The sequence below is a fragment of the Dyella terrae genome (genome assembly GCF_004322705.1).
GTDB classification, from domain to species: Bacteria; Pseudomonadota; Gammaproteobacteria; order Xanthomonadales; family Rhodanobacteraceae; genus Dyella_D; species Dyella_D terrae.
This window is the reverse complement of the sequence record NZ_SIZZ01000001.1, coordinates 2229916-2284625: the sequence shown is the minus strand read 5'-3', so window position 1 is coordinate 2284625 and position 54710 is coordinate 2229916. Positions and strand designations below refer to the sequence as shown.

59 protein-coding genes and 1 tRNA gene (2 of these 60 only partly in view) are annotated in these 54710 nt (G+C 64.6%); 32 read left to right on the top strand and 28 right to left on the bottom strand.

The window, feature by feature from the left end:
• The 3 genes in view from EYV96_RS10230 to EYV96_RS10220 are tightly spaced (at most 45 nt apart) and all read left to right on the top strand, a layout consistent with a single transcriptional unit that may run on beyond the window.
• On the top strand, positions 1-125 hold the 3' portion of the coding sequence (locus EYV96_RS10230; RefSeq protein WP_131151308.1) for an MFS transporter. 1069 nt of this gene lie to the left of the window's left edge; 125 of the gene's 1194 nt are visible here — the last part of the coding sequence; its start codon lies beyond the left edge, outside the window; it ends in the stop codon at positions 123-125.
• 27 nt (positions 126-152) lie between these two features.
• Positions 153-1205 (top strand): SDR family oxidoreductase, encoded by a 1053-nt coding sequence (locus tag EYV96_RS10225; RefSeq protein WP_131151307.1) that lies wholly within the window; start codon positions 153-155, stop codon positions 1203-1205.
• 45 nt (positions 1206-1250) lie between these two features.
• The gene (locus EYV96_RS10220; RefSeq protein WP_131151306.1) at positions 1251-2264 is read left to right on the top strand and encodes a zinc-binding alcohol dehydrogenase family protein; all 1014 of its coding nucleotides are present in this window, start codon (positions 1251-1253) and stop codon (positions 2262-2264) included.
• A 58-nt stretch (positions 2265-2322) separates the two neighbouring features.
• Here EYV96_RS10220 and EYV96_RS10215 read toward each other — a convergent pair whose 3' ends face one another.
• Positions 2323-3690 (bottom strand): FAD/NAD(P)-binding protein, encoded by a 1368-nt coding sequence (locus EYV96_RS10215; RefSeq protein ID WP_131151305.1) that lies wholly within the window; start codon positions 3688-3690, stop codon positions 2323-2325.
• A gap of 37 nt (positions 3691-3727) precedes the next feature.
• On the bottom strand, positions 3728-4285 hold the full coding sequence (locus EYV96_RS10210; RefSeq protein WP_240732402.1) for a cysteine dioxygenase: 558 nt from the start codon (positions 4283-4285) through the stop codon (positions 3728-3730).
• A gap of 301 nt (positions 4286-4586) precedes the next feature.
• On the opposite strand from EYV96_RS10210, the gene EYV96_RS10205 reads away from it, so the two are divergent.
• The gene (locus EYV96_RS10205; protein ID WP_131151303.1) at positions 4587-4877 is read left to right on the top strand and encodes a hypothetical protein; all 291 of its coding nucleotides are present in this window, start codon (positions 4587-4589) and stop codon (positions 4875-4877) included.
• A gap of 84 nt (positions 4878-4961) precedes the next feature.
• On the opposite strand, the gene EYV96_RS10200 is transcribed toward EYV96_RS10205, so the two are convergent.
• Entirely contained in the window at positions 4962-5618 is a 657-nt protein-coding gene (locus tag EYV96_RS10200; protein WP_131151302.1) for an energy transducer TonB, read from the bottom strand.
• Between the two features lie 204 nt (positions 5619-5822).
• Here EYV96_RS10200 and EYV96_RS10195 point away from each other — a divergent pair, with 204 nt between their 5' ends.
• The 3 genes from EYV96_RS10195 to trhA all read left to right on the top strand — a co-directional run bounded on the left by EYV96_RS10195 (position 5823) and on the right by trhA (position 8076).
• The gene (locus tag EYV96_RS10195; protein ID WP_165488649.1) at positions 5823-6650 is read left to right on the top strand and encodes a universal stress protein; all 828 of its coding nucleotides are present in this window, start codon (positions 5823-5825) and stop codon (positions 6648-6650) included.
• Between the two features lie 220 nt (positions 6651-6870).
• Entirely contained in the window at positions 6871-7299 is a 429-nt protein-coding gene (locus EYV96_RS10190) for a hypothetical protein (protein WP_131151300.1), read from the top strand.
• 108 nt (positions 7300-7407) lie between these two features.
• Positions 7408-8076, top strand: coding sequence for a PAQR family membrane homeostasis protein TrhA (trhA, locus tag EYV96_RS10185; protein WP_131151299.1), 669 nt, complete (start codon positions 7408-7410; stop codon positions 8074-8076).
• Here the strand turns inward: trhA and EYV96_RS10180 are convergent.
• A complete protein-coding gene (locus EYV96_RS10180) occupies positions 8073-8555 on the bottom strand; it encodes a DUF456 domain-containing protein (RefSeq protein WP_131151298.1) in 483 nt (160 codons plus the stop codon). The two genes, trhA and EYV96_RS10180, sit on opposite strands and share 4 nt — an antisense overlap.
• A 115-nt stretch (positions 8556-8670) precedes the next feature.
• On the opposite strand from EYV96_RS10180, the gene EYV96_RS10175 reads away from it, so the two are divergent.
• On the top strand, positions 8671-9318 hold the full coding sequence (locus tag EYV96_RS10175) for a protein kinase family protein (protein WP_131151297.1): 648 nt from the start codon (positions 8671-8673) through the stop codon (positions 9316-9318).
• Between the two features lie 18 nt (positions 9319-9336).
• On the opposite strand, the gene EYV96_RS10170 is transcribed toward EYV96_RS10175, so the two are convergent.
• Positions 9337-10113 carry a ferredoxin--NADP reductase gene (locus EYV96_RS10170; protein WP_131151296.1) on the bottom strand — a complete coding sequence of 259 codons (777 nt, stop codon included), beginning with the start codon at positions 10111-10113 and terminating at the stop codon, positions 9337-9339.
• A 769-nt stretch (positions 10114-10882) separates the two neighbouring features.
• On the opposite strand from EYV96_RS10170, the gene EYV96_RS18765 reads away from it, so the two are divergent.
• From EYV96_RS18765 to EYV96_RS10150, 4 genes are all read left to right on the top strand, one after another.
• Positions 10883-11521 (top strand): response regulator, encoded by a 639-nt coding sequence (locus tag EYV96_RS18765; RefSeq protein WP_165488648.1) that lies wholly within the window; start codon positions 10883-10885, stop codon positions 11519-11521.
• A 184-nt stretch (positions 11522-11705) separates the two neighbouring features.
• The gene (locus tag EYV96_RS10160) at positions 11706-11918 is read left to right on the top strand and encodes a hypothetical protein (RefSeq protein ID WP_131151294.1); all 213 of its coding nucleotides are present in this window, start codon (positions 11706-11708) and stop codon (positions 11916-11918) included.
• A gap of 27 nt (positions 11919-11945) precedes the next feature.
• Positions 11946-15911: a transporter substrate-binding domain-containing protein gene (locus EYV96_RS10155; RefSeq protein WP_131151293.1), complete on the top strand. Its 3966-nt coding sequence runs from the start codon at positions 11946-11948 to the stop codon at positions 15909-15911.
• 74 nt (positions 15912-15985) lie between these two features.
• Positions 15986-16633 (top strand): TMEM175 family protein, encoded by a 648-nt coding sequence (locus tag EYV96_RS10150; RefSeq protein WP_131151292.1) that lies wholly within the window; start codon positions 15986-15988, stop codon positions 16631-16633.
• Here the strand turns inward: EYV96_RS10150 and EYV96_RS10145 are convergent.
• From EYV96_RS10145 to EYV96_RS10125, 5 genes are all read right to left on the bottom strand, one after another.
• Entirely contained in the window at positions 16630-19728 is a 3099-nt protein-coding gene (locus EYV96_RS10145; RefSeq protein WP_240732401.1) for an error-prone DNA polymerase, read from the bottom strand. The two genes, EYV96_RS10150 and EYV96_RS10145, sit on opposite strands and share 4 nt — an antisense overlap.
• A gap of 56 nt (positions 19729-19784) precedes the next feature.
• The gene (locus EYV96_RS10140; protein WP_131151290.1) at positions 19785-21197 is read right to left on the bottom strand and encodes a Y-family DNA polymerase; all 1413 of its coding nucleotides are present in this window, start codon (positions 21195-21197) and stop codon (positions 19785-19787) included.
• Between the two features lie 9 nt (positions 21198-21206).
• Positions 21207-21833, bottom strand: a complete 627-nt coding sequence (imuA, locus tag EYV96_RS10135) for a translesion DNA synthesis-associated protein ImuA (protein ID WP_131151289.1) — start codon at positions 21831-21833, stop codon at positions 21207-21209.
• Positions 21834-21837: 4 nt separating this feature from the next.
• Positions 21838-22404, bottom strand: a complete 567-nt coding sequence (locus EYV96_RS10130; protein ID WP_131151288.1) for a LexA family protein — start codon at positions 22402-22404, stop codon at positions 21838-21840.
• Positions 22405-22519: 115 nt separating this feature from the next.
• The gene (locus EYV96_RS10125; RefSeq protein ID WP_131151287.1) at positions 22520-22957 is read right to left on the bottom strand and encodes a universal stress protein; all 438 of its coding nucleotides are present in this window, start codon (positions 22955-22957) and stop codon (positions 22520-22522) included.
• 276 nt (positions 22958-23233) lie between these two features.
• On the opposite strand from EYV96_RS10125, the gene EYV96_RS10120 reads away from it, so the two are divergent.
• Complete coding sequence (locus EYV96_RS10120; RefSeq protein ID WP_165488647.1) at positions 23234-23605, top strand: YfeK family protein; 372 nt, start codon at positions 23234-23236, stop codon at positions 23603-23605.
• Here the strand turns inward: EYV96_RS10120 and EYV96_RS10115 are convergent.
• From EYV96_RS10115 to EYV96_RS10075, 9 genes are all read right to left on the bottom strand, one after another.
• Positions 23602-24129 (bottom strand): hypothetical protein, encoded by a 528-nt coding sequence (locus EYV96_RS10115; RefSeq protein WP_131151286.1) that lies wholly within the window; start codon positions 24127-24129, stop codon positions 23602-23604. The genes EYV96_RS10120 and EYV96_RS10115 overlap by 4 nt on opposite strands.
• A 170-nt stretch (positions 24130-24299) precedes the next feature.
• Positions 24300-25364, bottom strand: a complete 1065-nt coding sequence (gene rsgA / locus EYV96_RS10110; protein ID WP_131151285.1) for a ribosome small subunit-dependent GTPase A — start codon at positions 25362-25364, stop codon at positions 24300-24302.
• A gap of 321 nt (positions 25365-25685) precedes the next feature.
• Positions 25686-25952 carry a hypothetical protein gene (locus EYV96_RS10105; RefSeq protein WP_131151284.1) on the bottom strand — a complete coding sequence of 89 codons (267 nt, stop codon included), beginning with the start codon at positions 25950-25952 and terminating at the stop codon, positions 25686-25688.
• A gap of 69 nt (positions 25953-26021) precedes the next feature.
• The gene (locus tag EYV96_RS10100) at positions 26022-26807 is read right to left on the bottom strand and encodes a LytR/AlgR family response regulator transcription factor (protein WP_240732400.1); all 786 of its coding nucleotides are present in this window, start codon (positions 26805-26807) and stop codon (positions 26022-26024) included.
• The gene (locus EYV96_RS10095; RefSeq protein WP_131151283.1) at positions 26804-27868 is read right to left on the bottom strand and encodes a sensor histidine kinase; all 1065 of its coding nucleotides are present in this window, start codon (positions 27866-27868) and stop codon (positions 26804-26806) included. The genes EYV96_RS10100 and EYV96_RS10095 overlap by 4 nt, the downstream gene beginning before the upstream one ends.
• 19 nt (positions 27869-27887) lie before the next feature.
• Positions 27888-28703 (bottom strand): DUF2306 domain-containing protein, encoded by an 816-nt coding sequence (locus tag EYV96_RS10090; protein ID WP_131151282.1) that lies wholly within the window; start codon positions 28701-28703, stop codon positions 27888-27890.
• Between the two features lie 119 nt (positions 28704-28822).
• Positions 28823-29854 carry a sensor domain-containing diguanylate cyclase gene (locus EYV96_RS10085; RefSeq protein ID WP_205746125.1) on the bottom strand — a complete coding sequence of 344 codons (1032 nt, stop codon included), beginning with the start codon at positions 29852-29854 and terminating at the stop codon, positions 28823-28825.
• 79 nt (positions 29855-29933) lie between these two features.
• Entirely contained in the window at positions 29934-30902 is a 969-nt protein-coding gene (locus EYV96_RS10080; RefSeq protein WP_131151281.1) for an SOS response-associated peptidase family protein, read from the bottom strand.
• Between the two features lie 55 nt (positions 30903-30957).
• A complete protein-coding gene (locus EYV96_RS10075; RefSeq protein ID WP_131151280.1) occupies positions 30958-31542 on the bottom strand; it encodes a hypothetical protein in 585 nt (194 codons plus the stop codon).
• A 191-nt stretch (positions 31543-31733) separates the two neighbouring features.
• Between EYV96_RS10075 and EYV96_RS10070 the strand changes: the two genes are divergently transcribed.
• The 7 genes from EYV96_RS10070 to EYV96_RS10040 all read left to right on the top strand — a co-directional run bounded on the left by EYV96_RS10070 (position 31734) and on the right by EYV96_RS10040 (position 36575).
• Entirely contained in the window at positions 31734-32024 is a 291-nt protein-coding gene (locus tag EYV96_RS10070) for a TonB family protein (RefSeq protein ID WP_165488646.1), read from the top strand.
• A 56-nt stretch (positions 32025-32080) separates the two neighbouring features.
• Positions 32081-32326: a hypothetical protein gene (locus tag EYV96_RS10065; RefSeq protein WP_165488645.1), complete on the top strand. Its 246-nt coding sequence runs from the start codon at positions 32081-32083 to the stop codon at positions 32324-32326.
• Positions 32327-32502: 176 nt separating this feature from the next.
• Complete coding sequence (locus tag EYV96_RS10060) at positions 32503-33054, top strand: hypothetical protein (RefSeq protein WP_131151278.1); 552 nt, start codon at positions 32503-32505, stop codon at positions 33052-33054.
• A 58-nt stretch (positions 33055-33112) separates the two neighbouring features.
• The gene (dusA, locus tag EYV96_RS10055) at positions 33113-34090 is read left to right on the top strand and encodes a tRNA dihydrouridine(20/20a) synthase DusA (RefSeq protein WP_131151277.1); all 978 of its coding nucleotides are present in this window, start codon (positions 33113-33115) and stop codon (positions 34088-34090) included.
• 115 nt (positions 34091-34205) lie between these two features.
• A complete protein-coding gene (locus tag EYV96_RS10050) occupies positions 34206-34502 on the top strand; it encodes a PepSY domain-containing protein (RefSeq protein ID WP_240732398.1) in 297 nt (98 codons plus the stop codon).
• Positions 34502-35194: a response regulator transcription factor gene (locus EYV96_RS10045; RefSeq protein WP_131151275.1), complete on the top strand. Its 693-nt coding sequence runs from the start codon at positions 34502-34504 to the stop codon at positions 35192-35194. The genes EYV96_RS10050 and EYV96_RS10045 overlap by 1 nt, the downstream gene beginning before the upstream one ends.
• Entirely contained in the window at positions 35160-36575 is a 1416-nt protein-coding gene (locus tag EYV96_RS10040) for an ATP-binding protein (protein WP_131151274.1), read from the top strand. The genes EYV96_RS10045 and EYV96_RS10040 overlap by 35 nt, the downstream gene beginning before the upstream one ends.
• 48 nt (positions 36576-36623) lie before the next feature.
• Here EYV96_RS10040 and EYV96_RS10035 read toward each other — a convergent pair whose 3' ends face one another.
• Complete coding sequence (locus EYV96_RS10035; RefSeq protein WP_240732397.1) at positions 36624-37364, bottom strand: M90 family metallopeptidase; 741 nt, start codon at positions 37362-37364, stop codon at positions 36624-36626.
• A 35-nt stretch (positions 37365-37399) separates the two neighbouring features.
• Positions 37400-37714, bottom strand: a complete 315-nt coding sequence (locus tag EYV96_RS10030) for a hypothetical protein (RefSeq protein WP_131151272.1) — start codon at positions 37712-37714, stop codon at positions 37400-37402.
• Between the two features lie 344 nt (positions 37715-38058).
• Here EYV96_RS10030 and EYV96_RS10025 point away from each other — a divergent pair, with 344 nt between their 5' ends.
• From EYV96_RS10025 to EYV96_RS09990, 8 genes are all read left to right on the top strand, one after another.
• Complete coding sequence (locus EYV96_RS10025; protein WP_131151271.1) at positions 38059-39030, top strand: biotin--[acetyl-CoA-carboxylase] ligase; 972 nt, start codon at positions 38059-38061, stop codon at positions 39028-39030.
• Positions 39027-39785 carry a type III pantothenate kinase gene (locus EYV96_RS10020; protein ID WP_131151270.1) on the top strand — a complete coding sequence of 253 codons (759 nt, stop codon included), beginning with the start codon at positions 39027-39029 and terminating at the stop codon, positions 39783-39785. The genes EYV96_RS10025 and EYV96_RS10020 overlap by 4 nt, the downstream gene beginning before the upstream one ends.
• Positions 39786-39818: 33 nt before the next feature.
• Positions 39819-40559, top strand: coding sequence for an SPOR domain-containing protein (locus EYV96_RS10015; protein ID WP_131151269.1), 741 nt, complete (start codon positions 39819-39821; stop codon positions 40557-40559).
• A gap of 36 nt (positions 40560-40595) precedes the next feature.
• Positions 40596-40671: transfer RNA gene (locus EYV96_RS10010), tRNA-Thr, on the top strand.
• 15 nt (positions 40672-40686) lie between these two features.
• Entirely contained in the window at positions 40687-41079 is a 393-nt protein-coding gene (locus EYV96_RS10005) for a rhodanese-like domain-containing protein (RefSeq protein WP_131151268.1), read from the top strand.
• A 26-nt stretch (positions 41080-41105) separates the two neighbouring features.
• Positions 41106-42020: an arginase gene (rocF, locus tag EYV96_RS10000; RefSeq protein WP_131151267.1), complete on the top strand. Its 915-nt coding sequence runs from the start codon at positions 41106-41108 to the stop codon at positions 42018-42020.
• 25 nt (positions 42021-42045) lie between these two features.
• On the top strand, positions 42046-43416 hold the full coding sequence (locus EYV96_RS09995; protein WP_131151266.1) for a tryptophan--tRNA ligase: 1371 nt from the start codon (positions 42046-42048) through the stop codon (positions 43414-43416).
• Between the two features lie 38 nt (positions 43417-43454).
• Positions 43455-43775, top strand: a complete 321-nt coding sequence (locus EYV96_RS09990; protein WP_131151265.1) for a hypothetical protein — start codon at positions 43455-43457, stop codon at positions 43773-43775.
• A 4-nt stretch (positions 43776-43779) separates the two neighbouring features.
• On the opposite strand, the gene EYV96_RS09985 is transcribed toward EYV96_RS09990, so the two are convergent.
• Positions 43780-45537 (bottom strand): SulP family inorganic anion transporter, encoded by a 1758-nt coding sequence (locus tag EYV96_RS09985; protein ID WP_165488644.1) that lies wholly within the window; start codon positions 45535-45537, stop codon positions 43780-43782.
• 113 nt (positions 45538-45650) lie between these two features.
• Here EYV96_RS09985 and EYV96_RS09980 point away from each other — a divergent pair, with 113 nt between their 5' ends.
• Positions 45651-45989, top strand: a complete 339-nt coding sequence (locus EYV96_RS09980) for a hypothetical protein (RefSeq protein ID WP_131151263.1) — start codon at positions 45651-45653, stop codon at positions 45987-45989.
• A gap of 30 nt (positions 45990-46019) precedes the next feature.
• On the opposite strand, the gene EYV96_RS09975 is transcribed toward EYV96_RS09980, so the two are convergent.
• The 5 genes from EYV96_RS09975 to pdhA all read right to left on the bottom strand — a co-directional run bounded on the left by EYV96_RS09975 (position 46020) and on the right by pdhA (position 50798).
• Positions 46020-46613 (bottom strand): alpha-ketoglutarate-dependent dioxygenase AlkB, encoded by a 594-nt coding sequence (locus EYV96_RS09975; protein WP_131151262.1) that lies wholly within the window; start codon positions 46611-46613, stop codon positions 46020-46022.
• Between the two features lie 19 nt (positions 46614-46632).
• Positions 46633-47016, bottom strand: a complete 384-nt coding sequence (locus EYV96_RS09970; protein ID WP_131151261.1) for a VOC family protein — start codon at positions 47014-47016, stop codon at positions 46633-46635.
• Between the two features lie 193 nt (positions 47017-47209).
• The gene (locus tag EYV96_RS09965; RefSeq protein WP_131151260.1) at positions 47210-48601 is read right to left on the bottom strand and encodes a dihydrolipoamide acetyltransferase family protein; all 1392 of its coding nucleotides are present in this window, start codon (positions 48599-48601) and stop codon (positions 47210-47212) included.
• 127 nt (positions 48602-48728) lie between these two features.
• Positions 48729-49709 (bottom strand): alpha-ketoacid dehydrogenase subunit beta, encoded by a 981-nt coding sequence (locus EYV96_RS09960; protein WP_131151259.1) that lies wholly within the window; start codon positions 49707-49709, stop codon positions 48729-48731.
• 3 nt (positions 49710-49712) lie between these two features.
• Positions 49713-50798: a pyruvate dehydrogenase (acetyl-transferring) E1 component subunit alpha gene (gene pdhA / locus EYV96_RS09955; protein WP_131151258.1), complete on the bottom strand. Its 1086-nt coding sequence runs from the start codon at positions 50796-50798 to the stop codon at positions 49713-49715.
• Between the two features lie 262 nt (positions 50799-51060).
• On the opposite strand from pdhA, the gene EYV96_RS09950 reads away from it, so the two are divergent.
• Positions 51061-51909: a tryptophan 2,3-dioxygenase gene (locus EYV96_RS09950; protein WP_131151257.1), complete on the top strand. Its 849-nt coding sequence runs from the start codon at positions 51061-51063 to the stop codon at positions 51907-51909.
• A 170-nt stretch (positions 51910-52079) separates the two neighbouring features.
• Positions 52080-53579, top strand: coding sequence for a peptide MFS transporter (locus EYV96_RS09945; protein WP_131151256.1), 1500 nt, complete (start codon positions 52080-52082; stop codon positions 53577-53579).
• A 71-nt stretch (positions 53580-53650) separates the two neighbouring features.
• Here the strand turns inward: EYV96_RS09945 and EYV96_RS09940 are convergent, their stop codons facing one another.
• Complete coding sequence (locus tag EYV96_RS09940; RefSeq protein WP_131151255.1) at positions 53651-54139, bottom strand: MarR family winged helix-turn-helix transcriptional regulator; 489 nt, start codon at positions 54137-54139, stop codon at positions 53651-53653.
• Positions 54140-54267: 128 nt separating this feature from the next.
• Between EYV96_RS09940 and hppD the strand changes: the two genes are divergently transcribed.
• On the top strand, positions 54268-54710 hold the 5' end (the start) of the coding sequence (gene hppD, locus EYV96_RS09935) for a 4-hydroxyphenylpyruvate dioxygenase (RefSeq protein WP_131151254.1). Its footprint extends 652 nt past the window's final position; only the first 443 of its 1095 coding nucleotides appear in the window; it begins with the start codon at positions 54268-54270; its stop codon lies beyond the right edge, outside the window.

Sequence of the window (54710 nt, the reverse complement as noted above, 5' to 3'; positions counted from 1 at the left end):
GCCTGCCGATGATTGGCATTGCCGGCGCCATCGTTGCTGCATTGGGATTGCTCGTTACGGTTTGGAGCCTGGCGCTGGAACGTCGTGGGGCGACGACGACGACCGGTGCCACCGTTGGCATTTGATGACACCGCTACGCAGAGGATCTGCTCATGGCAAAGACTTTTACCGCGCTGGTGGTTGGCGCGCAGGGCGTGATCGGCCGGAACCTGGTCGATCACCTGAAAACACTTCCCGACTGGGACATCATCGGATTGTCGCGTCGTGGCGGCGATGACGAGGGCGTGCGGCACATCGCGGTTGATCTGCTTGATCCGGTTGATACGCAGCGCAAGCTGTCACCGCTCACCCACGTGACGCATGTGTTCTACACCGCCTACCAGGATCGTCCCACCTGGGCTGAGCTGGTGCCGCCCAACGTGGCGATGCTGCAGCATGTACTCGATGCCATCGAGCCGGTGGCCGATCACCTTCAGCACGTGAGCCTGATGCAGGGATACAAGGTTTACGGTGGGCACCTGGGTCCTTTCAAGACGCCCGCGCGCGAAACGGATGCGCACTTCATGCCGCCGGAATTCATGCATGACCAGCAGCGGCTGCTCGAAGCGCGGCAGCAGGGCAAGGCGTGGACGTGGTCGGGCATTCGCCCGGCCGTCGTCGGCGGCTTTGCGCTGGGCAATCCCCTGAATCTTGCGCTGGGCATCGCGGTGTACGCGTCGATGTCGCGCGAGCTTGGCATCCCGCTGCGCTTTCCCGGCAAACCCGGCGCGTATGACCGCCTCTTGCAGATGACCGACGCCGGTCTGCTGGCGAAGGCCATGGTGTGGGCGGCCACCGAGCCGCGCTGTGCCAACGAAGCCTTCAACATCGCCAACGGCGACCTTTTCCGCTGGAGCGACATGTGGCCGTTCATCGCCGGGTACTTCGGGTTGGAACTGGCAACGCCGTTGCCGCTTTCGCTCGATTCGGTGATGGCTGACAAGGAGCAGCTCTGGCAATCGATGCAGGCACGCCACGGGCTCCAGCCGCATCCATATGCCGACGTGTCGTCCTGGCGCTTTGCCGACTTCGTATTCTCCTGGGATTACGACATGTTCGGCGACGACAGCAAGTCGCGTCGATTCGGTTTCCACGAGTACGCGGATACGAAAGCCATGTTCGCAGCGTTGTTCGACGATTTTCGCCGGCGCAAGATCATTCCCTGATCACGCGTGCCGTGTTCTGCTTTTTGTTCCAGTCCGGAGATCCTCATGAAAGCCGTGGCCTATCGACGCTCCCTCCCGGTCAACGATGCCGAATCCCTGATCGATGTGACATTGCCCGATCCCGTGGCCAGCGGGCGCGATGTACTGGTGCGCGTGGAAGCCGTGTCGGTGAATCCGGTCGATACCAAGATTCGCAAGCGTGTCGATCCCCAGGGTGCCGACAAAGTGCTGGGATGGGATGCGGCCGGCACCGTGGTGGCGGTGGGCGAAGACGTCACCTTGTTCAAGCCGGGTGATGCGGTCTGGTATGCAGGAGCACTCGATCGCCAGGGCAGCAATGCCGCGCTCCAGCTGGTCGATGAGCGCATCGTCGGGCGCAAGCCCGCGACGCTCGACATGGCTCAGGCGGCCGCCATGCCGTTGACCACGATCACCGCGTGGGAGTTGTTGTTCGATCGATTCGCCATTGCGCGCGGCAACGCCTTCCAGAGCGGCGTGGTGCTGGTGGTGGGAGCTGCGGGCGGCGTCGGCTCCATGGCCGTGCAGCTTGCGCGCAAGCTCACCAACCTGACGGTGATCGGCACGGCCTCACGTCCGGAAACCCAGGCATGGGTGAAGGATATGGGAGCGCATCATGTGGTCGATCATCGCGGTGACCTGCGCGAGCAAGTGCGTGCGGTGGCACCGCAGGGTGTGGATTACGTGCTTAGCCTGACGCACACCGAGCAGCACTTCGCCGCGCTCGTGGATCTGCTCAAGCCGCAGGGCAAGCTCGGTCTGATCGACGACCCGGCGACGCCGCTCGATATCACGTTGCTGAAGTCGCGCAGCCTGTCGCTGCACTGGGAGTTCATGTTCACGCGGTCGTTGTACAAAACCGACGACATGAAGGCGCAGCATCAACTGTTGAACGAAGTGGCGGACCTGGTCGATGCCGGCGTGATTCGCACGACGCTGCGCGAATCACTGGGTCCGATCGACGCGAAGCATCTGCGGATGGCACACGAGAAGCTTGAAAGCGGCAGCATGATCGGCAAGCTGGTGCTCGCAGGGTTCTGATTGCCCGTCGTTTGGACGTCCAAAAGAAAACGGCGCCTCGTGGCGCCGTTTTCGTGGATCAGGACCCGAAGAGCTGGTCGGCGAGGTTGCGCGCCTGCTGTCGAATCTCCGGCATGGCCGTGGATTCCCAGTGCGTGCCACGCAGCATGCTGCCGATCGCGTAGAAATGCGGCCATGTGGCGCCGCCATGCCTGAGGCGCCCTTCGAGCGTGCCTTCGGCGCCGAGCCCCAGTGCATCAGGCGTGATGTGGCCATTGGTGAACAATTGGTTGACCAGCGGATGACCTGCGCGGCGCACATCCGTGTTGAGGCCGATGGTCTGGATCACGTAATCCGCGGTGACCTGCTCGTTGAATGCCGAGCCCTTGGGGCGCAGTTCCAGCTGCAGCGCATCGCCCTTGACGTCGACGGCCTGCATGCGGCCACGGCGACGGACGAGCCGACCTTCGCGTTCCAGTCGAGCGAGCGCTTCTGCGACTTGCGGCGCCATGCGATGACGGGCGCGCTCCCAGGCCCAACGGGCGTGGCGCAGGAATCGTGCGCGCTCTTCGCGCGGCAGGGCGCGCCAGAGCGAAGGGGTATGCGGACGCAGGCTGTCGATGACGACACGCCAGTCCGGCGTCTGGCGGATTGCCTCGCGCAACAGGCGCATCCACGTGCGGATGTCGGGCGCGGCAAGCATGGATTCGATCAGGTCGCTGCCGTCATCGGTCGGGGCCGAGGACACGGCGAGGTGCGGCTCCGGCAGCAGGCCGTGGCGCGAGAGGGCGGTGAAACGTGCCTTGGGCCACAGCTCGGCCAGTTCGAGCACAACGTCTACCGACGTCAGGCCCATGCCGACCAGGACGACGTCGAACGGTTCGGCGCTGGGCTGGGCGGAGGCGAGGAAGCGCCAGGGATCGACGATGTAGCGGCCGCTCGTCAATGCGGCCTCGGTGACGCCGCCCAGCGGCTGCGGCGGCAGGGCACCGAGTGCAAGCACGGCGGCGTCGACCCGCGTGCTTTCCTCGCCCTGGATGACGGTGACCCCGTCGTTTTCCGGCACGATGGCGTCGACGGCAAACGGAATGACGCGTACGTCGTGGCCGAGTTCAGCGGCGCGATCCAGTGAGCGACGTACCTCGGCTTCGAGGTAGTCGCCGTACATGCGGCGCGGCAGGAAATCGGTGCCGGCGATGCTGTGGTCGCCGCGCTGGGCGTAATCGAGGAATCCGCGCGGGCGCGCCACGAACATGCTCATGGACGCGGCGCGTACGTTCAGCAGGTGGCGGTCCGAGCGGGTGCCATAGGCAATGCCCCGACCCAGCGAGCCGCCACCGGTGTACCAGTCCAGGTGCACGGGGGATGCATGCTGCCGTTCGAGGATTTCACTGAGCAGCGCCGCGGATGCGGCGCCGCCGCCAATAATGGCGACACGTCGGTACATGCCACTCCTTAAGAAAATAGTGCGAATGAAAGCGGGCTTACGCGCCCAGGTGTCCGGCGATCGCCGCGCGCTGCGGGCGTGCCAACCACTTGTCACGCGCCGCCGGCTCGTACGCGAGGTACTGTGCCAGATTGCCGCCATAGACGTGAAGCGTCAAAGCGGCCTCGTGCCGCGACAAATTGCGGCAGCGGTGGGCATAACCCCCATCCGCCTCGAACCAGGTCGCATCGCCAGGGCCCAGCCAGTCCTGCCCCTGCAGCGTCAGTTCGCCCGAGACGTCGTCGCGCGACCAGGACTGCACTTCCAGGGCACCCTGAAGCGCCAGTTCCAGCCCCCACAAGCCGCCATGATCGTGCACGGGCGTGCTGTGGTTGGCCGGCCACACCATGACCAGAAGGCTGACCTTGCTCCGCTGCCCGACGAGCCAGCGCTCAAAACCGCGTTGACGCTTGCGCAGCGGCGCAAGACCGTCATTCAACGCGCGACCTTGCTGATGGATGACACGACCCATCTCGCGCGCCATGCTCGCAAGGTCGGGACGTTCGTTCGCGCCGAGATCGTATGCGATGTCACGCAGCGCCTTGAGGGTGTGCATGTGTTGGCTCATGCGATGGAACTCGGTTGAGACCGGCGCGCAGTGGACCATGGGACCTGTTAAAGAGGCGTAACACGGTGCGGGCGATTTGCTGGCGCGTGAATGGGATCGCATTCGGACGTCGCGAATGCTCCGTTTCTATAAGGATGGAACGTCCCGATGCCATGGTTGCCTTCGGTGAGCTGCCTGGCGGGTGCCTGGGCACGACGGGCGCTTTGCTGTTCACCCATGACTTCCGCAACATGAATTCCGCCTTGCAGCGGCCGATCATGTCGTCGTCTGGATGGCTGAGGAGATCCTCATGTTCACGCTGTCGATCCTGCTGGTGGTGTGCTTCGGACTGTGGCTGACGGCTGCCGTCATCGGCGCTGTCTTCAAGGTGACATTCGCCTTGATTGGCGGCATTTTCAGCATCATTGGTGCGGCCTTCGGCCTGCTGTTCGGTGGCCTGGCGCTCCTGCTTATCGCGCCGATCGTGCTGTTCTCGTTGCTGCCCGTGTTGCTGCCGCTGGCGCTTGTCATCGGCGTGGTGTGGCTGATTGCGCGCGCTTCGCGCCATCACGCACCAACGGCTCACACGCAAGCGCATTGATTGCCGTGGAAAGGCCCGGTCGGCACATGATGCCGGCCGGGCCTTTTTTGTGGCCGGATGCGCGTTATGCGCATCGCGTCGAACTTACAGCTCGCGCAGATCGAAACTCACCGGTACGCGTGCCCACGCTTTCGTCGTGCGGCCTTCGACCGTGGCCGGCTGGAATCGCCACTTCGCCAGTACCTGTTCGCGCGCGCTGCGATCAAGCAGGGCGTAACCACTGCTTTGCTCCATCTCGACCTGGATCGGCTTGCCTTCCTCGTCCACCAGCACGCGAAGCACCACGGTGCCATGCATACGCTGGCGAATCGCAATGGGCGGGAAAGTCAGCGGCGATGCCTTGTAGGCGAGCGTGGCCTCCGGTGGGCCTGACGGTGCGACCGGCGTCGGCTCGGGCGCTGGCGGCGTGATCGGTCCGGCGGGGGCGGTGCCCTCGTCCGTCAACATCGGCGTTGGTGCGGGCGGCACCGTGACCGGGGCTGCATGGATGCGTGGCACGACCGTGACTTGCTTGGGCGTGATGGGCGCTTCGATCGGCGGGGGATCGGGCACCTTGGGTGGCGGCGTGATCCAGACGACCGTCAGGTCCTTGGTGCGCTGGACGGCATCCATGATGGTGGGCGCCATGGGGCGAAGGGTGATCAACAGCACGCCCAGGTTAAGGGCGATGGCGACGCTGAGGCCGGCAATGCGGACGGCATCAGGGTGCGGACGAGCGACAGCCAGGCCTGCGGACGACATAGGCGACCTCCTGACATTCACGTTGTTGGACTCGATGTGGTGCAAGGGCACTCCGCGCGGGGACGCGGTGGGATCGTGCCGGTGCGATCTCAGCCTATGCCAGACGTCATGGATTCCGCAAGATGGTCAGGTGCGATTCATGTACTTCCCTCGGGCAGCCATCGCGCTAGAGTGTTCGCCAAGTGCCACACATGGAGTTGCCGCATGTCAGCCTTCGACATCCTGCTGTACCTGCAGCACATCGACATGCACACCCCGGCATCGCGCGCCGCGCAGGCCCTGGCGACGCGTCTGGGCGCGCGTCTGGATGGCCTGTTCGTCGCGGATCTGCCGGCGGCTGCCTTCAGCCTTCCCGAGGCCGTCCCGGCCCAACTGGAGGAAACCCGGCGCCGCTGCGTGGAGGCCGAAGAGCACGGCGGGGAATGGCATGGCTGGCTGGCCGGCGCGGGGATTGCCGGCGCCTGGCGCGTCGCGCAGGGGGATACCGTGCAGACGGTCTGCCAGGCCGCTGCCGGCTATGACCTCCTGGTGATGGAGCGCAGCCAGCAACGCAGCGATGCCCCGGTTGGCTTCGGCACGGTGTCCCGGTGCGTGTTCGGCAGCGATCGTCCGGTGCTGGTCGTTCCGGACATTGCGACGATCGACACGGTGGGCTCGCGTGCGGTGGTGGCCTGGAACGGCAGCCGCGAATCCGCGCTGGCCCTGGCCGCCGCCGTTCCGGTCTTGCAGCGCGCCGATGACGTCCTGGTGATCGACGGCAGCGAGATGTACGCCGACGCCCTGGCGGTGCTGCCGCCTCCGGGACTGGCCGACTGGTTGCAGCGCCACGGCATCCGGGCGCGCATCCAGGCGCTGGATGCCGGCCCATCCCACGCTGCCGGCCCCCTGTTGCTCGATGCCGCCCACGCGCATCGGGCGGACCTGCTGGTGATGGGCGCATGGAGCCGTTCGCGCCTCGCCCAGATGGTGCTGGGCGGGACCACCCGCCACCTCTTCATGCACGGCGACCTGCCCATGCTCGTGGCCCATTGATCGCGCCTGGCGCGGGCAAAAAAAGCCCCGCACAGGATGGCGGGGCTCAATAGGCCGGGTATCGGGGGAGAGAGGGGGAGATACCCGGAATGCCAAGTTTCCTCGGGTGCGGCTTTTGCCCGTGTCCAGAATCCGTGAACAGCTGATTCACGACGAACATCGCAATGTGTGCATGATGTCGCGCGGAAATGGTCCGCGGCGGCGCGGCCTGGAGACGGTCATGAAAAAGCACGTACTTGGGATGGTGATGGTGTTGGCTGCACTCGCCTTGCCGACGATGGCGAGTGCGGGCGAGATCTCGTGCAAGATGAAGTTCGGGGTGTCCGGCTGGTCCGCGTTCTACCAGACGGCCGAAGGCTCCGGCACCGTGACCTGCAACAACGGTCAGAGCATGAAGGTGCACATCCGCGTCAAGGGCGGCGGCCTGACCTTCGGCAAGAGCAAGATCACCAACGGCGAAGGCAAGTTCAGCGGCGTCAACAACATGAGCGAGATCAAGGGCCACTACGCCAACGCCCAGGCCCATGCCGGCGCGCAGAAATCGGCCGATGCCCAGGTGCTGACCAAGGGCAATGTGTCGCTGGCGCTCAGCGGAACGGGTGAGGGCTGGAACCTTGGCGTGGCCTTCGGCGCCTTCATCATTGAGTGACGCCGGCCCGTGCGCGGGAGTATCCAAGCGGCGCCCGCCCGGGTAAGGTTCGTGGTGCATGAGCCCGCCCCGCGCGGGCTCGATCCCCGAGCACCCCAAGGAACGTCCATGTCCGCCAGCGCCCCCGCTGCCCTCCCGCGTTACAGCTTTGCCGACGAGCTGGCCAGCTGTGTCGTTCATGGCATCGGCATCGTCCTGAGCATCGCCGGGCTGGCGACCCTGGTGGCCTTCTCGGCCATGGTGGGCGATGCGCGCGCGGTCACCGCCAGCGCCGTCTTCGGCACCACGCTGATCCTGCTGTACACCGCCTCCACGCTTTACCACTCGGTGTCCGGCGAGGGTGCCAAGCGCGTGCTGCGCACGCTCGATCACATCGCGATCTTCCTGCTGATTGCCGGTACCTATACCCCATTTACGTTGATCGCCCTGCCGGGCGCGTGGGGGCTGGGCCTGTTCATCACGATCTGGACGCTGGCCATCCTGGGCATTGCGCTGGAGCTGGGCGTGCTCAAGCGCTTCCGCAAGCTCGCGGTGGTGTTTTACGTGGCGATGGGCTGGGTGGCGATGGTGGCGTTCAAGCCGCTGAGCGCGAGCCTGGAAACCGGCGGCCTGGTGCTGCTGATCGCTGGCGGCGCCGCTTACACGCTGGGCGTACCGTTCTACCTGTGGCGCCGCCTGCCGTTCCACCACACGGTGTGGCACCTGTTCGTACTCGCCGGCAGCGTGCTGCATTACCTCGCGGTGTTGCTCTACGTGATCCCCGATCGGGTCGCCTAACCGAAGATCATCGCGAAGCCGAACAGCCCGATCATCACGAACGAAAGCACCAGCTTCACCAGCGTGCCAAACAGCAGGCCGATCCACGTGCCGACCCCGACATGGGCCGAGCGCAGGACGCTGTTGCCGGCCATGAGTTCGCCGATCACCGCGCCCACGAAGGGGCCGAGGACCAGGCCGGCGAGACCAAAGAACATCCCCACGATGGTCCCGATGCCCGCGCCCCACAGCGCCAGCCGGCTCGCGCCAACGCGTTTGGCACCCAGGGCGCTGGCGAGGAAATCCATGGCCACGCCCACGGCTCCGATGACGCCGATGATGACCAGCCACCACAGGCCCAGGTGCTGGTAGTTGTCCACAGCGGCAACCAGCCAGATGCCGCCGAAGATCATGGGGATGCCGGGGAGGGCCGGGAGGATATTGCCGGCGATACCGCCGACAATCAGCAGGGCGGCAAGGATGTAGAGGGCGATGTCCATGTCGGTTCCGTGGCAGGGGCAAGGCAGAGTACTGCGCGCTGACGCAACCGCGACCAACCCATGGACCGGATCGGCGACAATGCCTCCCTGTGCCTGTTTCCCGCTTTTGACGCCGATGACGCAAACCACCTTACTCAAAGCCGACGAACTGGGCCGCATCGAGCTGGTTCGCGACGGTGATCGCACGGTCATCCGTCGCGACATCGCCGCAGCGCGCTGGTGGGCGCGCCTGTTCGCCTGGCGCGCGGCGCGGCGCGAGGCACGCGCCCTGCGCAAGCTGGACGGTCTCGATGGCGTGCCGGCCCTGCTCGGCTGGAACGGGCATGAACTGCTGCGCAGCTATATCGCCGGCGCGCCGATGCAGCAGTCGCAGCCGCGCGATCGCGCGTACTACCGCGATGCCCTGCGGCTACTGGCCGCGCTGCATCGACGCGGGATCGTGCACAACGATCTGGCCAAGGAGCCCAACTGGTTGGTGCGTGACGACGGTCGCCCCGCGCTGGTGGATTTCCAGATCGCCTGGACGCGCGGTCGGCGCGGTCCCTTGTTTCGCCTGCTGGCGCGTGAAGACCTCCGTCACCTGCTGAAGCACAAGCGCACTTATTGCCCGGAGGCGCTGAGCGCCCGACAGCGGGCGATCCTGCAAACACCGGCGGCGCATTCGCGTTTCTGGCGCGCCACCTTCAAGCCGGTCTACAAGCTCGTGGCGCGCCGCATCTTCGGTTATTGGGATAACGAAGGAAAAGGCCGCGTGCGCGATTGAGCGCCGCGGCCACGCGCGTCACTTCTCGACGAAAGCGCGTTCGATCACGTAATCGCCCGGCTCGCGCGTGCGCGGCGATGCATGGAACCCGCGGCCATCAAGCAGGGCGCAGATGTCGTCCAGCATGGCCGGGCTGCCGCACAACATCACGCGATCGGTTTCCGGATTCAGCGGCGGCAGGCCCGTCACCTCGCTCATCACGCCATCGGCAATCGCATCGGTGATGCGGCCGCGGTTGCGGAACGCCTCGCGCGTCACGGTGGGGTAATAGATGAGTTTCTCGCGCACCATCTCACCCAGGTATTCGTGCTGCGGAAGCACGTTCTCCAGGTACTCCGAGTAGGCCAGGTCGTTGATGTGTCGAACGCCGTGTGCCAGTACGATCTTGTCGAAGCGTTCGTAGGTTTCCGGATCGCGGATGATGCTCATGAAGGGTGCGAGGCCCGTGCCCGTGCCCAGCAGATAGAGATGCTTGCCCGGCTTGAGATCATTGAGCACGAGCGTGCCGGTCGGCTTGCGGCTGACGATGACCGGATCACCCGGCTTGAGGTGCTGCAGGCGCGACGTCAGCGGGCCGTCGGGCACTTTGATGCTGAAGAACTCAAGATGCTCTTCCCAGTTGGCGCTGGCGATGGAATACGCGCGCATCAATGGCCGGCCATCGACTTCCAGGCCGATCATCACGAAGTGTCCGCTGTCGAAGCGAAAACCAGGATCACGCGTCGTGCGGAAGCTGAAAAGGGTGTCGTTCCAGTGGTGCACGTCGATCACGTGCTCCGTCGCCAATGTCACCATGCCGGTAACCGTCTCTCATAGTCGTGGGGAAGCCGCAGCTCAGGGCGTCCGCAAGATGCGGACGGCGACTCGTGGGGGTGGCGGACGATAACGCTGCTGCCTGACGAGCGAGCCTGGGTAGGGCCGTTGCAGTGCATCATTATGCCTGTTCTGTGACCGGCTTGCTGAAACCGAAAATTGGAGCCTTAAATCGCGGCCAGTTCTTGCCTTGCGCCGGCTTTGAACGCTCTTGGCTGATGGGCGAAATATCTCGGTTTTTGAGCAGTTTAGGAATGGTCTGATACCTGAGCCAGACGTTGTCGGTCTAGGATGCTTGGGCTTGTCCTAGAAACACGGCCACGCGAGCAGGTCACCCCTACCGTCAAAACCGCGTCCCGTGTGCGATGCGGCGCTTTCATGCGCCTTCCCGTCCGTACGGCACCCCCTCGTCGCGGGTGGTCTGCACGGGCATCCCTGTCGCCATGAAGCGCGCGCCGGCGCCGCTCCGGGGCGCTATGGCAGTCGCGGCCGTCTTATGGATAGTAGTTGCCAGATCGCCGGTCTGGCGGATGTTCGACAGTCACACAGCGCAGGTTTGTTCGTAATGAAGTGTCTTGAGGATGCGATCAGCAAGGTCTCCGACGCCGCGGGGCGAGATGCCGTTCAGGCTTCGCAAGGCTTGGAGGCCCCTGACCAGGCGTACGATAAAGCCGACCCGGGGACGGTTCCCGCCTACGGAAGCCGGTCCGCTACTTCGACTCATGGCCCCTTGCACGCTCGCGAGGAAGCCTTGCAAATCCGTGTGATCGTCGCCGATGACCATCCGGTCGTCCTGGCAGGAATCCAGGCGGTGCTGGAGCGTTCGCCCGACATCAAGGTCGTGGGCGAGGCACATAATGGCGACCAGTTGCTCGACATGCTCAGCCGCACGTCTTGCGATGTCATCATCACGGACTTTTCCATGCCCGGAAGTCGCCATGGCGACGGCTTGCCACTGCTGTCAGTGCTTGCCTCACGCTATAGCGGTATCCCTGTCATCGTTCACACGATGGTCTACAACGTCGGTGTGCTTCGCACCGTACTCGATCAGGGTGTGCTTGGCCTTGCCGACAAGCGTTCGACCATGTCCGATCTGGTCATGGCCGTGCGGGCGGTCGTCGCACGCCGCCGCTTCATCAGTGCATCGCTGCTACGCAAGTTCGAGCAAAGTGAAATGGTGGTGAATTCCGATCAGGTTTCGCCGCCGTCGCCGCGCGAGATGGAAGTCTTCCGCCTGTATGTTGGCGGCTTGTCGGTCAGCCAGATCGCCGAGCGACTCAATCGCAGCGTAAAAACCGTGAGCACGCAGAAGCGCCAGGCCATGCGCAAGCTCGGCCTCGTTCATGACCGCGATATGGTCGCCTACGCGCGCGAGCACGGAATCATCTGACCTTTGCGTGTTCATCACGCAAGCCTGGGTTACACAGTACTGAACACTCATGGCGATCTGTCCTAATCCATGACGTTTTTCGGAGTCGTCCTATTCACCAGGATTGGCAAGGTGAATAAGGTGACCTCACCATCGCGGGTGCATGGCTTAAGGAGCATCCGCGTGTCAGGGAGTGACTAGGCTGATGAGCGTGATTGACTACTTGGTGGCCGAGGATACGGGCGATGGCTGGGCCGTCTTCAGAAATGCATGCCAGGTCGCGCATCGCGGCGACCTGTTCGATGCCGTCGCCTTCGCCACCCATATGGCCGAGCGGGAAGCCACGCGCACGCCATGCCGGGTGCGGGTAACGACATCCATGGACAGTCTTGAGGCCGTCAAAGGTTCCGGTCCCTGAACCACAGCGCCACGCGACGTTGCACCCATGCGTAACCGCCATGCATCGCAGAGCATCTCCGCGCATCGCCAGCGTATCGCGCAGGCCTTCGTGCGCGGGCGCACCGGATACGCGAGCCGTGGATGCTGGATGCTACTGCTGGCGTGTTTGCTCCTGCTTTTCCTGGGTCAGGCGCGCGCGTCGGATCTCGAGCTGAGCGACGCGGAGCGCACCTGGTTGCGCGAACACCCCACCATCGTCGTGGGCACGTTTGCCGAAGGTTTTCCTCCGTTCGAGATGATTGTGAATGGGAAGATCGATGGCGTTGGCCCCTCGTACCTTGGCGAGCTGTCGCGACAACTCGGCGTGCAGGTGCGCTACAAGGTGTATCCCACCTGGCAGGCCGTGGTCGACGCGGCGCGCGCCGGCGATATCGACCTGGTGATGAATCTTTCGCCCACGCCGGATCGCGCCGCCTTTCTCTACTTCAGCAGGCCCTACTTCGAACACCTGCCCGTTCTCGTGACGCGCCAGGACAATTCACGGCTCAACGACATCACCGGCATTCGCCCCGGTACGCGGCTGGCGGCGCTCGAAGGCGACGCCACGGCCGAAGTCGCGCAACGCCACTTTGCCGGCGTGGACATGGTCTATGCGGCGAGCATGCAGGACGTCATGCATCTGGTGGCGAGCGGCCGTGCCGACGCCTGCATTGAGGATCCTTTCGTCGTGCGCGCGGCGATCTTCAAGGCGGGGCTGCAGCGCCAGCTGCGCGTGGGGCCGCCTGTATCGCTTCCCATCGCCACGTTGGGATTCGCCGCGGCCAAGGATCGCGCCCCGCTGATCGATGCACTGGATCGTGCGCTGGAGCGCCTGTCGGCCGAAGACCATGCCCGGTTGCGCATGCCATGGCTCGACGTGGACACGCCCGATGGGCCCGCTGACAGCGTCAGCATTCCGCTGAGTGAAGCTGAGCGTGTCTGGCTTTCGAAAGTACCGCCGCTGCGCGTGGCATTCGATAGCACGTCCCCGCCTTACACCCTGCTCGATCGCAATGGTCGGCCCGCAGGCATCGCCAACGACTACCTGCGCGAAGTGGCACGCTCGCTGCGCCTGCGCCTGACTTACGTGCCGGCGGCAAACTGGGCCGAAGCCAAGCAGCTGATGCGCGACGGCAAGGTCGACATTCTGCCCGTGATCTCGCCGAACACCGAAGGTTCGGCCACGATGTCCTTCAGCATGGCGTACCTGGATTACCCGGTGATGATCGTCACCCGTGCCGACGACACGAGCATCGTTGGCGTCCTGGATCTGCGTGGAAAGCGCGTCGCGGCCAATACCTCGAAATTCTCGGTGCGGACCGTGACCGATCGTCTCCAGGACACCAGCGTCATCGAGGTCCCCACCACCGAGAGCGGCCTTGCACGGGTCGCCGACGGCAAGGTCGATGCCTTCGTCGGCGATTTTGCCAACGTGGATTACCTCATTCGCGAACACTTTGCCGGGCGCCTGAAAATCGCTGCCCCCACGGACGATTTCGTCGTGCTTGGCATGGGTGTGTCCAAGGCGTATGCGCCGCTGGTGCCGCTGATCAACCGGGTGCTGATGAACATACCCGAGCGGCGCCACCAGGCCATTCGTAACACCTGGCTGGCATCCCGCTACACGTATGGTGGCTCGTGGCAGGAAATCGTGCGCAAGACCTTGCCGGTCACGACGCTCGTGCTCGCGTTCCTTCTGATCATCACTTACGCGTACTTCCGCCTGCGACGGGAGACGCGTCAGCGCCAGCGCACGGAAGAACAGCTGACGGACATCACCCTTAGCCTTCCCGTGGTGGTCTACAAGTTTCGCTACGCGCGCGAGCGCGGCGTCCAGTTCCTGTTCGTCGGGGGCAATCCCGAGCCGATCTTTGGCATACCGGCGGAAACGTTTCTGATCGACGAGCCTCGCGCTTTGCAGACGGTACTGGAAGAGGATCGTGCGCCGCTGATGGAAGAGGTCGACCGGTCCGCGCAAAGCCTCGATCCCCTGCATGCCGAGATTCGCGTGAACGTCGGCGATGATGTGCGCTGGGTATCGACGCGCGCCATTCCCCGTCGCGATGGGGACGCCGTGGTATTCAACGGCTATTGGGTCGATGTGACCGAACAGCGAATGCAGGCCGACCAGCTGGCGCGCGCGAAGGAGCAGGCTGAGGCCGCGACGCAAGCCAAGACTGAGTTCCTGGTGACGATGAGTCATGAAATCCGCACGCCCATGAGTGGCGTCATCGGGATGCTGGAATTGCTGGGGCATACATCGCTCAACGAAGAGCAGCGCCAAATGCTGGGGACGGTGGAGACCTCCGCCACCGCGCTGCTTCAGATTCTCGACGACGTGCTGGACTTTTCGAAGATCGAAGCCGGTCGGCTCACGATTGAATACGTGCCGGTGAGCCTTCGTGATCTGGTCGACAGCACGGTCAGCATCCTGTCGGCACCCGCGCACCGGAAGGGGTTGTCGCTGGGTGTTTGCGTCGATCATCGGCTGGCGGCTGAAGTGAGTGCGGAGAACGTTCGCTTGCGCCAGGTCCTGCTGAATCTGCTGAGCAACGCGATCAAGTTCACCATGCTCGGTTCCGTCCGGCTGGATGTGACCGTGCTGGAAGACGATGGCGAGCACCAGCGCGTGCGCTTCAGCGTCATCGATACCGGCATCGGCATGTCGCCGGATCAGGTGGAGCGGTTGTTCGCGCCGTTCACGCAAGCTGAGTCGTCCACGACGCGACGTTATGGCGGCACAGGGCTTGGCCTGTACATTTGCCGGCGGCTCGTGCAGTTGATGGGTGGTGACATCGCGCTGGACAGCAAGCTGGACCGTGGCACGACGGTGCACGTCGATTTGTGGGTGCCGCTGTTCCAGCGACGTTTCGGGCCGCATCCGCTGCATGGTCGCCGCGCTGCCATGGCGATCCACGACGAGAAAGTCACGCGGTCCATCGCCGAAAACCTGCTGGCATTGGGCATGGAAGTTGTCCAGGACGGGGATGCGGCCGATATCCTGTTCGAAGACGTCGACGGATCGGCGTCGCCAACGCGTCACGCCGCCCGCATCGGCGTGACGCGTGCACCGGATCCGCACGGCTACGCGACGACCACCGACGGCATCGTCATCACCAGCAATCCCATCAAGTGGTCGACATTCGCCATGGCGTGTCGGCTGGCGCTCGGACTGGGTGCGTCCGATTCGACGCCGGCTCCCGCGTTGCTGATCGCGCGCGGTGCCGGGCAACGCGTGCTGGTGGCTGAAGACAGTCCCATCAACCAGGCCCTGATCGCGGCACAGCTGGACAAGCTCGGATATGTCTGCGACGTCGTCGGGAACGGGCAGGAAGCGCTGCAGACGCTGGAGCGGTCGGATTACTGCGTCTTGGTGACCGACTGCCATATGCCGGTGATGGATGGCTACGAGCTGGCGCGTACGGTGCGCCGCAAGGAGCGCGATACCGGACGCCATCTGCACATCATTGCCATGACGGCCAATGCTGTCACCGGCGAAATGGAACGTTGCAGGGAAGCGGGCATGGATGATTTCGTTTCCAAGCCCGTGCGCATGGCCGAACTGCGCCAACGACTGGAGCAGGCCCTGGATCAACCTAAGGACGATGAAGTGACCGCGATGACCGAAGACATTGATATTGATATGACCATGCTCAGGGAGTGCTTCGGCGACGACGCGGTCATCCGCACACTGATTGAACGCTTCGTGGCGACGACGCGTACGGATCTCGCCATGCTCGATACCCTGATCGCCGAGCGCCGTTGCGCCGACGTCGCGCACTGGGTGCACCGCTTGCTCGGCGGGCTGCAGGTGTTTGGTGCCAGTTCGCTCAATGAAGAAGGGGCGAGGCTGGAGCTGGCGATGCGCTCCGAGGCCCGCTACGAGCGACTGCCCGACGCCAGCCGCTTCCGGCACCGGGTAGCCGTCTATATGGACCGGCTCGACGCCCTGGGGCAGGAACTGACCACCTGAGCCGGCATGGCCGCAGACAGCCGTCCGGCACTCGGGCATGATGCGCGCTTCCAACTTTTTGGTGGGGGCGGGATATGGGAAGTCGCGTTCACGATCCGATCGAGGAACGGCATGTCGGGCAACGGCATCTGGACCGGTTGATCATGTTGTCCGATGGCGTCTTTGCGATCGCCATTACCTTGTCGGCCATCGAGATCAAGCCGCGTGAAGGGGCGGGGTTGTCGTTGTGGGACGCCTGGTCCCATTCCCTCCTGGTGTATTTCCTGAGCTTCCTGCTGATTGGCGTGACCTGGGCCAACCACCGTCGCCTGGTGGCGCACCTGCGCGACATCGATGCCATTGGTACCGCGATCAACATGCTGCTGCTGAGCCTTGTCGCTTTGCTGCCGGTGGTGATCCGTTTCAGCTTCGAGGATCCCTCCAGCCAGGAAGCTTTCGTGGTCTATGCGCTGGCTATTGCGGCGACCTTCCTGTGCATGCTCGCGTTCTGGGTCTATACGGCGTTCATCGCGCACCTCGCGCCCGATGTCGACAGGGTGCAGGCGCGCGAGTGGCTTGTGCAGATGGTGTTGGCGCCGCTGACGCTGCTGGCTGCCGCGATGTACGAGGTGCAGTGGCGATCGGCTGCGGCCGTGATGACGGTCGTCGGCGTGGCGTTGCTTTTGAGTCGCCGTTGGCTGGTCCGCCGCGGCCGCGTGCCGGCGTCGGACGGCGAGGCCTAATGGAAGTCGCGTGAGCGGGCATCCAGGTCGCCCAGGAGCCCGCTCAGGTCGACCAGGCGGTGCGCGATGAGATGCGCCACGCCGTCGACATTTTCCCACTGGCCCTCCACGCCCATCAGGCGCGCTTCCAGATAAGGGCGCCGCTGGCGCTCGGCCACCTGGGCCCACACCACCACGTTGATATTGCCGTACTCATCTTCGAGGGTGATGAAGGTGACGCCGCTGGCGGTCTGCGGACGCTGGCGTTGGGTTACCAGGCCCACGGCCCGCACCTGACTGGCGTGCGGCCGCTGCTGCAACTGGCCTGAGTCGAGGTAGCGGCGTGCCCGTAGACGCGAGCGCAACAGACGCAGCGGATGCGGCCCCAGGGTCAGCCCGGTGCGCGCGTAATCGGCCAGCACGGACTCGGCCTGCGAGGGCGGTGGCAGCACGATGGCTTCCTCGGTTGGGCTGGCATGCCCGAACAGGGGTAGCTGCGGCTCCACGCCAGCGATCGCCCATTGCGCGCGATAGCGGTGCCCCGCCAGGCCGCGCAGCGCATCCGCATCGGCCAGCAAAGCCTGGTGGCGACGATCCAGCTGCGCGCGGGCGCACAGGTCCACGATGTCATCGAAGCCACGCTGCCGGCGTGCCGTGCTGATCCGCGTGGCGACGTCTTCGCTGAAACCACGCACCTGCCGCAGGCCCAGGCGCATGCACCAGCCGCCGTGGCTGCGCGGGTCCGGTTCCAGTGTGCAGTCCCAGTCGCTGTGGCGCACGTCCACCGGACGCACCTGGATGCGATGGCGTTGCAGGTCCTGCACGATCTGGCTGGGTGCGTAGAAACCCATCGGTTGCGCATTGAGCAGCGCGCAGGCGAATGCAGCGGGGTAATGGCATTTGAGCCAGGAGCTGACGTACGCGATCTTGGCGAAACTGGCGGCGTGGCTTTCCGGAAAACCGTAACTGCCGAAGCCTTTGATCTGCTCGAAAATCTGCGCGGCGAAGGCTTCGGTGTAGCCATTCTTGAGCATGCCGGCATGCAGGCGTTCGCGATGTTTTTCCATGCCGCCATGACGCTTCCATGCCGCCATGGCGCGGCGCAGGTCGTCCGCTTCGCTGCCGGTGTAATCGGCGGCGACCATGGCCAGCTTCATCACCTGTTCCTGGAACAGTGGCACGCCGAGCGTGCGCTCGAATACAGCGCGCAAAGCTTCGGATGGGTACGTCACCGGTTCCTCGCCACGTCGACGACGCAGGTACGGATGCACCATGTCGCCCTGAATCGGGCCGGGACGCACGATGGCGACCTGGATCACCAGGTCGTAGAAGTTCTCCGGGCGGTGGCGCGGCAGCATCGCCATTTGCGCGCGGCTTTCGATCTGGAACACGCCGATGGTGTCCGCACGCTGGATCATGGCGTACGTTGCCGGATCATCCCTGGGCACGGTGTCGAGGGTGTAGGCGACGCCATCGTGTGCCTGCAGCAGGCTCAGACATTTGCGCACGCAGGTGAGCATGCCCAGGGCCAGGCAGTCGACCTTGAGCAGGTTCATCCGGTCCAGGTCGTCCTTGTCCCACTGGATGATGGTGCGGTCGGGCATCGCCGCGTTTTCCACCGGCACCAGGTGGGACAGCGGCGCATCGGAAATCACGAAACCGCCGACGTGCTGCGACAGATGACGCGGGAAATCGAGCAGATCGGCCGTCAGCGTGAGCACGCGTTTCATGATCGGGCTATGCGGATCGAAACCCGCTTCGCGCAAGCGCTCGTCCAGCGGGGTTTCGCCATCCCACCAGCCAGTCAGTCGCGACAATGCATCGACCTGGTCGGGCGGCAGTCCCATCGCCTTGGCGACATCGCGGATGGCGCTCTTGCCGCGATAGCTGATCACCGTGGCGGCCAGCGCCGCGCGTTCACGACCGTACTTGCCGTAGATGTACTGGATGACTTCCTCGCGCCGCTCGTGCTCGAAGTCGATGTCGATATCCGGTGGCTCGGGTTTGCTGCGCGTGGACTTGCGGCTCTCGGACATGAATCGCTCGATCAGCAGGTTGCCTTCCGAGGGGTCCACCGCGGTGATGTCGAGCACGAAGCACACCGCTGAATTGGCCGCCGAACCGCGGCCCTGGCAAAGAATGCCGCGACTGCGTGCAAAGGCGACGATGTCGTGCACGGTGAGGAAGTACGACTCGTATTGCAGCTTCGTCACCAGATCCAGTTCTTTCTCGATCTGCGCGCGCGCCTTCGGTGGCACGGCGTCCGGCCAGTGGCGCCGCACGCCTTCCTCAGTGAGATGACGCAGCCAGCTGGTGGGCGTATGGCCGTCCGGCACGAGTTCGGCGGGGTAGGTGTATTCGAGCTGGTCGAGGGTGAAGAGACAACGTGCGGCGATGTGTGTGCTTTCTTCCAGCAGCGGCGCGGGATAGAGCTGGGCGAGCAGGTCGCGCTTGCGCAGGTGGCGCTCGCCGTTGCGGAACAGCACGGCACCGGCTTCGGCCACCGTCAGGCCGTGACGGATGGCGGTGATCGTGTCCTGCAGGGCGCGGCGACGACGTACATGCATGTGCACGTCGCCAGACGCCACCGTGCGAATGCCCAGTCGTGCAGCGAGTGTTTCCAGCTGCTGCAGGCGCTGCTCGTCGTCCGGTCCGCGATGCAGTTCGACGGCGAGCCACAGGCGATCGCGGAAGTGCGCGCACAGCCATTGGCCATCGGCTTCATCCGGTGTATCGCCAGGTAGCCACAGCGCGAGCGTGCCCGGCAGGCCATCGGCAAGATCGTCGCGATGCAGGCGATACGTGCCTTTGGTGGATGCACGACGCCCCTTGGTAATCAGCTGGCACAACGCGGTGTAACCATCCCGGGTTTCGCACAACAGCACCAGACGCAAACCGTCTTCCAATACGAATTCCGCACCAACGATCAGCGCGACACCCGTATCGAGCGAAGCCTCGTAAGCACGCACAATGCCCGCCAGCGAACACTCATCCGTAATCGCCAGCGCGTCATACCCACAATCCTTCGCCCGCGCAAACAACTCCCGCGCACTCGACGCCCCCCGCTGAAACGAGAAATTCGACAGACAATGCAGCTCCGCGTAACCCGGAAACACGGCTTGCTCGTCGCCCCCGTTTCCCGTTCCCCGTTCCCCGTTTTTCGTTTCCCTTTTCACGCAAACCATCCCTGCAACATCCAGTGACCTCGCTCTCCCGGCGCACAGAACACCCACGCACGTTGCCCCTGCGCGGTCTCCACCACGTAGTAGTCGCGACGCACATCGCTGCCATCCCACCAACCGGTTTCCAGGCGCTCGGGACCGGCCACGATCTGCGGCGGCGGTCCGCGCAAGGGGATAGGGTGATCGAGCAGCCAGCTCGGGCGCGGCAGGGCGGGTGGCTTGCCGATCACCACGATGTCCCGCGCCGTGCTTTGCGCGTGTTCCGGGCGGGGATCGGTAGTGGCCTGCCAGCGGGCGATGGCGCTGTCGCCCAGACGCGAGCGCAGGCGTTCGCGGATCTGTTCCAGCGGTAGCGCATGGGCCGGACGCGTGTCGAACAGGTCGCGTCCCACCGGTACGAAGGGCGGCAATTCGTGCGCGACCAGGCGCATCGCCACTACCGGCTGCGACAGGGTGATGCGTTCCATGCGGCTGCGCGTGTGTTCGAACAGCATGGCCGGATCGCGCTCGGGCGTGAGCAGGCCGATCGAGACATCGGTGGACGTGCCATCGCGATGGATCAGGCGAACCATGAATCGCTGCACGCCGCCATCGCGACCGGCCAGGCAGGTCGCCAGGTCACCGGTGAGTCGGCGCAGCGGAAAGACCAGTGCTTCGACGTGCGCGATCTCGTGCGTCCATTCCATCGACAGGTCGAGGCGATCCGGCGGGCGATAGAGTTCGAGGATCTCCTGGTTTGTACCGGTCAGGTGATCGAGATGATCCAGCAGGGCTGCACCGAAGCGACGACGCAGACCATCGCGCGGCGCGCGCATCAAGGCACCGAGCGTGCGCAAGCCCATGCCGAGCAGGCCATCGGCGGCGCCGTCAGGCAGGCGTGCCTTGTGCACCGGTACCGATGCGAGGGCGCTGTGCAGCACCTCGGGCGACATCACGGCCAGGCCATCGTGCAGGCCGGCCAGGACGTACGCCGCGCGAGGCGTGGGCGCGAGCGTGATGCGATGACGAAAACCCAAGGCGCGCAGATCGTCGCGCAGCTTGCGTTCGAAGTCGGGCCAGGGGCCGAACAGGCCCAGGCTTTTGCTCACCTCCAGCACGATCGCATGCGGCCACAGCGCCACCTCGGCACTGTAGCGATACGCCCAGGCAGCAAGCAGGCGATGCCAGTGCGTGGTGGCGGCGGGATCGTGCTGCTGCACTTCGAAATGCGTCAGCAGGGCCTGCGCGGCGGCGAGTCGCTGGCCCGGACGCAAGCCGGCGGCGCGTGCACTGGCATTGACCGCCAGGATGCTGCGCGACTGCGCGTTACCGGTGACCAGCGCGAGTGGTTCGTCCGCGGATTCCCGGCGACGGAGGACACCGTCCATCGCCAGTTGCGGCAGCAGTACACAGGCCCAGAGCATGGCCGCGCCTCACGGAGTGCCGAAAGGAAACGGAATCGGCCATGCCGGCGGCTGGCTGCCGCGGCATTTGCGTACGCGGATCTGCCGCGTCGGTTCGGTTTCCAGTTCCAGTCGCAAGGCTGCCGGCGATGCCTGCACCGCGTGGCTGCGATCGCGAAAGATGAAGCCCAGCGCGCGTCCGCTGTCGGCGGCGACCTGGAGGCGGCGCAATGCGCGATCGTCGGCCTGGTGCGGCCAGCACAGCACGGCGGCGTAACTGCCCGAACGCAGGCATTGCTCGCTGGCCCACAAGGCGTCGCGCGCTTGCGGTGCGTGCACCACGTCGACATGTGCCATCGATACGCCACGGCGTTCCCAGCCGGCCACGCACGGTGCATAGGGCGGCGCGATCACCGCGATCTGCCGGCGCGCGGCACTGAGCCGCGCCAGGGCCGGCAACACCAGTTGCAACTCGCCCACGCCGTCGCAGGGCAGCAGGATTTCGCTCAGCGTCGCTTCCGGCCAGCCGCCGTTGGGCAGCACCGCATCCAGCGTCGGCCAGCCGCTGGCGTAGCCGCCCGCCGGCGCGGGTGCACTGCGCCCCTGCCAGACCTGGCGACCTTCGAGCAGCGACGAGAGCGCGACGACCTGGCCCATGGCGTCAGCGCAGGTTGCGCAGGCAGCGGGTGACGACGCCCCACAATTCCAGCGTTTCGCCTTCCTTGAACACGATGGGTTTGAAGTGCGCGTTTTCCGGCAGCAGGGCGACGTGGCCGTCGACCATGCCCAGTCGCTTGATCGACAGCTCGTTGTTGACCAGCGCCACCACGATGTCGCCCTGGCGCGGTTTCAGTGCGCGATCCACCAGCACTTCATCGTTATCGAAAATGCCGGCGCCGATCATCGACCAGCCCGACACGCGCACGATGTACGTGCTCGGTTCGTGGCCCTGGATGATCAGATGCTGATTGAGATCCACCACGTCTTCGACCTGGTCGTCGGCCGGGCTGGGATGACCGGCCGGCACGCGGCTGGTGAACGCCGTCAGCGCCACCGTGGAGGGCAACAGGGAAAGCGGGCGGGGCGTATCCAGCGACGAGCCCTGGCGATACGCGTCCAGATAGGCCAGCACGGTCGGCACCTGGCTTTCGGGGACGCGCAGGCGCTGGGTGGGTTCGCTGACGGGGCGGCCGGCACCCGGTCGGGCGCCGCCATGGGAGGGCGACATGGGACAACTCGCTTGATTACCGGGACGGTATTCAAGATAGCACTGGAGGCGTCTCAGCGCTTGAGAGTTTTCCTGATTTTCTGGGAAATTTCAAAACGGCTGATAGGTAGAAAAATCAACGACATACCATCACGGGAACCTTGGAGCTAAGCAGCGTCTTATACGTTTCGCTCCCCAGCAACAGCCGGTCCAGCCCGCTGCGTCCATGCGAGCCCAGGATGATCAGATCGCAGCCCTGGGTGGTCGCCGTGCCCACAATCGCCATGCAGGGCCGGTGGTCCTCGGCGATGGCCACTTCGCAGGCCACGCCCGCCGCTTCTGCACGTTGCTTCACCTCGTCCAGATAACCCTCGGCGCGCCGCATGGCCCCGCGGGTGTATGCCTCCTGCGAGGCCATCAGTTTCTCAGTGAAGTACGCCACGCTCGCCAGGGGCTCCACCACATGCAGGGCGAACACCTTCGCGCCGATCGCCTTCGCCAGGGCAATGCCCGTGTCGACGGCGCGCAGCGACAGATCCGATCCATCGATGGGCAAAAGGATGCGCTGGAACATGGTGGCCCCCATGGCAGTCCGTGCGAGGGCGGATGATCGGTCGGAGCGCGTGGGGGAGGGGTGAAGTGGTGCGATATCGCGACTCCCGCGCGTGGTCGCCCGTGGATGCCGGCTTTCGCCGGCATGACGGTCTTGAGAATTTGCGACGTCAACAAAGAGCCGTCATGCCGGCGAAAGCCGGCATCCACTGGCCTCGGTGATCTTGCGTGCGACACCTCACACGCCCGTCACGGATACACGGCACCATAGGTGCGGCCATCCCGTCGAACGTCCCCCATGCATGACCCAGTGAAAACCATCGCGCTCGCCGGCCTCCTTATCGTCACGCAGGCCGCGCAAGCTGCGCTCTCCCCCGAAGGCCAGCGCGAGGTCCAGGCCCTGCTCGATTTCGTCGCCAGCAGCCATTGCACCTTTATTCGCAATGGCAGCGAATACACCGCCGCCGACGCGCGCAAGCACATGCAGCGCAAGCTCGATTACCTGTCACGCCGCGACATGATCGATACGACGGAAGATTTCATCGAGCGCGCCGCCAGCGAAAGCAGCTTCAGCGGCAAGCCGTACAAGGTGCGCTGCGATGGTCGCGAACAGCTTTCCGGCGACTGGCTACGCGACGAACTCCAGGTCCTTCGCCAGGTCGCGCATTAGGCGGCTGGCGCTTCGAGCAGCAGGAGCGTCGGGGACAAGCGCGGCTTGCCGGGCTTGACCGGCACGTCACCGGCCCTGACTCCCCAGAACGTTGCGCCGGTGTGTGCACGATCGACATAGTAGTGATGATTGCGACTACCGATCGCATCGATGGCTGCCGCCGCATCGTCACGGGTCTTCGGGTGCGCGTGGTCAAGCAAGGGAACCAGATCGTCCAGCATGTCGTAACGCAGCGAGTACGCCAGGATGCTGCACGCTTCCGAGCGCACCTGGCAGGTCGCATCGATCAGCGCCAAACGCGCCAGTTGCACGACGTCCTCGCGTTCGCGCGCAAACCGTGGCAACCAGAACAAGATGGCCGCGCGTCCGGATGCCCGCCGCACGCGTGGATAGCATTCGATCAGGCGTGGCACCAGCGCGTCGATGCCAAATTGTTGGAACAGGCGTTGTTCCGCCCGTGCTACGTCACTTCCGCGAACCTGGTTGTAAACCGCAACAAGCTCGTCGACGGATGGAAGGCTCATGTGGCGCGTTGAATTCCGTGGTGGTCAGCCGTCCTGGCGGTTGACATGCGGAAGAGGGGTGCGCCGTTCGCGCTGGCGAAGCATGCACCGGCGCGCGGGCCCCTTCAAGGGCCTTCGCGCGCCGGTTTTTAACGTCGCGTTGAAGTGCAACATAACTGTTACACCTTCGCTCACCGGCTTCGCCCCAATCGTTCGCGCTTGTCCTGCATGGCGCGCTTGGCCATGGCGTTGAACTGTCGGCCATGCTCGCGCTTTTCCCGCTCGCTGCGGCGCGACCCGGCCAGCTCGCGTTGCAGCTTGCGGTAGTTCGCCAAACGGCGCGCATCCAGCACGCCCTCGGCAAGAGCGCGTTCGATTGCGCAACCTGCATCACCGTCGTGCCCGCAATCGCCGAAGCGACACTGTTCCGCGAGCGCTTCGATATCCACGAACACAGCGGCAACGCCCTCATCGGCTGCTCCCAGCCGCAACTCGCGCATGCCGGGCGTGTCGATCACCCAGGCACCGTGGGACGTGGGAAACATTTCCCGCGCTGTCGTGGTGTGGCGGCCGCGTGCGTCGTCTTCGCGAATGCCGGCGGTGTGCTGCGTGACATCGCCCGTCAGCAGGTTGGTCAGGGTGGACTTGCCAACGCCCGATGAGCCCACGAAGGCGACGGTGCAACCTTCCACCATCCACGGCAACAACACGTGCAGGCTGCCGGGATCAAGCGCATTGATCGCCCGTACTTCGATGCCAGGCATGATGGCTCGCGCACTGTCGACGAACGCTGCGACGTCGTCGGCCATGTCGGCTTTGGTCAGCACCATCACGGGCGTCACGCCAGCCTGCATCGCCAGCGATACATAGCGCTCGAGCCGCGACGGATTGAAGTCGCCATTGCACGAGGTGACGATGAATAACGTGTCCACGTTGGCCGCGATGGGTTGATGCGCGTGGGTTTCGCCGGCTGCGACACGTGCCAGCAGGCTTTGTCGCTGGATCCGTCGAAAGACCCGATCGGCCGACTGCTCGACCATCACCCAGTCGCCGACGGCAAAGGCGCCGACGTCGGCATGCAAGCCATGCGGCACGACGGCATGACCATGGCCACGCGATGACAGCACCGCCACGCCATCGCGATGGACGGCCGTGATGCGTGCCGGATAGGCCGATTCGAAATCGTCCAGCGTCAGATCGTGAGCAAGCGTCGTCCGCCAGCCGAGCTGGTGGAGGGAATAGCTTTGGTAAGACATGAGTAACCCTGATTTCAGGACAAACCGCGGCAGCCCGAAGGGGCACCGTGCGAGTCGCCAGGGTGGAGCGCGTGGATGTGACTCAAGGCCAGCCTGTTGGCTGGCGGCGCGATCAGATGCGCGTCGACCCGGCGGAGGCGGTACAGAAAACAATCATCGTCATATCCTCCTGTGATGGGTTGATGGGAGCGCGCAGGGTAATCGGGCGTTTGTGTGCCCGCAAGTACCGACGCCGGCAAAAATCGAAAAATAGGCCGGAAGTCGTGCATAAAAAAGGCCGTCGATGGTGCGACGGCCCGGATAAAAACGGCGAAGGAAGGCTCAGCCTTCGTCTTCATCGTCCTCGTCTTCGTCTTCATCGAACGAATCGGCTTCGTCCACGCGCACGAAGTTTTCGGCCGTGTCGGCGAAGTCGATCGTGTTGCCGTCGGCGACCATCGGGCGCACGTCGCGGCTGGTCTGGCCGTCTTCAGTCGACTCGACCAGGGCGAAGCACACGATCGGCTCGGCGCTTTCCTCGCCTTCGACGTCATAAACGGCAACCCAGCCGGTGGCGGGCATGATCTGGAGGATGGTTTCCTGGGACATGGCGGTTCCGTGTTTGGTGAAAACCGCAAGCTTGCCCGGCCAGGCAGGGCGCCCGCAAGCCAGCGGCCGTCACATGGCGCGAAACAAGTGCCGGTAAGCGCGGCTGACCGGGAGGACGTCCGGGCGATCCTTTAAATGGATGTCCGCCGTGTCGTTATCGCCGCGGGTGACATGGCTGACCGCCCGCAGGTTGACGATGACCGAGCGGTGCACCTGGGCGAACAGCGCAGGGTCCAGCTGCGCGGCCAGTTCTTTCAGCGGCGTGGTCACAAGCGCATCACGCGCCGGCACCGGTTCACCGCGACAGGCGATCCGCGTGTACTTGGTGTCCGATCGCAGATAGTCGATGTCTTCCACCGGAATGAGCCGCACCTGTTGACCCACCTGGGCGCGGATCCAGCGCAGGTAGGCCGGGGCGGCGGATGACGCCAGCTGCGTGGCCAGCTTCCGTAGCAACTGATCGGTATGCAACGCGGGCTGCGACGCATGCAGTCGTGCCTTGATGCGTGCCACGGTGGCATCCAGGCGGGTGGCCTCGACGGGCTTCACCAGGTAATCGAGCGCCCCTTCGGCAAAGGCCTGCACGGCGTACTGATCGAAGGCGGTGACGAAGACGAGATGCGTGCGCTCGCCCATGTGATGCGCCGCTTCCACGCCGGTGATGCCGGGCATGTGGACGTCGAGGAAGCAGACATGCGGCTTCCATTGCTCGAACAGCGCGATGGCTTCCCGACCGTTGCGCGCCTGCGCCACGATGTCGAGTTCCGGCCAGGCGACGGCTAGCTGGCGTGCGAGGGCGTCGCGCAACAACGGCTCGTCGTCGGCAATCAGCGCGGTGATGCGATCGGTCGTCACGCGCGCGCTCCGGGTGCGGGAAACACCAGTTCGGCGCAGACACCGCTGGGACTGTTTTCGCTGATGTGCAGTTGCGCCTCGGCACCAAAGATCAGTGCCAGTCGCTCGCGCAAGGTCGCCAGGCCCGTGCCGGAGCCCGGTTTGGACGGTCCCAGACCCATGCCGGTATCGGTGACGCGCACGAGGCACTGATCGTCGCGGCGTGCGATGACGACATCGATTCGTCCACCAGATTCACTGGGATCGATGCCGTGCCGGACGGCATTCTCCACCAGCGTCAGTACCGTCAATGCGGGGCAGGCGGCGTCGAGCATCTGCTCATCCGCGCGCAGGTGGAAAGCCAGGCGATCGGGCATGCGCATATGCATCAGTTCCAGATAGGCCTTTGCCAGCGCGACTTCCTCGCGCAATGTCGTGGCAGGTCGATCCAGTCGTGGCACGGCCGCACGCAGATAGGCGATCAGGCTGCGCAACAAAGAAGGCGCCTGCGGTGATCCGGCATCGACGAGTGCCTGCACGTTCGCCAGCGTGTTGAACAGGAAATGCGGCGCGACCTGGGCCTGCAGCAGGTGCAGGCGCGCATCCAGCGCCTGGCGTTCCAGTTCGCTGCGCTCCAGTGCAAAGGACAGCGCCTGATGGCGCGCGAAGGCTTCCTTCTGGCGCACCAGGGCAGCGAGCGCAGCCCACGGTGCCACCAGCATGGCGAGCATGGTCAACGACGCGAAGCCGCTCAGGCGATTCTCGTTCTCCCAGAACGGCGGCGCGCCAACGGGCGTGGAGTAGCGATAGAACAGATACGTGCCGATCGGCATGGCGATCGCCACGGCAGCCACCTGCAACACCCAGCGTGCCATCCAGCGCGGCAGGCGACGCGGCCACTGCTCGAACACGCCGAAGACCAGCGCGGTGACGAACCCCAGCGTCACCGTGCGCAGGAAGCCGTCGTCCCAGCTGATATTGACCAGCAGGCCCAGCGGTATCGTGATCGCCAGCGTGGTGACGATCCGGCGCCAGTGAAATAGCAGGGCGCAGCCGCGGGGTTTGGCAGGAAAGCTGGGCATGGTCGAAGCATAGCGAGCGCTACAGGTGAGGCAACCACATGATGGCGCTGGCTGCGGCGATGCCGGCGCCGGTGACCAGCGTGCCCAGCACCAGGCAGGCAAAGGCGCCCACCACGTGGACGCGTCGACCACTGGCCCGGGCGCGCAGGTACCCCTCGAGTATGGCCAGCGGCAGCAGCGACTGTGCGAAGGACAGGCCGGTGAGGAACGGGCCGGTGAACGACGTCGGATCGAATCCCGCCGGCCCCTGGTTGACCACGATCCAGAACATCAGCCCCACGCGAAAAAACCAGACGCCGCTGACGACCAGGAACAGGCGCAGCGCCCAGCGACGATGCGCGTCGAAGCGACGTTCACGCGCCGCGCGCCATGCCAGCCACGCGAAGCCGACGATCAAGGCAGCATTGAGCGTGATGCCCAGGTGCTGCCAGATATCGCCGACGGTGCCGCGAATCCAGACCATTGCCACGCCGCCGATGGCCAGTGTCGACGACAGGATCAGGTACAGCCGGCCGTTCCAGCGATGCCAGGCGGGCGCCACGCGTCGGATGCGAGGCATCAGCTGCATCACGCCACCGACGATCACCAGCACGGCAAACAACAGATGCAGCCCAAGCACGACATTGAGCGCCGTATCGCCCGCCACGTAGCCATGGGCGAGTACGTCATTCCACGCTGACCATCGCCCGTGCATGGCCGCGCGGCCATAGAAGCCAGCGACGTAACTGGCGAAGATCAGCTGGCCGATAAGCGCGACGACGACCCAGGTCGTGGCTGCGATGGAAAGCGCCCGGGTGCGGGAAGCATCGACGGGAATCGTGGGATGGGTCTGCATGGCCGTGCTCCGTGGCAAGTGCACGGAGTGTGGGTCAGCCCGAATCCTGGGATCCGTTGTCAGCCGACCGATGGCGGCATGGCCGGGATGAATGGCGCCTGCCGAGGATGAACGGGGTGCTAGACGCGCGCTGCGCGTCGCGCCCGTTTCACCTCGTACATGGCCGCATCGGCCTGGGCCAGCAACGCTTCGCACTCGTGCTCTCCCGGTCGCGCCACGACGATGCCGATGCTGGGACCGGCGTAGTCGAGCAACAGGCCACCGAGGTTGTATCGACCCGAGCAAGCGGACTCCAGGCGCTCGCGCAGCGAAGCCAGGCAAGCCTCGGCATCGCCGTGCGGTGCCTCCGAAAGGACGACGAACTCATCGCCACCGTGGCGCGCGACAAAGTCCATGTCGCGCATGGCGCCCTGCATGCGACCGCCGATCGCGCTGAGAAAGCGATCGCCGGTTTCGTGCCCATGCTTGTCGTTGATCGCCTTGAATCCGTCCAGATCGATGAAAGCCACCAGCAGTACGTGGCTGGCGTTCTCCAGGCTCAGGCGATGACGAAGCTGGTCCATCAGTGCGCGGCGATTGGGGAGGCGCGTGGTGGTATCGGTCAGCGCGCTCACTGCCAGCGAATCGTTGGCGCGACGCAGCGCGCTTACCAGGCGTTCGCGATCAATCTGCTGGGCAATCAGTCGGGAGAACATCTGCAATACCTGCATCGAGCCTTCGGCCAGCGGCAGGGAATCCATGCTCGCCGCGCAAAGCGTGCCGTACAGCTCGCCGTCCTCCGTGCGTACGGGCGAGCTGGCGTAAGTCGAAATACCCAGCTCGCGCGCGGGTGCCGAATCGGCCCAGCATTCGGCGACGTCGTCGGTGTAGAGGCGATCTTCTTCCAGGGCCCGCTTGCACAGGGTGCCTTCCCAGGGAACCGCCAGGCCTTCGGGGATATCCAGCTCGCGCGTGTTGCGCGCATAGACGATGCGCTGCACGCCGGCGTCGAGGTCAATGGTGGTCAGGTAGGTCGAATCCAGTCCGGTGACGGTCTGGAGAAGTTCGAGCAGGGGGCGGGTGAGATCCTCGAGCGTCCTTGCCTGGGAAACCGAACTGGCCAGCATGCCCATGAAATCCGTGGTGGGCAGGCTCGATGGAATGCTGGGCATGAATGGGCTTTGGTGGCAGTGGGGAAAAAACGAAGGCGTTGGACTGATTAAAGCGGCACCGGGCCTTTCTTTCAACGGCTCAGGCAGCAATGCGATGTTCGTAATAGGGGCGCGGCCGGTCATCCAGGATGTCGTACAGCGCCTGCAGATCGTTGGGGTTGGGCTTGAGCCAGGCGTCCAGGTTTTCTGGCTTGATCGGTATCACGAAACGATCATGACCGGCCGCGACCACTTCCGGTGGCGGGTCATCCGTGACGGCGGCAAATGAAAACAGATCCGCTTCGCCGTGCATGCCGGGACTGAACGACCAGAGGCAGGCAATGAGCATGTCCTGCGGCGGCTCAGGTCGAAACTCGAGGACGACGTTCTCGGGTCGCTCGCCTTCCGCCAGTTCACGTTGTTCCATCGCATGGCGAGCGACGTTCTCGTAGAGAACGTTCGCCACCATCACACCGTGAAAGTGCCCGAAGAGCTTGCCCCAGGATTCTTCCAGCTTGTCGCGCCGCGCGTTGTACGTGCCCGGATACTTGCGTTCCATGCCGGCATTCCAGCCAGGGAGGCGGCACTGGTAGCGCATGGGAACGACCACGCGCTTGTTGTCCTGCATGATCATCACGGGCGCATAACTGCCGGGAAAGATGCGCGAGTCGTCCGGCATGGGTTCCTTGCGACGCAAGTCGTCCAGTTGCCGTTGCGCCGCGCGGATCTTGTTGCCGGCGATGCGCTGGTCGTCCGCCGCCTTCTTGGTCGGTCTGGCCGACGCCATGACGGCCCTGGCCTTTTCAAGTCGCGCCGTCTGTTCGTCGATCTCGCGTTCCAGCGCTTCGGCGCGTTCGCGATCGCCTTCGGCCACCAGCTTCGCCAGTTCCATTTCCCCGGCATTGCGCGGTGGAGAAAATGAATGACGCATCGCCTTGGGCAACTTGTTCCAGCCGCCTTGCTTGCGCTTCTCCCAAAACAGCTCGACGTAGCGCTTGATGTCGATGCCGGCGCCGAATGCGCGCTCGAATTTGCGATATTCGGAGAGGATTTGCGCGGAGTAGCACATCACACGGTTCCTGGCCCTGGTGGCCTAGATTAATGCCTGGGTCGCCGGCGTGCCGTCAGTCCGGCGAAAGGGTGAAGTACTCCGCCGCAAAATAGATCGCCTGATAGCCAAGGGCAGCCAGGGCCACGCCTTGCTGGACAAGGCGTTCGCTGCGCCACATTCCCAGTCCGGCGACCATGAGCATCACCACGGTATGGACCTGGTAGGCGCCGCCCAACACGTGCCAACGTTGTTCGCCCTTCAGTGCGGTATCGAACAGATCCATCAACGTGATCAGTGCGATGAGGCCGAAGAACCATCGGCGCCTCTGGATGAGATACGACTCGTAACTGCCGAAGTCCGCCACGTTGATGGGAAACAGAAGCGTGGCGACCATGTAATAGAGCGAGCAATAGCCGATGACGAAGAGATACGTGCCGAAGGTCCAGTGGCGCACTTCGACCAGGCGGAATTCCCACCACCAGAACGTGACGATGGAGATCAACGCCCACGCTACCCAGGCCATGTGCATCCACGACCAGCTGTGCCGTCGTTGTTGCTCGATCATCAGGGCGATGCCCTGCAGGAGCTTGGTGATGCCCAGGCCCAGGATGATGCTGAGCACCACGCGTATGTGCGGGTAGATCTGGTCGACGTTCATGCGAACAGGTTCCATCGGCATGACGATACGTGCAGCTTGCCACGGAACCGGCTAGGGTGAGCACGGGCAACGGGGGAGGGCGGATGCGAGCCTGTCACAGGATCACGGCGGCATGCCTGTTCGCAGCTGCCTGGCCATCGGCCGTGCTGGCGACGTGGCCGTCATGTCCATCATCGATGGTGCTGCGGCACATGGATCCCCCGCGACTTCCGGCAGCGACGGAGAACACGTTCGAAGGGAGCGTCGCGCTTGCCGTCGTCGTGTCGCCGGACGGGCACGTTACGCAGGCCAGGGTGCTGGCATCTCGCCTTACTCCGGTCGGCCATGGGGGGCGTGCTGCGAAAGGCTACGAAGCGGCCGCGGTGGATGCGGCGCGTACTGCACGATTCTCGTCGCCGCCACTGACCTGCCAGCGAAACCTGCCGGTGCGCTTTGCGGTGGTCGAGGCTACTGCCCTTGACGATCACGGCGGCGGGCATTGACCGCGGCAATCGCCGTTGCGCACACTGACGGGCACGTCATTCCTGAGGGGGAATCCATGAAGCCACTTGAACTGGAACGCTGGGCGAAGGCGCGCGCACAAGGCATGTTGCGTTACGTGCTGGTGTCGGGGCTGCTGATGTGGGGTCTTCCCATGTTCGTGGTGATGACGTTTGTGATCAGCCGGCCGCAACCGCCGGTGGCCCTGTCGGCCATCCTTTGGAGCGTGGGTGGCGTCGGCTTCGGTGTGGCGATGTGGTTTATCCAGGAACATCGGTATCGCAAGGCGACGCAGGCGCACTGACGGCTCCGTTCCCCGTGTGTGCCAGGCGTCGCGATGGAACATCGCGGCACCTGCGAACGCGCCCTGTTTTGTCTGCGCTGCATCGGCGCGACGCATGACTTCACCGGATGGGCGAATCCGGCGCAAACCGCTCGAGGTATCACGCACCACCGTGTTGACCTGACAAGGAGTTCGGCATGAGGAAGTGGAAGGTGATAGGGCTGCTGGCTGCGCTCGCGCTGCCGCTCGCGTCGGGTGCGATCTCGCGCAATCCGGCGCCCGCTGCGGGAGCCAAGACCTTGCCTGGCGGCGTCGTCGACGGATCGGCGGATGGTTTTGTCGGCATGCTCATGATCACGCCGGATGCCGACTGGGAAGCGAAATGGAAAACGCCTTCGGCGAACATTCCTCGCTTCACGACCACGCAAGAAGTGGGGCGCGGCGGCAAGGTATATATCCTTACCTTCATCTCCAATCCCAAGCTCGATGCGTCGGGCCATGCCAACGTGCGGTGTGACCTCGATGTGATCCGGCCGGATGGATCGTTTTCCCAGCACGAGAAAGACCTCCCTTGCTACCAGGGCAAGTACCCGGCGCCATCCACATCGCTGGCGCTCACGGCGCTTGTGGTCGAGTTCACGGGCGATCCGGGCGATCCGGCCGGCAAGTGGAATGTGAAGGTGAGGCTCCGTGACACAACGCGGCATGTCGAAGTGCCGCTGGAAACCTGGTTCGAGCTGAAGGAATGACCCTTCATTGAGGATCGGCAGGCAGGGCGGGCTCTGCCGCCCCGGTTACAATAGGCCGATGCACCCGAATTCTGCCCCCTGGCGCCTTTCCGTCGCCCCCATGCTCGACTGGACGGACCGCCACTGCCGCTATTTCCATCGGCTGTTGTCGCCGCATGCCCGTCTCTATACCGAGATGGTGACCAGTGCCGCGCTGGTGCGGGGCAAGCAGCTGCGCCTTCTCGAGCACAGCCAGCAGGAGCATCCGGTGGCCTTGCAGCTCGGTGGCAGCGATCCACAGGAGTTGGCCATTGCCGCACGCTACGGCGCCGACGCCGGCTACGACGAGATCAACCTCAACGTGGGTTGCCCGTCCGATCGCGTGCAGTCGGGCAAGTTCGGTGCCTGCCTGATGCGCGAGCCCTCGCTGGTGGGTGACTGCGTGCGGGCGATGCGTGAATCGGTGGAAGTTCCGGTGACCGTGAAGTGCCGCATCGGCGTGGACGACCAGGACGACTACGCGGACCTGCAGCGCTTCACCGAAACGATGGTGGGCGCGGGCGTGGACATCCTGGTCGTGCACGCGCGCAAGGCATGGCTGCAGGGACTGAGCCCCAAGGAGAATCGCGAGATTCCCCCACTGGACTACGAGCGCGTGTATCGCCTGAAACGCGAGTTCCCGCACCTGGTCATCGTTATCAATGGCGGCATCACCACGGTGGAGCAGGTGCAGGCGCATCTGAAGCAGGTCGATGGCGTGATGCTGGGGCGTGCGGCATATCACGACCCCTATGTCCTGGCGCAGGTGGAGGCCGCTCTTTATGGCGAGGCCTTGCCGGAGCGCGAAACAGTTATCCGGCACCTGCGTCCCTACATTGAGGCAGAGCTGGCGCGTGGCACGGCCCTCAAGCACATCACCCGGCACCTGCTGGGACTGTTCCAGGGCGAGCCGGGCGCGCGCAGCTTCCGGCGCGTCCTCAGCGAGGGCGCGCACCAGCCCGGAGCAGGGTGGGGACTCATCGAGCAGGCGCTGGAACCCCTCCGGTCCGCCGCGTGACACCTACCGTCCGTCGGGTCAGTATTCAGCCCCGGTTTCATAGTCTGAACGACGATAGGTCGCCCCAAGGCGAAAACCACGAGGTTTTGTAGTCGAAATGAGGACAATCCTGCGTTTGTCGGCTCTATTGTTGCTTCTGGGCGCCTTTTCGGCGTTTGCCCAGGCCGTGGAGCCGTCGATGTCGCTGGAAGAAGCCGTGAACCAGGTGCAGCAGGAAACCCAGGGCAAGATCCTGTCGGCCAGTACGGTTCGCCGCGGTCGCAACGCGTTCGAGCACCGGATCAAGGTGCTGACGCCCAACGGCCATGTCCGCGTGGTCACGGTGAACACGGACGCCGCCAAATCCCCCTCATCCCCCGATTCCACCAAGAATCCCGCCGGTAACGGCGAGGGCAACAAGGAGAAACACTGATGCGCATCCTTTTGGTAGAGGACGAGGCGCCGCTGCGCGAAACCCTCGCCGCCCGCCTGAAGCGCGATGGTTTTGCCGTCGACGCGGCGCAGGACGGCGAAGAGGGCATGTACCTCGGCCGCGAAGTGCCGTTCGACCTGGCCATCATCGACCTGGGCCTGCCCAAGATGTCGGGCATGGACCTGGTCAAGTCCCTGCGTGAAGCGGGGCAGCGTTACCCGATCCTCATCCTCACGGCGCGTGGCAGCTGGCAGGACAAGGTCGAAGGCCTCAAGCACGGTGCCGACGACTACCTGGTCAAGCCGTTCCACGTGGAAGAACTGCTGGCGCGCATCAACGCGCTGGTGCGTCGCGCCAGTGGCTGGTCGAAGCCGGTGCTGGCCTGTGGTCCGATCAAGCTCGACACCACGGCGCAAACCGTGTCGGTGGAAGGCAAGCTGGTCGACCTCACCAGCTACGAATACAAGGTGCTGGAATACCTGATGCTGCATGCGGGCGAGCTGGTCTCCAAGGCCGACCTGACCGAGCACATCTACCAGCAGGATTTCGATCGCGACTCGAATGTGCTGGAGGTCTTCATCGGCCGACTGCGCAGGAAGCTCGACCCGGAAGGCACCCTCAAGCCCATCGAGACGGTACGTGGACGCGGATACCGCTTTGCCATCCCTCGCAGCGAAGCCGACGACGAATGAGCCTGAATCGCCGCGCCGCCCGTTTTCACTGGCGGCGCGTGCGGCTCTGGCCACCGGCTTCGTGCTGGCGGCCTTTCTCGGCGTTGTCGGACTCACGCTTTCCCGCACCAGCGCCGAGACCGGGCTGAAGGAACTGCAGGATCGCTTGCAGAACTACGTTGTGGCCTACCTGGCTGGCACCGAAGTGGGCCGGTCGGGAAAAGTGTTGCTGCCCGATACGCCGCCGGACCCGCGCTTCTCGCAGCCGGGCTCGGGTCTCTATGCGCTCGCCATGGGCGAGAACGGGGCCAAGCTGGAGTCGCCGTCAGCCATCGGCCGCGATTTCAATTTCCTGCCGACGCTGGAGCCGGGTGAAAGCCAGTTCGTCGGCCCCATCGAAACGCGCATGGGGCGCCTGTATTACTACGCCTACGGTGTTGCGCTCGACACCTCCGAGAAGAAGTCAGTCAAGCTGACTTTCATGGTGGCCCAGGCCGAGGATCAGCTCGAAGGCCAGAATGCGGTGTTCCGGCGCAGCCTCGGATTCTGGCTGGCGTCGCTTGGCGTGATGTTGATCCTGCTGCAACTGCTGTTGCTGCGTTGGAGCCTGACGCCGCTGCGCAAGGTAGCCAGCGACATGACGCGCGTCGAACGCGGCGACACCGATCGACTCGACAGCCAGTATCCGCTGGAACTGACGGGACTGACCGAACGCATCAACGCCTTCATCGACAGCGAGCGCGAACAGCGCGTCAGGTATCGCAATACGCTGGCCGACCTGGCACACAGCCTGAAAACGCCGCTCGCGGTGATTCGTTCACGGCTTGAGTCGGTGGACGGCAACTCGCCCCTGCGCAACGACGTGCTCGACCAGGTGCGGCGCATGGACGAGCTGGTGGCTTACCAGTTGGCGCGCGCAGCCACGACGGGCCGGCAGACGTTCGCGACGGCCATTCCGATTGCCGGGCACGCTGAGGATCTCGTGCAGAGCCTCGAGAAGGTTTACGCCGCAAAGAACGTGCTGTGCGAATTCGATATCGACGATGGCGCCGCGTTCTACGGTGAGCAGGGCGATCTGCTTGAGCTGATGGGCAACCTGCTGGAGAACGCCTTCAAGTGGGCGCGTCATCGCGTATTGCTGGTGGTGAAGATGGAGCCGATGGCCGGTCGCCAGCGCCCTGGCTTGTTCCTGAGCGTGGAAGACGACGGCCCTGGCATCGATGACGACAAGATCGAAAAGGTCCTGCAGCGCGGCGTGCGTGGCGACGAGCGCGTGCAAGGACACGGCATTGGCCTGTCGATCGTGCAGGACATCGTCAAGGCCTATCGTGGCGAGTTGTCCGTCGATCGTTCCGAGGAATTCGGCGGTGCGCGCTTCAGCGTGACCTTGCCACCCGGATGATCGGCTCGGATTGGAAAAGGCGCTCCCGGGCGCCTTTTTTGTATCCGCTCAGACGGGTGCCGGCGATTCGCCGTAGTACGCCGTGAGCAACTGCGCGACAGTCGGTGCGGCTCGCTGCAGTACGCCAGGCTGCGACCAGTGCAGTTCGCTCACCACGGCAAAGTACTCGTCGGCCGCCTCGGCACCGTAGGGGTCGATCAGCGTGTCGCGTCCGCGCGCGACATCGTCGGAGTGGTGATCGAATGCACGCTGGAAAGCCAGGATCCATTCGCGTCGCTCGATGTGTGCTGGCAACAACGGAACGCCATCGGGTGCGCCGTCGAGCATGTCGAACTTGTGAGCCATCTCGTGGACGACCACATTGAAACCGTCCCACGGTTGTTCCAGGTCCAGTTGCACGTCTGCCAGGGACAGCACCAGCGGACCGCGTTCCCAGGCTTCGCCGATGAGGATGTCATCGGTTTCGCTGACGACACCGCTGAGTTCGTCGTGGTGGCTGCGACGGGCTTTGAACTCGCCAGGATAAATCAGGATTTCACGCCAGCCGCGCAGCGCGTCGATGCCCTGGTGAAGCGCGGGCAGACAGGCTTGCATGGCGATCAGGACGCGCGTGCGTTCGTCCAGCGTGGCACCGGCCAGGGCATGGAAGCGCTTGCGCGAGAGGAAAGTGGCGCTGAGTCCGGCGAGGGCCGTCAGGCGTGGTTCGTCAAGTCGGCGCGCAAGCGGACATTGCGCCAGTGCGCGGCGCCAGAGCGTGTCAGGAATGGGGGGCGGGTCGAAGCGCGACAATAGCTGTCGCCACCAGGCTCCTGCCACGGAACGACTTACTGGATCGAGCCCGGCAGCAACGACTGCCAGCCAATATTCACGCGGCGGCTGTGCTGCGCGTCGGACGAGCCATCGGTCGGGCAGTTTTCGTTATTGCTGCCGTTGGTCGGGCTGGCCTGGGAGGGCGTGCTGCTGCTGTGGGTCACGCCCAGCGCATCACCGCCGTTGCCGCTGACGTCACGCGTGCCCGAGGCATCGACCGAGGAGCGCTGCAGGGCGTTGATATCACGCGCATCAGCGTCTGCTGCCGCTGCAACCTGGAGGCTGCCGACAGAGATGATGCCGATGAATAGATATGTCCGGATGCCCATGGCGGCTCAACCCCTTGATCCGCTAGCGAAGGTCCGGATCGTCTCAGAATCGGGAGGCGGATGCCAGTGCCCACGATAGGAAACGACTGAGTCAACAGTCCCAAAGGTCATGACCCGGAGGAAATGTCGCGTCCGTGCATCGACGATGGCGTCCTCAAACACTGGGAAATGCCTGATTTGTTGGGCGATCATGCGTCGCAATCACGCTGAGCCATGACTTTCGGCGACCATGCTCCACAGCGCGGAACGGAGGCTCTAAGATGCCCCGGTTTACGGCGTACTCCATGTATCCCGGCGGCCCTCGGGTCAGCGTTCCGGGTCCTTTGAATGGCGATGATTCTTTGATGCAGGCGCAACCATTGCTGACCAAGCTGGCCGGGGGCGAAGCCATGTCCGGCGAAGCACTGGCCGAGCATTTCGGCGTGACGCGTGCTGCCGTCTGGAAACAGATCGAAGCCTTGCGGTCGCGCGGAGTTCCCATCGAAGCGCGTGGCTCGGCGGGTTACCGCCTGCCGTGGCCCATCCAGATGCTCGATGCCAAGGCCATTCGCGCTGGCGTGCCAACCCCATGGCGCAAGCGCCTGGGTGCGCTCGACGTGGTCTGGGAAATCGATTCGACGTCCAGCGAACTGCAGCGACGCGGTGCCGCCGCGCCGGACCTGAGCGTCGTGATCGCCGAGACGCAGAGCGCCGGGCGCGGTCGCCGGGGCCGCACCTGGTTGTCGCCGCCGGGACTCAATCTGTATCTCTCGTGCCTGAAGCGCTTCGATGGCGGTTTCGCCTCCTTGACCGGCCTTTCGCTCGCCGTGGGCGTCATCGTGATGCGCGCGCTGGGTGCCCTGGGTCTGTGCGATGCCGGGCTCAAATGGCCGAACGACGTGCTGACGCCGGACGGCAAGCTCGCGGGCATCCTGGTCGAACTCAGTGGTGAGTATCAGGGACCGTGCGCGGCGGTCATCGGCATCGGTCTCAATCTGCGGCTCACCGATGCCCTGCGCCAGCAGGCGGGCCAGCCGATCAGTGATCTGGCTACCCTGGCAGGTGGTGAGGCGCCGGATCGAAATCGCGTCGCCGCCGCCCTGATCACGGCGTTGTGCGAGGGCCTGGATCAATTCGACCGCCAGGGCTTTGCCGGTTTCGTCGATGACTACGCAAGCCACGACCTGCTGCGCGGCGCACCGTTGCGCGTGCAAGGTCCGCAGGCGCAATGGGACGGCGTGGGCGCGGGCGTGGATGCGCGCGGCGCCCTTTGCGTGCGTACCGAGGAAGGCTTGCAGAGCTTCGACAGCGCCGACGTATCGGTGCGACGCGCATGAGGCTTCTGCTCGATCTCGGCAACACGCGCCTGAAATGGTGGCTGCCCGGCGCGGTAGATGCCATGAATCGCGATGCCATCAGCTGGGACGACGATATCGCCACCGGCCTCCGCGCCGCCTGGGCGCCGCACGATGCGCCCACCGAAGTGTGGGCTGCGTCCGTGGTTGATGCGGCGCGAGAGCGCGTGGTGGAAGAGGTGCTGGCCGCACGTTGGGGTATCGCGCCGAACTGGGTACGCACGCCAGCCGACGGCTGCGGTGTGCGCAATGCCTATGCCGAGCCGCACCGGCTGGGCATCGATCGTTTCCTGGCGATGGTCGCCGCGCATGCCGACGGCGTTGGCGCCTGCGTCCTGGTCGGCGTCGGCACCGCGCTGACGCTCGATGCCCTGACGGACGACGGTCATCATCTGGGCGGTCTGATCGCACCCGGCCCGCAGCTCATGCAGCAATCGCTGCTGGGTGCCACCGCGCGCGTTCGTCCCGAACGCCCGGGCCGCGTCGTCGATGCCGCCGACAATACCGCCGACGCCGTCGCGTCCGGATGCTGGCAGGCCGCAGCTGCGCTGGTGGAACGCTTTGTGGCCCACATGTCGCCCGCGCTGGGTGCGAACGCCGTGGTTCGCATCGGCGGCGGTGACGGGGAAAGTCTGAAATCGTTGCTGGCGCTGCCGGTCGAACTCGTCGCCGACGGTGTGCTGCATGGACTGGACGTGTGGGCGAATGCGCAGTCCGGCGTGGGTAGGGCTTCCTAGAATGTCGTTTCCGATTCGTTGCGCGGTGTCCTGATGCTGGTTCGTCTGTTCTTCGTCCTCCTGATCGCCCTGAATATCGCCGTCGGCGCATGGCTGTGGCTGGGGCAGGACGATGCGCGCAATCGCAGCGCGGCCGATTCGGGCGTGCCCCAGCTGCGCCTGTTGTCCGAGCGACCGGTCGCACCCGAGCCCGTGCCCGTCACGCCGGCAACCAGCGGCGCCACCGCGCAGGCCAGCAGCGTATCCGGCCCCACGACGGCGGCCGCCTCGACGGTGGCACCGGCTGCGGAACTGCCCCGTCCGGCGCCAAAGCCGAACAGCTTCACCTGCATCTCGATCGGCCCGTTCCCGACGCCACAGGACATGCGCACGGCGCGCGCCGCCCTGACCGCGCAGGCGGCGCGCATGCGCTCGCGCCAGGAGCAGACGACCCAGTCCCGCGGCTGGTGGGTCTACCTGCCGGCCAGCGCCAGCCGCGAACAGGCGCTGGAACAGGCGCGTCGTCTCAGTGCCGCGCATATCGACGACTACTTCGTGGTGGGTTCGGGCGGCCAGCCCAACACCATCTCGCTGGGCCTGTTCAAGGACCCGGCCAATGCCCGCAAACGCCGCGACGAAGTGGTCGCGGCGGGTTTCTCCGCGCTGATGACCGAGCGTACGGAGACCGTGCCCGAATACTGGCTGGACCTGGCCGTGGCCGACGGCAGTCGTTTCGACTGGCGCAGCAAAGTCCGTGGCCCCGGCGTCGGTTCGCACAGCACCGGTTGTTTTTGAGTGCGCTGCGGTCGTCCTGCTAGACTGCAGGGCTTCGCCGGCATAGCTCAGTTGGTAGAGCAACCGCCTTGTAAGCGGTAGGTCGTCCGTTCGAGTCGGACTGTCGGCACCATTTCGAGGATCCCGCATGCGCCTTGCCGCCCTGGTCATCCTTCTGGTCCTGGCCGGTGCGGCGGGAGCCGCCGATGCGCCGCTTGCGCGCACCGAGCTGATCCAGCGCCAGCAAGCCGGGCAGGCTCCGTTCCTGCTCGATGTCCGTCGCGCCGACGAGTTCCGCGACGGCCACATCGAAGGCGCCCTCAATGTCCCCGTAGAGCAACTATCCGGGCGCTACACTGCGCTTGGCGTGCCGCGCGACCGGGAAATCGTCGTCTACTGCGTTTCCGGCCGTCGCGCCGCCAAGGCCCAGGAAATCCTGGAGGCACGGGGCTACACCCACGTGCGCCTCCTTGATGGCAGCATGAACGCCTGGCGCGAGGAAAAACTCCCGCTGGTGCGCGAAGCGGGTGCGCAACCTTAGAACCACAGCGTCGTAGTCGAGGAAACATGGGCAAGCAGGCTGTATCCCTGATCGGTGTACCCACCGACATCGGCGCCGGACACCGCGGTGCCTCGATGGGGCCCGAGGCCCTGCGCGTCGCCAACCTGATGGATCGGCTCGTGCGCCGTGGCATCGAGGTGGTCGATCGCGGCAACCTGCAAGGGCCGATCAATCCCTGGCTGCCGCCGGAGGAGGGCTATCGCCATCTGCCGGCCGTGGTGGCCTGGAACCGCGCGGTCTACACGGCCATCTACACCGAACTATCGGCCGGGCGCCTTCCGGTGATGCTTGGTGGCGACCATTGCCTGGCGATCGGTTCGATCACCGCCGTGGCGCGCCATTGCCGCGAGCAGGGCAAGAAGCTTCGCGTCCTGTGGCTCGACGCGCACGCCGACTTCAACACGGCCGAGATCACGCCGTCGGGCAACGTGCACGGCATGCCCGTCGCGTGCCTGTGTGGCATGGGTCCGGAAGAACTGACCACGCTGGGCGGCAGCAAGCCGGCCACGTCACCGGAGGTCTTCCGCCAGATCGGCATTCGTTCGGTCGACGAAGGCGAAAAACGCCTTGTGCGGGAAGCGAAGGTCGCCATTCACGACATGCGCCATATCGACGAAGTCGGCATGAAGCGCGTGATGGAAGAGGCGCTTGAAGGCGTGGACGAAAACACGCACCTGCACGTCAGCTTCGATGTCGACTTCCTCGATCCGAGCATCGCGCCGGGTGTCGGTACCACGGTGCGCGGTGGCCCGAATTACCGTGAAGCACAGTTGTGCATGGAGATGATCGCCGACTCCGGCCGACTCGCCTCGCTCGACATCGTCGAACTCAATCCCGCGTTCGACAAACGCAACCAGACGGCCAAACTCGCCGTCGACCTGGTGGAATCGTTGTTTGGCAAGTCCACGCTGATCCGCTGACATAACTCCTACAAAGCAAATACTCATGCAGACCCGTGTACTGACTGGCATCACCACCACCGGCACGCCGCACCTGGGCAACTACGTCGGCGCCATTCGGCCCGCCGTGACGGCCAGCCTTCGCGCGGACGTCGATGCGTTTTACTTCATGGCCGACTACCACGCGCTCATCAAGAGCGATGACCCGGCCCGCATCGAGCGCTCGCGCCTGGAAATCGCCGCGACGTGGCTGGCCGCCGGCCTCGACCCGCAGCGCGTCACGTTCTATCGCCAGTCGGACATCCCTGAAATTCCCGAACTGATGTGGTTCCTTACCTGCGTCACTGCGAAGGGCCTGCTCAATCGTGCGCATGCCTACAAGGCCTCGGTCGACAAGAACGTCGAGACGGGCGAAGACGCCGACGCAGGTGTCACGGCGGGCCTCTACATGTACCCGGTGCTGATGGCCGCCGACATCCTGGCGTTCAACGCGCAGCAGGTGCCGGTGGGTCGCGACCAGATCCAGCACATCGAAATGGCACGCGACATCGCGCAGCGTTTCAACCACATCTACGGTCGCGAATTCTTCGCGCTGCCCGAAGCGCACATCGAAGAGCAGGTGGCTACGTTGCCCGGCCTCGACGGTCGCAAGATGTCCAAAAGCTATGACAACACCATTCCGCTCTTCGCCGGTGGCCAGAAGCACCTGCGTGACTCGATCATGCGCATCGTCACCGACTCGCGCCTGCCGGGTGAATCGAAGGATCCGGACAGCTCGTCGCTCTTCACCATTTTCCGCGCCTTCGCCAGCGAGTCCGAGTCGACCGCATTCCGCCAGGCACTGGTGGACGGCATCGGTTGGGGAGAGGCCAAGCAGGTGCTGTTCGAGCGCATCGAGACCGACATTGCCCCGATGCGCGAAAGCTACGATGCGCTGATCGCGCGTCCGCAGGTGATCGAGGAGATCCTGCAGGAAGGCGCCCGCAAGGCTCGCGCCATCGCCGCGCCGAAGATCGCCGAGCTGCGTGATGCGATTGGCCTGCGCTCCGGCATTTCGGTAGGCATCGCCCCGGCAGCGGCGGCCGACAAGCCCGCCGGCAGGACGGGCAAATTGCCGCGCTTCGCCAGTTTCCGCGATGGCGATGGTAGCTTCCGTTTCCGTCTGTTCTCCGCCGAGGGCGAAGAATTGCTGCTGTCGCGTTCGTTCGCCGATCCGAAGGCGGCCGGTGTCTTTCAGAAGCACCTGAAGGGTCCCACGGCCACATCGGCAGTGATCGAAGTGGAGCCGACCTCGCTGCGTCTGGAAATGGACGGCGAGCTCATCGGCACTACGCCCGACTACGGCAATGAACAGGCACGTGACGACGCCCTCGCACGCCTGCGCGAGGCACTGGACCAGCTCGCCGCGATCGAATAATCGCGCGGCGGGCACCGAACCAACTGGGGCTCGAACTGATGCGTTATCTCGCCATCCTGCTGCTGGCACCGTGGCTGCTCATCCTGGGCTGGGCCTACTGGGCCTATCCCAAGAGCCTGCCGCGCACCGGTGCGCGCCGTGCCTTCGACTGGGCGGCCTTGCTCATATCGGCAGTGGCTGCCGTACAGTGCGCCGTGCTCGGCTTCGACGCGGCCACCGTGCCGGATGTCGGCGAGTTCGGGCCTTCCAGTGGCGCCATCTGGCAGCAGGTGCTGCCGGCGTTGTATGGCTATGGCGCCTGCGTGCTGGTGCTGGTGATCGCCATGCTCGTGCGCCAGGCGATCTGGCGCACGAAGTAACCCGTCAGCTAGTTTCCGCGGCGCGCTGGCCCGTGCCGCCGCGCAGGAAAGCCGGCAGCAGGCGCGACGGGTCCACGCCCTCGAACGGTCCGTATTCGGCAAGATAGGCCGCCAGCGCGGCCTGTCGCGACGGGAAGAACAGCACGCCGGTGTCTTCCGGATCCATGCCGATGGCGCGCAGGCGATTGAGTACCTGCACGGTGCGGCCGGCAATCACCAGTTGCACTTTGCGTGCGGCCAGTCCCTGCCGCAATTCTTCCAGCGCATGGAATCCCGTGATGTCGTTCTTGGTCATCGAGATGGCATCGATAACCACCCATCGCGGGTTGTTGGCCTTGACCAGGCTGGTCACGCGACGGCGGAAATAATCCGCGTTGAAGAACGTCAGCGGCGATTCGAAACGATAGATCAGCAGACCCGGCACCGCACGCGCCTCCGGGTAATGCGCCAGTTCGTAGAAGCCGTCGTAACCGGGGATGCGCCCGAAGAGCTGTTCGGCCGGACGCGTCACCTGCGTCAGGAAGCGAAGCAGGGCGATGGCCACGGCCACCACGATGCCGGACATCACGCCAAAGAGAATCACGCCTGCCATCGTCGCCAGCGCCAGCAGGTGCTCGGCGCGGCTGAAGCGCCGCAGCTCGCGCAAGCCGCCGAAGTCGATCAGGCCGACCGCCGAAACCACCAGGATCGAGCCCAGTGCGGCCAGCGGCATGGCCGCCAGCACGTCGGTGAGGAAGAACAGCACCAGCAATACGGTAAGCGCGGCGACAATCGATACCATGCGGCTCTTGCCGCCGGCCTGATCATTCACCAGCGTGCGCGAGCTGGAACCACCGACCGCGAAGCCCTGGCTCAGTGCAGCCGCCAGATGCGTCGTGCCGAGCGCGACCAGGTCCTGGTTGCCGTCGACGTGGTAACCATTACGGCTGGCGAAACTGCGGCTCGTCAGCATCGTGCTGCTGAAGCTGACAAGCAGGATCGCCAGCGAGGCAGGCACCAGTGCGCCCAGCGCTTCGTGCGGAAACGACGGCCATACGAAGTCGGGAAATCCGGACGGAATGTCGCCGATGATCGCCACACCGCGCTCTGGCAGCTTGAGCAAGAACGAGGCGAGCAGGGCGCTCACCACGGCCAGCAAGGCCGCGGGCCCGCGTGGCCAGAACACCTTGATGCTGACGAACACGCCGCAGGTGCCGGCCGATAACAGCACAGTGGGCCAATGCAGATGGCGCCACTGCGTGAACAGCGACATCGCCTGCCCGATGGTGTCCCGCCCCTGGAGCGAGAGGCCGAGCACCTTGCCGGACTGACTGACCAGGATGGTGACGGCGACGCCATTGAGCAGGCCGATCAGGATGGGACGCGAAAGAAAATCGCCCAGGAATCCCAGCCGGAAGCGCCCCGCCACGATGCAGAACAGGCCCGAGAGGATGGTGATCGATACGGCCAGTGCGAGGTACTCATCGCTGCCCGGTACCGCCAGTGGTGCCAGCGTGGCGAAGAACACCGCGCAGGTCGCCGCATCGGGGCCCATGATCATCTGCCGCGATGAGCCGAAGAACGCATAGGCGATCATCGGCAGTACCGTGCTGTAGAGACCCGTGATCGGACTGAACCCACCCAGCTGCGCATAGGCGATGCTGACCGGCAACGACACGGCGGCCACCGACAGGCCGGCCTGGAGGTCGGGGCGCCACCATTCGCGCTTGTAATGCAGCAGCTCGCGCAGGCCGGGCATCAGGCGTAACAGGAAGCGGGGCATGACTCTCGCACGCTGGGGCGGGTGTCCATTGTGGCTCCAATGCGCGTCTACGTGTTGTTGGCGCGCATTGCGTGGCATGCTGGCGCCGGGGATTCCAGCAGGGGAGTGTGGCCATGGGGCTTTCCGCACAGGAGAGAGCGTTTCGACGTCGCGTGGACGAAGTACTGCACTACCTGTGGGACCCCCTTCGCGTCGCTGGCGTACCGCAGGCGCGCGACGAGTACGAAAGCTACGTGCCGGAAGTCGTCAAGTTGTTGCGACAGGATAACGACAGCTCGGGCGATGCACTGGCGGCCTATCTGCGAACGCTGAGCACCGAGCACATGGGCGTGGGGCACAACCCCGAGCATGATCGCGAAGTGATCGACGTGTTGCAGGAGTGGAAGGCGTGGTGGGTGGCGCGCGAGATCGCCTTTGCCAATGGACATCCAGACGAAAGCGATGGCGCGTAGCAGGTCATCGCGCGTTGCTCGTTGGCGTGTTCAGTCGTCCGTGTTCTGATCAGGCTTTCGCACGCGAAAGGCCAGGCTGATGCGCGAACCCGTGCGGTGTTTCAGTTTGGGAATGCCGTGGTCGTAATGAAGCTGTGTCGACCATCCCATCACCAGCAGGCTGCCCGGTTCCATGTCGATGGTGAGCTTGCGATGGGGAGGCTCCTTGCGCCGGACCACCAGTTGCCGGACGGCACCCAGTGACAGCAGGACGATCGGTTCACCTTCGACCAGTCCGTCGAGTCGGTCGTTGTGTGGAGCGACGCTGTCGTTCTCATCACGATAGAGGTTGAGGCCAACACTGTTGAACGGCGCATCGACATAGCTGCGGACCACTGCCAGAGCTTCGGTCACGACTTCCGGCAGCGAAGCATCGTCCAGGCGATAGTGCGTGTGCAGGCGCGGCACCTCGACGACGCGCTCGTACATCATGCGCGAACTAAAGCGCCAGTCGATCTGGCGAAACAGCTGAGCGTGCCACGCATCGGCGATGTCGCCTCCGACCACGTCGGGGTAATACACCAGCGGACCGGTGGCGTCGTCGATGAAGCTGCGGGGGCCGTTGTCGAAGAAGGAGGCTTGCATGGTGGCAGGCTACGTTCCGTCAGTCCCAGCGATTGAGATGGGGGCCGAAGGATTCGCGCTGTCGTTGCACGACGCAGAATCGATGCCCGCTCGGTGCCTGCATCACCCACCAGCGGCCGTGCAGGAAATCCAGGCGTTTCGCACCGAGTTTTTCCAGTCGACCGACTTCTGCATCGAGGTCGTCGGTTTCGATGTCCAGGTGCACGCGGCTTTCGTGGTCCACGCGTTGGAGCAACACCGCCATCTCGTCGTCCATCGTGGCCAGTTCCGCATACTTGCCGTCGCCATCCTGATCGAAGGAGACGACCGGTTTTCCGAGCGCCTTGCTCCAGAACTCCGTGGCTTCCTTCAGATCATCCGTGCGGCAGTCAATGACCAGGTTGGACAAGCGGCTGTGATGCATGGACGCGTGCTCCGCGACGGGGAAGCGCAAGCCTAGTCGAGCGCTTGTTACGCGAAAGTATCGTCGGGGTGCTTTCCCGGAGCTGTCGCTTGGGGTTGCTCGGACTTTGTTCACGAGCGTCTTGCGCGGCCGTGCGAATGGCGAAAAAAAAGGGCGCCACCAGGGCGCCCTTTCGTCGATCGTCTTGCGGCGATCAGTTCGGTGCAGCGAGATCGTCGAGCAGTGCCTTCAGGAAGCGTGCCGCTTCACCACCGGTGGCGGCGCGGTGATCGAAGGTGAGGCTGATCGGCATGCGGCGATGCACTTCGATGCCACCCATCACGGCGACGACGTCGTGGCACAGCTTGCCGGCGCCGATGATGGCGACGGTCGGCGGCACCACCACCGGCGTCGCGTAGCGACCGGCGAACATGCCGAAGTTCGACAGGCTGATGGTGTAGCCCGACAGTTCCGATGCCGGAATCGAGCGATCTTCCACCTGCGAACGCAGACGCTTGATCGCCGCACGCACGCCAGCGCCGTCGAGCACGTCGGCGTTGCGCAGGGCCGGCACGAACAGGCCGTCGTCGGTGTCCACGGCGATGCCGATGTCCACGTGCGGATGCAGCGTGCGGGTGAGGTTCTTGCCGTCGAACCAGGCATTGAGGGCCGGCACGGCCTTGCACGCGGCAACGATGGCGCGGATCAGGCGGGCGGTGATGTCCTGCTTGCCGATCCAGGCGTGCAGGTCGGCGTCATCGACCAGCGTGGTGGGCACCACGTTGGCGTGGGCTTCGGCCATCACGCGGGCCATGTTGCGACGCACGCCCTTGAGCTGTTCCGGCTGGCCGCTGGCCTGCTGGCTCGGCGGGGCGGTGCGCACCGGCTTGCCGGCGAGCGACACGGGGGTGCGGCTCGGGGCAGGGCCCGGCTCCGGCAGTTCCGGCGCCAGGTGGCGACCGGCCGAGGCGGGCACGGCACGGGCCGGGGCGGCACCGAGCGCGGCGCTGCCATTGGCGGCGGCGTCCTTCACGTCCTTCATGGTGATCACGCCGTCGGCGCCGGTGGCGCGGACGCGGGCGAGGTCGACCTTGAGCTTCTTGGCGAGTGCGCGCACGGCCGGGACGGCCTTCACGCCACCGGCGCTGCTGACCTGTTCCACGTGCACGGCATTGCCGCTGATCATCGCGCCAACGACGGTGCCTTCGTCTTCACGATCGGCCTTGGTGGCGGTTTCCACTTCGCCGCCTTCATCGGACGCCACGACCTTGGCTGCGTCATCGGCGGCCGGGCTGCCCACGCTCTTCTTCGGGCCATGGTGATGGCCGGTCGACTCGGCTTCGGCGCGCTGCTTGGCGTTCGGATCGGGCTCGAAGTCGGCCAGGGCCGAACCGGTTTCGATGATGTCGCCCGGGGCGCCGTAGAGCTTCTTGACCGTGCCGGTGTACGGCGACGGCACGTCCACCACGGCCTTGGCCGTTTCCATCGAAGCCAGCGGGGCATCGAGCTTGATGTAGTCGCCTTCCTTCACATGCCATTCGACGATAGTGGCGTCGGGCAAGCCTTCGCCGAGGTCGGGCAGGTGGAATGTCTTGATGTCGGCCATGTTGTGGATTCCGGACTTTGAAGGGGTAAATAGTTAATGGTGAATGGTGAATGGGGAGAGCGGCGTGTTGCGGATTTTCCGCGCCGCGCTCTTCCCATTCACTATGTTCTATTCACCATTCACGCTCTCAGCTTGCAGCCAGGGTGCGCTTGGCGGCTTCGACGACGCGTTCGGTGCTCGGCAGGTACTTCATTTCCAGGCGGAACAGCGGGATGTGCGTGTCGTAGCCGGTGACGCGCTCGACTGGAGCCAGCAGGTCGTACATGCATTCCTCGGCCAGGCGCGCGGCGATTTCGGCACCGAAACCGGCGGTCTTCGGAGCTTCGTGCACGATCACGCAGCGGCCGGTCTTCTGTACCGACTCGGCGATGGTGTCGAAGTCGAGCGGGGTCAGCGTGGCCACGTCGATCACCTCGGCGCTGATGCCGTCGGCGGCGAGGGCGTCGGCGGCTTCCAGCGCTTCCTTCACCTGGGCGCCCCAGGTGACGATGGTGACGTCGGTGCCGTCGCGCAGCACGAAGCACACGTCCAGCGGCAGAGCCTCGCCGTCATCCGGCACTTCTTCCTTGTACTGGCGATAGATGCGCTTGGGCTCGAAGAACATCACCGGATCCGGATCGCGGATGGCGGCGAGCAGCAGGCCATAGGCGCGCGCCGGTGATGACGGCATCACCACGCGCAGGCCCGGGATGTTGGTGAACAGATGTTCGTTGGCTTCGGAGTGATGTTCCGGCGCACGAATGCCGCCGCCCCACGGTGCGCGCCACACGGCCGGCACGGTGATGCGACCGCGCGTGCGGTTGCGCAGGCGCGCGGCGTGGCACGCGATCTGCTCCATCATCGGGTAGATGAAGCCTTCGAACTGCGCTTCGGCGACCGGCTTCATGCCCTGGGCAGCCATGCCCACGGTGACGCCGGCGATGGTGGTTTCGTCCAGCGGCGTGTCGAGCACGCGCAGTTCGCCGAACTTTTCCTGCAGGCCCTGGGTGGCGCGGAACACGCCGCCGTTCACGCCGACGTCTTCGCCCAGCACCACGACGCTTTCGTCGTGTGCCATTTCATACGCAAGCGCCTGGGTGACGGCTTCGATGAGAGTGATTTGTGCCATGACTTAGTGAGCCTTCTTGTCGAGCGAAATGGCGAGGTCGCGCTGCTTGGCGAGATCCGCCGGCACTTCGGCAAAGGTGTAATCGAACATCGCGGTGACCGGCTGGGTCTTGGTCTCGAGGTAAGCATTCACCTCGTTATCCATCCACTCGTCGCACTCGGCCTTCCAGGCTTCTTCCTTGGCGTCGTCCCACACGCCCTTGGCGACCAGCCAGTTGCGCAGGCGCTTCATCGGCTCACGTGCCCAGGCGTCCTTCACTTCCTGCTCGCCGCGGTAACGACGGGCGTCGTCGGCGGTGGTGTGGTCGGCGAGGCGGTAGGTCACCGCTTCGATCACCGAGCCGCCTTCACCGTTGCGCGCGCGTTCGAGCGCGTCTTCCATGGCCTTGCGCACGGCGATGATGTCGTTGCCGTCGACCTGGATGGAGAACAGGCCGGCCGCGATGCCCTTCTGGGCAAGCGTCGGTGCGCCGGACTGGATCTTGCGCGGCACCGAGATGGCCCACTGGTTGTTGACGATCACCGCGACCATCGGCAGGTTCTGCGCGCCGACGATGTTGATGGCGCCGTAGAAGTCGCCCTTGGACGAGCCGCCGTCACCGATGGTGCACACGGCCACGCGCTTCTCGTTGCGGATCTTGAACGCCAGCGCGGAGCCGGCGGCGTGCAGGCACTGCGTGGCGATCGGCACCGACCACGCAAAGTCGTGGCGCGCCGGTTCCTTCTGGTAGTCGTTGCCGCGCTCGTCGCCGCCCCAGTACATGTAGACCTCGCGCGGCTGCACGCCGCGATACAGCTGGGCGCCGTATTCGCGGTAGCTCGGCGCGAGCACGTCTTCGGGCTTCATGGCGCTGCCGATGCCGACGTGGGCCGCTTCATGGCCCAGGCAGCTGGCGTAGGTGCCGAGCTTGCCGGTGCGCTGCAAGGCGACCGACTTGGCGTCGAACACGCGCGTGGACAACATCAGCTTGTACAGCTCGACCATGTGGTCGAGATCACTTGCGAATGCTGGCAGGTCGTCACGGACCTGGTTGCCTTCGGCATCGAGGTACTGCAGATATTCGATTTCAAACTTGGCGGCGATGGACACGACTCGCTCCCGGAGTGAGTAGGGGAATGGGTGTGAGGTGCGGGAACGGCGGCGACCCATCCAGTGAGGTCAAGCGCGCACAAAAGGCCCGGACAAGACCGCATTTGATATCAGGAGGGGATGTTGCGCCGCAAGGTACGCCGCAGCATTCGCGGCGGTACTGAGGAGGGGATTTGCCTTTAACCGCAGGACCTTGCGCAAGGGTTTCGAGCGGCGTGCCCAACCCGGTTACCATGCGACCTTTCCCGCCAGAACGAACCTCATGACGGACAATCGGCGTGACCTGGAGGCCGGCATCGAGCTGGACCTGAACGGACGGCTCACCTATGGCGGCTACCTGCGCCTGGACGTGCTCCTCAGTGCCCAGCAGCCCCAGAGCCAGCCCCCGCACCACGACGAGATGTTGTTCATCGTGCAGCACCAGGTGGCGGAGCTGTGGATGAAGCTGATCATCCACGAGCTGAAGTCCGCCATCGCGCACCTCAAGCGGGACGACCTGGACCCCTGCCTGAAGATCCTGGCACGGGTGAAGCAGGTGCAGCGGCAGCTGTTCGAGCAGTGGGGCGTCCTGGAGACGCTTACCCCCTCCGAGTATCTGGAATTCCGCGACATCCTGGGCCCGTCCTCGGGCTTCCAGTCGCTCCAGTACCGCCAGATCGAGTTCCTGCTGGGTAACAAGAACGCCCAGATGCTGGCGGTGTTTGCGCACGACCCGGCGGCGCAATCGGCCCTGCAGGCGGTGCTTGACGCCCCGGGTCTTTACGACGAATTCCTGGCCTACCTGGGCCGGCGCGGTCATGCCGTCCCGGCCGAACTGCTGGCGCGCGACTGGAGCCAGCCGCATACGCGCCACGAAGGCCTGTTGCCGGTGTTCAAGCGCATCTATGAGAACCGTGCGGAGTACTGGCCCGAATACCACATGTGCGAGCAGCTGGTGGATGTGGAGGGCAGTTTCCAGCTTTGGCGTTTCCGCCATATGAAAACGGTCGAACGCATCATCGGCCATCGCCGTGGCACCGGCGGTTCGTCGGGCGTGTCGTTCCTGAAGAAGGCGCTGGACCTGGAGTTCTTTCCCGAACTGCTGGATGTCCGCACTGTGCTCGGGACCTGAGCCCTAACTTCGTTCTAACGCCTTACACCCCCAAGGTCCCTAAGAACCATCCGATTCATGCTGCGCTGCAATTGACGTCAAAGGCCGCTGCCGGTTACTACTGCCCGGAGAATTCCATTTGATCCGCACGCGAGTGCCGATCTGACCTCCGTACGACCCAAGGGGCCAGCATGACCGACACCACCTCTACCGCCGCACCCGCGGTGCCGGCGTTTCCCGAACGCATGGGCCATCCACGACCGTTGTGGATGCTCTTCATGACCGAATTCTGGGAACGCTTTGCGTTCTACGGCATCCGCTGGGCGCTGACCCTGTACATCGTGGCCCAGTTCTATCAGGGCAGTGGAACCGGTGAGCAGCCGGCCAGCCAGCTCTATGGTGCGTACCTGGCGCTCGTGTATGCGGCAGCGATCTTCGGTGGCTACGTGGCTGATCGGGTCATCGGCTATCAGCGCTCGATCCTGCTGGGAGCCGCCATCATGGCGGCTGGCCTGTTCATGATCGCGATTCCGAACGAGGAAGTGTTCAAGCTGGGCCTGGCGACGGTGATCGCGGGCAATGGCCTGTTCAAGCCCAATATTTCGACCATGGTGGGCAGCCTGTATCGTCAGGGCGATGAACGCCGCGATTCGGGCTTCACCATTTTCTACATGGGTATCAACCTCGGCGCGATGATCTCGCCGATCCTTACTGGCTGGCTTTCGGACAAGGTGTTTGGGTCCGACGGCATGCCCGCCTACAAAATCGTGTTCATCGTGTCGGGCATCGGCATGCTGCTGAGCCTGGTGTGGTTCTGGTTCGGCCGTCGCGAGCTTCAGAGCATTGGTCGTCCGCCCGTGGGTGGCGAAGGTGCCGGTCGCGTGCTACTGACGTTCGTCGGCGCACTGGTGGCCATCCCGGCGGTTTACTTCCTGCTGACCATCGATGCCGCGATGCTTAACTGGTGGGTGCTGGCACCGATGTTCCTGGTGCTTTGTGGCCTGATCCTCGCTGAAGGTATTCGCGAGGGCAAAGTGGCGCGCGATCGTGCGATTGCGATGCTCCTGATCTTTGTGTTCAACGTGCTGTTCTGGATGTTCTTCGAGCAGGCCGGCAGCTCGTTCAACTTCCTTGCCGACAAGATTGTTGATCGCTCGTTTGGTGGCTGGATCTTCCCGGTGGGCTGGTTCCAGTCGGTCAACTCGCTGGCCATCATCACGATTGCTCCCATCCTGGCCTGGCTCTGGCTGAAGATGGGCCGGAACAATCCGTCGATCCCGCGTAAGTTCGGCCTGGGCCTGATCTTCAATGGCCTCGCCTTCCTGCTGCTGATGGTCGCTTTGTCCAGCATGGTCAACGACGCGGGCAAGATCCCCTTCTGGACGCTGTTCATGGTGTACGTGATCCAGTCGGTGGGTGAGCTGTGCCTGTCTCCGATCGGCCTGTCCATGGTGACCAAGCTGGCGCCGGTCCGCCTTGTCGGTTTCGGCATGGGTGGTTGGTTCCTCTCCACGGGTATCGGTAACAACCTGTCGGGCATCTTCGCCGGTCTGATCAGCGGCGAAGGCGGCATGACCGTGCATTCGGCGCTGTCCGGTTACACCTGGGGCTTCTGGCTGCTGGCGATCGCGGGCGCCCTGCTGTTCCTGATCGCGCCGCTTATTGCGCGACTGATGCATGGCGTGAAGTAAGGCGCCTCGCATTGGAAACAAAAAGAGCCCGCATCGCGGGCTCTTTTTTTTGTGCCGGCTTGGCGGAGGCTTTACGACCCGCCCACCGGCGACAGCTTGTCGAGAATCCGGTTGAGCCACTCGCGCTCCTGCTCGTCGAGCTTTTCCAGCAGTTCGCGCTCGTGCGCACGCGCCATGGGCGCCACCACGTCATGGACTTCCCAGCCGACGTCGCTGAGGGCCAGCACGGAGCGGCGCTTGTCGCCATCGTGCGTGCCGCGATGGACGCGACCGGCCTCGACCAGGCGGGCGAGGGCGCGACTGACGGCCACCTTGTCCATCGCCGTGCGCTCGGCCACCTCGCGGGCTGACAGGCCTTCGAAGCGCGCCAGCACGGCCATCACGCGCCATTCGGTCATGCTCAGGTCGTACCTTTTCTGGTAGTCGTCGGCGATCGACTGGCTCACCGTGTTGGAGAGGATCGATAGCCGGTAGGGCAGGAAGTGCTCCAGCTCCAGGGGCGCATGGTCGGGCGTGTGATCGGCAGGCACTGCTGCATCGCTCCTTGCAAATGGTTTCATATGTAACTATAACGCGAGTCTTATACCCGAGGTCGCACGCTACAGGGCGTGGCGGCCATCGGCCCAGGCCGCCGGCGCGCTTCCCTACCCACGGGCAGGGCGCCAACGAACCCGCTCAGGAGATCCCCATGAACGCGCAGCCCAATCTTGGCATGCAGGTCACCACTTTCGAGAACCCCATGGGGATCAACGGCTTCGAATTCGTGGAGTTCGCGGCACCGGCAGGCCGTGGCGGCGAGCTGCATGCACTGTTCAAGCACATGGGTTTCACCGCTGTGCTCAAGCATAAGACCCGCGACATCACCGTGTATCGCCAGGGTGACGTGAATCTGCTGGTCAATGAAGACCCGGACTCCTTCGCGGCCGATTTCGCCGCCAAGCATGGCCCCTGCGCCGCCGGTTTCGCCATCCGCTTCCAGAAGCCGTCGGCCGAGGTTCGCCTGACCGTGCTGGGCAATGGCGGCGAGCCGGTCGACCACAAGGAAGCCACCAAGGCGGTGAACGCCCCGGTGGTGAAGGGCATCGGCGACTGCATGCTGTACCTGGTCGACCAGTACGGCGACAAGGGCAG

What these genes read in the sequence shown, in the direction of transcription:
- EYV96_RS10225 (WP_131151307.1), top strand. Translation starts at nt 153, where the DNA reads ATGGCAAAGACTTTTACCGCGCTGGTGGTTGGCGCGCAGGGCGTGATC.
- EYV96_RS10220 (WP_131151306.1), top strand. Translation starts at nt 1,251, where the DNA reads ATGAAAGCCGTGGCCTATCGACGCTCCCTCCCGGTCAACGATGCCGAA.
- EYV96_RS10215 (WP_131151305.1), bottom strand. Translation starts at nt 3,690, where the DNA reads ATGTACCGACGTGTCGCCATTATTGGCGGCGGCGCCGCATCCGCGGCG.
- EYV96_RS10210 (WP_240732402.1), bottom strand. Translation starts at nt 4,285, where the DNA reads ATGCACACCCTCAAGGCGCTGCGTGACATCGCATACGATCTCGGCGCG.
- EYV96_RS10205 (WP_131151303.1), top strand. Translation starts at nt 4,587, where the DNA reads ATGTTCACGCTGTCGATCCTGCTGGTGGTGTGCTTCGGACTGTGGCTG.
- EYV96_RS10200 (WP_131151302.1), bottom strand. Translation starts at nt 5,618, where the DNA reads ATGTCGTCCGCAGGCCTGGCTGTCGCTCGTCCGCACCCTGATGCCGTC.
- EYV96_RS10195 (WP_165488649.1), top strand. Translation starts at nt 5,823, where the DNA reads ATGTCAGCCTTCGACATCCTGCTGTACCTGCAGCACATCGACATGCAC.
- EYV96_RS10190 (WP_131151300.1), top strand. Translation starts at nt 6,871, where the DNA reads ATGAAAAAGCACGTACTTGGGATGGTGATGGTGTTGGCTGCACTCGCC.
- trhA (WP_131151299.1), top strand. Translation starts at nt 7,408, where the DNA reads ATGTCCGCCAGCGCCCCCGCTGCCCTCCCGCGTTACAGCTTTGCCGAC.
- EYV96_RS10180 (WP_131151298.1), bottom strand. Translation starts at nt 8,555, where the DNA reads ATGGACATCGCCCTCTACATCCTTGCCGCCCTGCTGATTGTCGGCGGT.
- EYV96_RS10175 (WP_131151297.1), top strand. Translation starts at nt 8,671, where the DNA reads ATGACGCAAACCACCTTACTCAAAGCCGACGAACTGGGCCGCATCGAG.
- EYV96_RS10170 (WP_131151296.1), bottom strand. Translation starts at nt 10,113, where the DNA reads ATGGTGACATTGGCGACGGAGCACGTGATCGACGTGCACCACTGGAAC.
- EYV96_RS10160 (WP_131151294.1), top strand. Translation starts at nt 11,706, where the DNA reads ATGAGCGTGATTGACTACTTGGTGGCCGAGGATACGGGCGATGGCTGG.
- EYV96_RS10155 (WP_131151293.1), top strand. Translation starts at nt 11,946, where the DNA reads ATGCGTAACCGCCATGCATCGCAGAGCATCTCCGCGCATCGCCAGCGT.
- EYV96_RS10150 (WP_131151292.1), top strand. Translation starts at nt 15,986, where the DNA reads ATGGGAAGTCGCGTTCACGATCCGATCGAGGAACGGCATGTCGGGCAA.
- EYV96_RS10140 (WP_131151290.1), bottom strand. Translation starts at nt 21,197, where the DNA reads ATGCTCTGGGCCTGTGTACTGCTGCCGCAACTGGCGATGGACGGTGTC.
- imuA (WP_131151289.1), bottom strand. Translation starts at nt 21,833, where the DNA reads ATGGGCCAGGTCGTCGCGCTCTCGTCGCTGCTCGAAGGTCGCCAGGTC.
- EYV96_RS10130 (WP_131151288.1), bottom strand. Translation starts at nt 22,404, where the DNA reads ATGTCGCCCTCCCATGGCGGCGCCCGACCGGGTGCCGGCCGCCCCGTC.
- EYV96_RS10125 (WP_131151287.1), bottom strand. Translation starts at nt 22,957, where the DNA reads ATGTTCCAGCGCATCCTTTTGCCCATCGATGGATCGGATCTGTCGCTG.
- EYV96_RS10120 (WP_165488647.1), top strand. Translation starts at nt 23,234, where the DNA reads ATGCATGACCCAGTGAAAACCATCGCGCTCGCCGGCCTCCTTATCGTC.
- EYV96_RS10115 (WP_131151286.1), bottom strand. Translation starts at nt 24,129, where the DNA reads ATGAGCCTTCCATCCGTCGACGAGCTTGTTGCGGTTTACAACCAGGTT.
- rsgA (WP_131151285.1), bottom strand. Translation starts at nt 25,364, where the DNA reads ATGTCTTACCAAAGCTATTCCCTCCACCAGCTCGGCTGGCGGACGACG.
- EYV96_RS10105 (WP_131151284.1), bottom strand. Translation starts at nt 25,952, where the DNA reads ATGTCCCAGGAAACCATCCTCCAGATCATGCCCGCCACCGGCTGGGTT.
- EYV96_RS10095 (WP_131151283.1), bottom strand. Translation starts at nt 27,868, where the DNA reads ATGCCCAGCTTTCCTGCCAAACCCCGCGGCTGCGCCCTGCTATTTCAC.
- EYV96_RS10090 (WP_131151282.1), bottom strand. Translation starts at nt 28,703, where the DNA reads ATGCAGACCCATCCCACGATTCCCGTCGATGCTTCCCGCACCCGGGCG.
- EYV96_RS10085 (WP_205746125.1), bottom strand. Translation starts at nt 29,854, where the DNA reads ATGCCCAGCATTCCATCGAGCCTGCCCACCACGGATTTCATGGGCATG.
- EYV96_RS10080 (WP_131151281.1), bottom strand. Translation starts at nt 30,902, where the DNA reads ATGTGCTACTCCGCGCAAATCCTCTCCGAATATCGCAAATTCGAGCGC.
- EYV96_RS10075 (WP_131151280.1), bottom strand. Translation starts at nt 31,542, where the DNA reads ATGAACGTCGACCAGATCTACCCGCACATACGCGTGGTGCTCAGCATC.
- EYV96_RS10070 (WP_165488646.1), top strand. Translation starts at nt 31,734, where the DNA reads ATGGATCCCCCGCGACTTCCGGCAGCGACGGAGAACACGTTCGAAGGG.
- EYV96_RS10065 (WP_165488645.1), top strand. Translation starts at nt 32,081, where the DNA reads ATGAAGCCACTTGAACTGGAACGCTGGGCGAAGGCGCGCGCACAAGGC.
- EYV96_RS10060 (WP_131151278.1), top strand. Translation starts at nt 32,503, where the DNA reads ATGAGGAAGTGGAAGGTGATAGGGCTGCTGGCTGCGCTCGCGCTGCCG.
- dusA (WP_131151277.1), top strand. Translation starts at nt 33,113, where the DNA reads ATGCACCCGAATTCTGCCCCCTGGCGCCTTTCCGTCGCCCCCATGCTC.
- EYV96_RS10045 (WP_131151275.1), top strand. Translation starts at nt 34,502, where the DNA reads ATGCGCATCCTTTTGGTAGAGGACGAGGCGCCGCTGCGCGAAACCCTC.
- EYV96_RS10030 (WP_131151272.1), bottom strand. Translation starts at nt 37,714, where the DNA reads ATGGGCATCCGGACATATCTATTCATCGGCATCATCTCTGTCGGCAGC.
- EYV96_RS10025 (WP_131151271.1), top strand. Translation starts at nt 38,059, where the DNA reads ATGCAGGCGCAACCATTGCTGACCAAGCTGGCCGGGGGCGAAGCCATG.
- EYV96_RS10020 (WP_131151270.1), top strand. Translation starts at nt 39,027, where the DNA reads ATGAGGCTTCTGCTCGATCTCGGCAACACGCGCCTGAAATGGTGGCTG.
- EYV96_RS10015 (WP_131151269.1), top strand. Translation starts at nt 39,819, where the DNA reads ATGCTGGTTCGTCTGTTCTTCGTCCTCCTGATCGCCCTGAATATCGCC.
- EYV96_RS10005 (WP_131151268.1), top strand. Translation starts at nt 40,687, where the DNA reads ATGCGCCTTGCCGCCCTGGTCATCCTTCTGGTCCTGGCCGGTGCGGCG.
- rocF (WP_131151267.1), top strand. Translation starts at nt 41,106, where the DNA reads ATGGGCAAGCAGGCTGTATCCCTGATCGGTGTACCCACCGACATCGGC.
- EYV96_RS09995 (WP_131151266.1), top strand. Translation starts at nt 42,046, where the DNA reads ATGCAGACCCGTGTACTGACTGGCATCACCACCACCGGCACGCCGCAC.
- EYV96_RS09990 (WP_131151265.1), top strand. Translation starts at nt 43,455, where the DNA reads ATGCGTTATCTCGCCATCCTGCTGCTGGCACCGTGGCTGCTCATCCTG.
- EYV96_RS09985 (WP_165488644.1), bottom strand. Translation starts at nt 45,537, where the DNA reads ATGCCCCGCTTCCTGTTACGCCTGATGCCCGGCCTGCGCGAGCTGCTG.
- EYV96_RS09980 (WP_131151263.1), top strand. Translation starts at nt 45,651, where the DNA reads ATGGGGCTTTCCGCACAGGAGAGAGCGTTTCGACGTCGCGTGGACGAA.
- EYV96_RS09975 (WP_131151262.1), bottom strand. Translation starts at nt 46,613, where the DNA reads ATGCAAGCCTCCTTCTTCGACAACGGCCCCCGCAGCTTCATCGACGAC.
- EYV96_RS09970 (WP_131151261.1), bottom strand. Translation starts at nt 47,016, where the DNA reads ATGCATCACAGCCGCTTGTCCAACCTGGTCATTGACTGCCGCACGGAT.
- EYV96_RS09965 (WP_131151260.1), bottom strand. Translation starts at nt 48,601, where the DNA reads ATGGCCGACATCAAGACATTCCACCTGCCCGACCTCGGCGAAGGCTTG.
- EYV96_RS09960 (WP_131151259.1), bottom strand. Translation starts at nt 49,709, where the DNA reads ATGGCACAAATCACTCTCATCGAAGCCGTCACCCAGGCGCTTGCGTAT.
- EYV96_RS09950 (WP_131151257.1), top strand. Translation starts at nt 51,061, where the DNA reads ATGACGGACAATCGGCGTGACCTGGAGGCCGGCATCGAGCTGGACCTG.
- EYV96_RS09945 (WP_131151256.1), top strand. Translation starts at nt 52,080, where the DNA reads ATGACCGACACCACCTCTACCGCCGCACCCGCGGTGCCGGCGTTTCCC.
- EYV96_RS09940 (WP_131151255.1), bottom strand. Translation starts at nt 54,139, where the DNA reads ATGAAACCATTTGCAAGGAGCGATGCAGCAGTGCCTGCCGATCACACG.